The sequence below is a fragment of the Micromonospora sp. RV43 genome, assembly GCF_001029515.1.
In the GTDB taxonomy this organism is placed as follows: domain Bacteria; phylum Actinomycetota; class Actinomycetes; order Mycobacteriales; family Micromonosporaceae; genus Micromonospora; species Micromonospora aurantiaca.
Genome location: NZ_LEKG01000046.1, coordinates 1 through 41,902, shown reverse-complemented (window position 1 = coordinate 41,902; position 41,902 = coordinate 1). Strand labels below are relative to the sequence as shown.

42 protein-coding genes are annotated in these 41,902 nt (G+C 72.8%); 14 read left to right on the top strand and 28 right to left on the bottom strand.

Annotated features, from left to right (window positions below):
* Window positions 1–1,178, bottom strand: a 1,178-nt coding sequence (locus tag ABD52_RS14040) for an adenylosuccinate synthase (RefSeq protein WP_047892101.1), incomplete at its 3' end; no start/stop codon positions are given.
* A gap of 121 nt (window positions 1,179–1,299) precedes the next feature.
* On the opposite strand from ABD52_RS14040, the gene ABD52_RS14035 reads away from it, so the two are divergent.
* On the top strand, window positions 1,300–2,298 hold the full coding sequence (locus tag ABD52_RS14035) for a diacylglycerol kinase family protein (protein WP_047892100.1): 999 nt from the start codon (window positions 1,300–1,302) through the stop codon (window positions 2,296–2,298).
* A gap of 74 nt (window positions 2,299–2,372) precedes the next feature.
* The gene (locus ABD52_RS14030; protein WP_047892099.1) at window positions 2,373–4,307 is read left to right on the top strand and encodes a chromosome partitioning protein; all 1,935 of its coding nucleotides are present in this window, start codon (window positions 2,373–2,375) and stop codon (window positions 4,305–4,307) included.
* Window positions 4,308–4,358: 51 nt separating this feature from the next.
* On the opposite strand, the gene ABD52_RS14025 is transcribed toward ABD52_RS14030, so the two are convergent.
* Entirely contained in the window at window positions 4,359–4,787 is a 429-nt protein-coding gene (locus ABD52_RS14025; protein ID WP_013283396.1) for a DUF3151 domain-containing protein, read from the bottom strand.
* 262 nt (window positions 4,788–5,049) lie between these two features.
* Between ABD52_RS14025 and ABD52_RS14020 the strand changes: the two genes are divergently transcribed.
* Entirely contained in the window at window positions 5,050–6,261 is a 1,212-nt protein-coding gene (locus ABD52_RS14020; RefSeq protein WP_071097227.1) for an LOG family protein, read from the top strand.
* A 92-nt stretch (window positions 6,262–6,353) separates the two neighbouring features.
* Here ABD52_RS14020 and fbaA read toward each other — a convergent pair whose 3' ends face one another.
* Window positions 6,354–7,376, bottom strand: coding sequence for a class II fructose-bisphosphate aldolase (fbaA, locus tag ABD52_RS14015; protein WP_013283394.1), 1,023 nt, complete (start codon window positions 7,374–7,376; stop codon window positions 6,354–6,356).
* 195 nt (window positions 7,377–7,571) lie between these two features.
* The gene (locus ABD52_RS14010; protein ID WP_013283393.1) at window positions 7,572–7,955 is read right to left on the bottom strand and encodes a phage holin family protein; all 384 of its coding nucleotides are present in this window, start codon (window positions 7,953–7,955) and stop codon (window positions 7,572–7,574) included.
* A 138-nt stretch (window positions 7,956–8,093) separates the two neighbouring features.
* Here ABD52_RS14010 and ABD52_RS14005 point away from each other — a divergent pair, with 138 nt between their 5' ends.
* Entirely contained in the window at window positions 8,094–8,303 is a 210-nt protein-coding gene (locus tag ABD52_RS14005; RefSeq protein WP_013283392.1) for a hypothetical protein, read from the top strand.
* 12 nt (window positions 8,304–8,315) lie between these two features.
* Here the strand turns inward: ABD52_RS14005 and ABD52_RS14000 are convergent, their stop codons facing one another.
* Complete coding sequence (locus ABD52_RS14000) at window positions 8,316–9,368, bottom strand: LCP family protein (protein ID WP_047892097.1); 1,053 nt, start codon at window positions 9,366–9,368, stop codon at window positions 8,316–8,318.
* Window positions 9,368–9,778, bottom strand: a complete 411-nt coding sequence (locus tag ABD52_RS13995) for a sigma-70 family RNA polymerase sigma factor (protein WP_047892096.1) — start codon at window positions 9,776–9,778, stop codon at window positions 9,368–9,370. Before ABD52_RS13995 ends, ABD52_RS14000 begins: the two co-directional genes overlap by 1 nt.
* A 118-nt stretch (window positions 9,779–9,896) precedes the next feature.
* Here ABD52_RS13995 and ABD52_RS13990 point away from each other — a divergent pair, with 118 nt between their 5' ends.
* Genes ABD52_RS13990 through ABD52_RS13980 form a run of 3 tightly spaced genes read left to right on the top strand, consistent with a single transcriptional unit; the run spans window position 9,897 to window position 14,766 of the window.
* The gene (locus tag ABD52_RS13990; protein WP_047892095.1) at window positions 9,897–11,384 is read left to right on the top strand and encodes a 3' terminal RNA ribose 2'-O-methyltransferase Hen1; all 1,488 of its coding nucleotides are present in this window, start codon (window positions 9,897–9,899) and stop codon (window positions 11,382–11,384) included.
* Window positions 11,381–13,897: a polynucleotide kinase-phosphatase gene (locus tag ABD52_RS13985; RefSeq protein ID WP_047892094.1), complete on the top strand. Its 2,517-nt coding sequence runs from the start codon at window positions 11,381–11,383 to the stop codon at window positions 13,895–13,897. The genes ABD52_RS13990 and ABD52_RS13985 overlap by 4 nt, the downstream gene beginning before the upstream one ends.
* A 23-nt stretch (window positions 13,898–13,920) precedes the next feature.
* Window positions 13,921–14,766, top strand: a complete 846-nt coding sequence (locus ABD52_RS13980) for a DedA family protein (protein WP_030269737.1) — start codon at window positions 13,921–13,923, stop codon at window positions 14,764–14,766.
* A gap of 172 nt (window positions 14,767–14,938) precedes the next feature.
* Here ABD52_RS13980 and ABD52_RS13975 read toward each other — a convergent pair whose 3' ends face one another.
* The 16 genes from ABD52_RS13975 to ABD52_RS13900 all read right to left on the bottom strand — a co-directional run bounded on the left by ABD52_RS13975 (window position 14,939) and on the right by ABD52_RS13900 (window position 27,977).
* Window positions 14,939–15,316 carry a helix-turn-helix transcriptional regulator gene (locus tag ABD52_RS13975; protein ID WP_007454255.1) on the bottom strand — a complete coding sequence of 126 codons (378 nt, stop codon included), beginning with the start codon at window positions 15,314–15,316 and terminating at the stop codon, window positions 14,939–14,941.
* Window positions 15,317–15,373: 57 nt separating this feature from the next.
* A complete protein-coding gene (pyrE, locus tag ABD52_RS13970; protein ID WP_013283387.1) occupies window positions 15,374–15,913 on the bottom strand; it encodes an orotate phosphoribosyltransferase in 540 nt (179 codons plus the stop codon).
* 154 nt (window positions 15,914–16,067) lie between these two features.
* A complete protein-coding gene (locus tag ABD52_RS13965; RefSeq protein WP_047892093.1) occupies window positions 16,068–16,877 on the bottom strand; it encodes an SDR family oxidoreductase in 810 nt (269 codons plus the stop codon).
* The gene (locus ABD52_RS13960; RefSeq protein ID WP_047892092.1) at window positions 16,874–17,602 is read right to left on the bottom strand and encodes a hypothetical protein; all 729 of its coding nucleotides are present in this window, start codon (window positions 17,600–17,602) and stop codon (window positions 16,874–16,876) included. Before ABD52_RS13960 ends, ABD52_RS13965 begins: the two co-directional genes overlap by 4 nt.
* A gap of 72 nt (window positions 17,603–17,674) precedes the next feature.
* On the bottom strand, window positions 17,675–18,478 hold the full coding sequence (locus tag ABD52_RS13955) for a hypothetical protein (RefSeq protein ID WP_047892091.1): 804 nt from the start codon (window positions 18,476–18,478) through the stop codon (window positions 17,675–17,677).
* 69 nt (window positions 18,479–18,547) lie between these two features.
* Window positions 18,548–19,546 (bottom strand): hypothetical protein, encoded by a 999-nt coding sequence (locus ABD52_RS13950; protein WP_041784385.1) that lies wholly within the window; start codon window positions 19,544–19,546, stop codon window positions 18,548–18,550.
* 67 nt (window positions 19,547–19,613) lie between these two features.
* Window positions 19,614–21,182 carry a polyamine aminopropyltransferase gene (locus ABD52_RS13945; protein WP_013473416.1) on the bottom strand — a complete coding sequence of 523 codons (1,569 nt, stop codon included), beginning with the start codon at window positions 21,180–21,182 and terminating at the stop codon, window positions 19,614–19,616.
* Window positions 21,179–21,952 carry a hypothetical protein gene (locus tag ABD52_RS13940; RefSeq protein ID WP_047892090.1) on the bottom strand — a complete coding sequence of 258 codons (774 nt, stop codon included), beginning with the start codon at window positions 21,950–21,952 and terminating at the stop codon, window positions 21,179–21,181. The genes ABD52_RS13945 and ABD52_RS13940 overlap by 4 nt, the downstream gene beginning before the upstream one ends.
* Window positions 21,952–22,374: a DUF350 domain-containing protein gene (locus ABD52_RS13935; protein ID WP_030269725.1), complete on the bottom strand. Its 423-nt coding sequence runs from the start codon at window positions 22,372–22,374 to the stop codon at window positions 21,952–21,954. The genes ABD52_RS13940 and ABD52_RS13935 overlap by 1 nt, the downstream gene beginning before the upstream one ends.
* Before the next feature lie 31 nt (window positions 22,375–22,405).
* A complete protein-coding gene (locus tag ABD52_RS13930; RefSeq protein ID WP_013283379.1) occupies window positions 22,406–22,831 on the bottom strand; it encodes a DUF4247 domain-containing protein in 426 nt (141 codons plus the stop codon).
* Entirely contained in the window at window positions 22,828–23,322 is a 495-nt protein-coding gene (locus ABD52_RS13925; RefSeq protein WP_013283378.1) for a DUF2617 family protein, read from the bottom strand. Before ABD52_RS13925 ends, ABD52_RS13930 begins: the two co-directional genes overlap by 4 nt.
* A gap of 1 nt (window position 23,323) precedes the next feature.
* Window positions 23,324–23,962: a DUF4178 domain-containing protein gene (locus ABD52_RS13920; protein WP_047892089.1), complete on the bottom strand. Its 639-nt coding sequence runs from the start codon at window positions 23,960–23,962 to the stop codon at window positions 23,324–23,326.
* A gap of 81 nt (window positions 23,963–24,043) precedes the next feature.
* The gene (locus tag ABD52_RS13915) at window positions 24,044–24,424 is read right to left on the bottom strand and encodes a hypothetical protein (RefSeq protein ID WP_030269723.1); all 381 of its coding nucleotides are present in this window, start codon (window positions 24,422–24,424) and stop codon (window positions 24,044–24,046) included.
* A 233-nt stretch (window positions 24,425–24,657) separates the two neighbouring features.
* Window positions 24,658–27,249 (bottom strand): ATP-dependent chaperone ClpB, encoded by a 2,592-nt coding sequence (gene clpB, locus ABD52_RS13910; RefSeq protein ID WP_047892088.1) that lies wholly within the window; start codon window positions 27,247–27,249, stop codon window positions 24,658–24,660.
* Between the two features lie 159 nt (window positions 27,250–27,408).
* Window positions 27,409–27,663 (bottom strand): hypothetical protein, encoded by a 255-nt coding sequence (locus ABD52_RS13905; protein ID WP_047892087.1) that lies wholly within the window; start codon window positions 27,661–27,663, stop codon window positions 27,409–27,411.
* Entirely contained in the window at window positions 27,660–27,977 is a 318-nt protein-coding gene (locus ABD52_RS13900) for a DivIVA domain-containing protein (protein WP_030269721.1), read from the bottom strand. The genes ABD52_RS13905 and ABD52_RS13900 overlap by 4 nt, the downstream gene beginning before the upstream one ends.
* Window positions 27,978–28,181: 204 nt before the next feature.
* On the opposite strand from ABD52_RS13900, the gene ABD52_RS13895 reads away from it, so the two are divergent.
* The 4 genes from ABD52_RS13895 (at window position 28,182) to ABD52_RS13880 (ending at window position 30,798) form a co-directional block, all read left to right on the top strand.
* Window positions 28,182–28,400 carry a winged helix-turn-helix domain-containing protein gene (locus ABD52_RS13895; RefSeq protein ID WP_013283372.1) on the top strand — a complete coding sequence of 73 codons (219 nt, stop codon included), beginning with the start codon at window positions 28,182–28,184 and terminating at the stop codon, window positions 28,398–28,400.
* 81 nt (window positions 28,401–28,481) lie between these two features.
* Entirely contained in the window at window positions 28,482–28,982 is a 501-nt protein-coding gene (locus tag ABD52_RS13890) for a cation:proton antiporter regulatory subunit (RefSeq protein ID WP_047892103.1), read from the top strand.
* A gap of 5 nt (window positions 28,983–28,987) precedes the next feature.
* A complete protein-coding gene (locus tag ABD52_RS13885) occupies window positions 28,988–30,205 on the top strand; it encodes a cation:proton antiporter (protein WP_013283370.1) in 1,218 nt (405 codons plus the stop codon).
* Window positions 30,206–30,369: 164 nt separating this feature from the next.
* Complete coding sequence (locus tag ABD52_RS13880; RefSeq protein ID WP_013473407.1) at window positions 30,370–30,798, top strand: hypothetical protein; 429 nt, start codon at window positions 30,370–30,372, stop codon at window positions 30,796–30,798.
* 228 nt (window positions 30,799–31,026) lie between these two features.
* On the opposite strand, the gene ABD52_RS13875 is transcribed toward ABD52_RS13880, so the two are convergent.
* From ABD52_RS13875 to dnaK, 5 genes are all read right to left on the bottom strand, one after another.
* Entirely contained in the window at window positions 31,027–31,233 is a 207-nt protein-coding gene (locus ABD52_RS13875) for a hypothetical protein (RefSeq protein WP_013283368.1), read from the bottom strand.
* 177 nt (window positions 31,234–31,410) lie between these two features.
* Window positions 31,411–31,851: a heat shock protein transcriptional repressor HspR gene (locus ABD52_RS13870; RefSeq protein ID WP_013283367.1), complete on the bottom strand. Its 441-nt coding sequence runs from the start codon at window positions 31,849–31,851 to the stop codon at window positions 31,411–31,413.
* 24 nt (window positions 31,852–31,875) lie between these two features.
* Window positions 31,876–33,063, bottom strand: a complete 1,188-nt coding sequence (dnaJ, locus tag ABD52_RS13865) for a molecular chaperone DnaJ (RefSeq protein WP_047892086.1) — start codon at window positions 33,061–33,063, stop codon at window positions 31,876–31,878.
* Between the two features lie 79 nt (window positions 33,064–33,142).
* Window positions 33,143–33,880, bottom strand: coding sequence for a nucleotide exchange factor GrpE (gene grpE, locus ABD52_RS13860; protein WP_013283365.1), 738 nt, complete (start codon window positions 33,878–33,880; stop codon window positions 33,143–33,145).
* A gap of 48 nt (window positions 33,881–33,928) precedes the next feature.
* Complete coding sequence (gene dnaK / locus ABD52_RS13855) at window positions 33,929–35,791, bottom strand: molecular chaperone DnaK (protein WP_013473404.1); 1,863 nt, start codon at window positions 35,789–35,791, stop codon at window positions 33,929–33,931.
* Between the two features lie 210 nt (window positions 35,792–36,001).
* Here dnaK and ABD52_RS13850 point away from each other — a divergent pair, with 210 nt between their 5' ends.
* From ABD52_RS13850 to ABD52_RS13840, 3 genes are read left to right on the top strand one after another with little or no spacing between them, the layout of a single operon-like run.
* Window positions 36,002–37,819 (top strand): ABC transporter, encoded by a 1,818-nt coding sequence (locus ABD52_RS13850; RefSeq protein ID WP_047892085.1) that lies wholly within the window; start codon window positions 36,002–36,004, stop codon window positions 37,817–37,819.
* Window positions 37,820–37,874: 55 nt separating this feature from the next.
* Complete coding sequence (locus tag ABD52_RS13845; RefSeq protein WP_047892084.1) at window positions 37,875–39,578, top strand: GTPase; 1,704 nt, start codon at window positions 37,875–37,877, stop codon at window positions 39,576–39,578.
* Window positions 39,579–39,630: 52 nt separating this feature from the next.
* Window positions 39,631–40,857: a hypothetical protein gene (locus tag ABD52_RS13840; protein ID WP_047892083.1), complete on the top strand. Its 1,227-nt coding sequence runs from the start codon at window positions 39,631–39,633 to the stop codon at window positions 40,855–40,857.
* Window positions 40,858–40,969: 112 nt separating this feature from the next.
* On the opposite strand, the gene ABD52_RS13835 is transcribed toward ABD52_RS13840, so the two are convergent.
* Complete coding sequence (locus ABD52_RS13835; protein ID WP_152748241.1) at window positions 40,970–41,320, bottom strand: hypothetical protein; 351 nt, start codon at window positions 41,318–41,320, stop codon at window positions 40,970–40,972.
* Window positions 41,321–41,902 lie beyond the last annotated feature (582 nt).

The window sequence follows — 41,902 nt, the reverse complement described above, 5'->3', positions numbered from 1 at the left end:
TTCTCCGGGAGCTCGTCCTCGGTCCGCGCCTTCGTGATGTCCTCCCACCAGCCGTCGAGCTCTTCGTAGATCGGCGTGGCGTGGTGGAAGTCGGTCTGCGTCATCGGCATGTCGTCGAAGCGCTCGCCGTTGATCTCGTACCCGACGCAGATCGGCACCTTGGCCAGGCCGGTCAGCACGTCCAGCTTGGTGACCACCAGGTCGGTGACGCCGTTGAGGCGGCACGCGTACCGGGCCACCACGGCGTCGAACCAGCCGCAGCGGCGCTCCCGGCCGGTGGTGGTGCCGTACTCGTGGCCGACCTTGCGCAGGTGCTGCCCGTTGTCGTCGAACAGCTCGGTCGGGAACGGGCCCGAGCCCACCCGCGTCGTGTACGCCTTGCTCACCGCGATGACCTTGGTGATCGCGGTCGGCGGGATGCCCGCGCCCACGCACGCCCCGCCGGCCGTCGGGTTCGACGAGGTGACGAACGGGTAGGTGCCGTGGTCCATGTCGAGCATGGTGGCCTGGGCGCCCTCCAGCAGCACGGTCTCGCCGCGGTCGAGCGCGTCCCAGAGCATCACCCGGGTCTCGGCGATGTACGGGCGCAGCCGCTCGGCGTACTGGAGGTACTCCTCGACGGTCTCCTCGACGTCGATCGCCTTGCGGTTGTAGATCTTGAACAGCAGCTGGTTCTTCTCGCGGAGCGCCAGCTCCAGCTTCTTGCGCAGGATGCCCGGGTCGAGCAGGTCCTGGAGCCGGATGCCCATCCGGGCGACCTTGTCGCCGTACGCGGGACCGATGCCCCGGCCGGTGGTGCCGATACGGGAGCTGCCCAGGTAGCGCTCGACCACCCGGTCCAGCGCGCGGTGGTGCGGCATGATCAGGTGCGCGTCGCCGGAGATACGCAGGCGGGACACGTCCACGCCGCGCTCGGCGAGCCCGTCGATCTCCTGGAGCAGCACCTTCGGGTCGACCACCACGCCGTTGCCGATCACGATCATCGCGCTCGGTGACAGCGCCCCGGACGGCATGAGGTGCAGCGCATACTTCTGGCCGTCCGGCGTGATCACCGTGTGGCCTGCGTTGTTGCCGCCGGAGTAGCGCACGACGTAGTCGACCCGCTCACCCAGCAGGTCGGTAACCTTGCCCTTGCCCTCGTCGCCCCACTGGGCGCCGAGCAGCACGATCGCTGGCATCTTCTCGCCTCCAGAAGGCTCGGGTGCCAGGTGGCGACCGGTCAGCGAGCCCGGGGTGTCAGGCTAACAAGTAGTGACGGCGGGACCAGCAGGGGTTGGTCGAGAAGCAGGAGGCTCCTTCGTGTACGACGTGGTGCTGCTCACCCTCGGCTCGGAGCGGGACGCTCCCGGTGGTGGCTGCGGCAGCGGCGGCGCCTGCTGCGGCGGCGCGGACGACACCGCCGCCGAGACCGGCGAGGAGCGCTGCGAGACGCCGCGCGTACCGGTGCTGGCCTGTGCGGACGAGCTGACCGCCCGGGGTGCCCGGGTGACCACCGTGACCGCCCGGTCGGACTCCGAGATCGACGAGGTGCTGGCCCGCCTCGACGGCCCGCCGCGCGCCGACGGCCTCACCTGGCCGGACTCCGACGGCAAGACCCGGCTCATCGTCGCCACGGCCAGTGACGGTCAGTTGCGCGCCGTCCTGCGCCGGCTGGTCCGGCGGTACGCTCCGCCGCCGAGTCGCCGCCCCGCGGACCTCGCAGACGACCGTACGGTGCCCGACCTCCCGCCTGTGGGCGTACTCCCGCTCGATCCGGCCCGGTCCGGGACGGCGCGGGACCTGGCCGCGCAGCTCGGGCTGCCCCGGGATCCGGCGGGTGTGGCCGCCGCGGTGCTGGACGGCACCGCCCGGCGGCTTGACCTGCTGCGCAACGACGGTGGCTCGGTGACGCTGGACGGCGCGCTGCTCGGCGCCGCCGACGACGCGGGCCGTCCGCTGCACTGGCGGGCCCGGGTCGAGGTCGACGGCACGGTGCTGAGCGACGGTTCGGAGCCGATCACCGCGTGCGCGATCGGCAACGCGGGCGGGTACGCGCGCCTGGGCGAGGTGGACCTGCTGGGCGGCCCGGATCCGGCCGACGGGCGGGTGACGGTGGGCGTCGCCGTACCAGTGGTGACCCGGTCGGCGTTGGGCCGGAAGAAGGTCCGGCTGGAGGTACGCCGGGCGCGGGGACGTGCGGTGGCGGTGGTGCCCCGCGACGAGAAGGTGCCCTTCCTCGACGACGGCGTCGAGGGCGAGCTGAGCCGCAAGCGCTCCTGGTGGACCGAGCCGGGCGCCTGGGCGGTCTGGACGGGCTGACCTCGGTCGATCCCCACCCGGCTCGCGGCGCTGGCCGGACCGCCTATCCTCGGCGGAAGGAATGGGGAGGAACCGTGGTGCACGAGAACGACGACCGGGCCCACGTACCGGGCCGACCGCAGGTGCCGCAGCGGGACGTCGAGCCGCTGTGGCCGCCGGAGGAGACCGACGCGGCGGCGGCCACGATCCCGCCGTGGGCGTCGGTGCCCTGGCCGCTCCCGCCCGCCGACGCTCCCACGCCGGTGGCCGCGGACGTCCCGGCGCCCCAGGCACCGGTGGCGGCGGACGTTCCGGCGCCCCAGGCACCCGCTGTCGACCTGGACCTGCCGTTCACGCTCGACCGGGCGACCTCCGCCCCGTCACCGGCCCAGCCGGAACCGGCGGCATCCGGCTCACCGGCGGCGCCCGGTACGCCGACGGCACCCGCGCCGGCGACCACGCCCGCCACCGGGACGACCGGCCCGGGTACCACCGGCGAGGGCGCCGGGAACGGACGGCCCGGCTCGCCGTGGGCACAGCCGCCACAGCGGGCCGGGTCGGACTCCGCCACCACGCCGGACCCCGCCGACGCCACGGCGCCGCCGTCCGAGGCGGTGGAGGCCGACGGCACCGCGTCCGGCCGCGCCACCGTGGCACCGCCCCCGCCCGAGGCACTCTCCACCGACGGCACCGCCTCCGGCCGGGCCACCGTGGCACCGCCCCCGCCGCCTGACGCCCTCCCCGAGGACGGCACGGCGTCCGGCCGGGCCACCGTCGCCGGGACGCAGCCGTCGCCGGACTCCGGTACGGGGCCGGCAGGGACGGGCGCGCCCGAGCAGGCGCCCCGGCTCGGGCCGTTCCCGCCGTCGCCGGGCGTACCGGCACAGCCGTCCCCGTACGGCAACGGCTACCCGTCGCCCGGCTACCAGCCACAACCGGGTCAGCCCGGCTGGTACCCGCCGCCCGGCTGGACGCCCCAGACCGGCGTGCCGCAGCCGGGCGGCCCGCTGCCTCCGCAGGCGCCGGTGTCCGGCCCGGTGGTGCCGCCACCACCTCAGCCCGGAGCACCCCACCCGGAGCAGGGCTGGACACCGCAGCAGGCGGTGCCCCCGACCGCCGAGGACTTCGCCCGCCGCCGCCAGGCCCGGCCGGTCGACCCGGTGGCCACCATGGGCGTACGCGCGGTGGTCAACAAGATCGGGCTGGTCCGGCTCGCGCCCGGGCGGCACGAGCAGGAGATGAAGCGCGACATCGAGATGGTCCGCCGCAACTTCGGCGGCCTGCGCCAGGTGACGGTGGTCAACCCGAAGGGCGGCGCCGGCAAGACGGTGGCGATCCTGCTGCTCGCCATGACGTTCGGCCAGAAGCGCGGCGGATACGTGCTGGCCTGGGACAACAACGAGACCCAGGGCACCCTCGGCATGCGGGCGCAGCAGGACTTCCACGCCCGTACGGTGCGGGACATGCTGCGGGACCTGGCCCAGTTCCAGGGGCCACACGGCCGGGTGGGCGACCTGTCGCAGTACGTCCGCTCGCAGGGCGAGGGCATGTTCGACGTGCTGGCCTCGGACGAGTCCGCGACCGGCGGCGAGATGCTCACCGCCGCCGCGTTCGCGGAGATCCGTGAGGTGGTCAGCCGGTTCTACAAGCTGATCTTCGTGGACACCGGGAACAACGTCCGGGCGCAGAACTGGCAGGCCGCGATGGACGCCACCGACCAGCTCGTGGTGACCATGTCGGCCCGTAACGACTCGGCCGAGACCGCCGCGCGGATGCTCGACCACCTGGAGCAGAGCGGCCGGCAGCGGCTGGTCCGGCAGGCGGTCACCGTGGTCTCGATGCCGCCGTCCCGCAAGGAGATCGACCTGCCCGCGATCCAGGCCCACTTCGCGGCGCGGACCCGGGCGGTGCTGCTGGCGCCGTACGAGCGGCTCATCGACACCGGCGAGCCGCTGCGGTACGGGCAGCTCTCCTCCGCCACCCGGGACGCCTGGCTGAAGATCGCCGCGTCGGTGGCGGAAGGGCTGTAGGACGGGCGCGACGGCCGGCGCCCGGGTCGGGACCGGCCGTCGCGGCAGTGGTCAGTCGCCGGAGAGCGCGTCTCCGGCGGCCGGGTCGCAGTCGCGGAGGAACTGGGCGCACCGGGCCGCCTCGTCCGCCTCGCCGATCTCCCCCGCCGCGCGGGACAGCACGTAGAGGCAGCGGAGGAAGCCGCGGTTGGGCTTGTGCGACCAGGGCACCGGACCGTGGCCCTTCCAGCCGCTGCGGCGCAGCTGGTCCAGGCCCCGGTGGTAGCCGGTGCGGGCGTACGCGTACGCCGTGACGACCTGACCCGCGGTGAGCGCGCGGCCGGCCAGCGCGGCCCAGGCCGCACTGTAGGTCGGGAATCGGGCCGCGACCTCGGCGTACGCCTCGTCGGTGCCCTGCTCGGCCGCCGCCGCCAGCGCGGCGTCGGCCTCCTCGTGGACCGGGAGCAGGGTGGCCGGTGGCTCAGGCAACAGGTTCTGCATCGCCCCATTCAACCCGCTTCGCCCTCGGGTACGCGAGGGGCCTCGCCCGTACGGTTGGCTGAACGGCTGAGGGTTTCGTCACGCCTGCGGCGGGAGCACACGTACCCGCGGCCCATGCCGCCGCCGTGGTTCTTGCACTACAAATACAGATCCGGAGCCTCCCCAGGACCCGGTTACGCAGGAGCCCGGCGGCGTGCCCGCCGGGCTCCTGTCGTTCCCGCCCCCGGTTTCGGCACTTGCCGCGCGGGGGCAGGATGGCCTGGTGCCGACCCCACCACCCGCGGACGTCATCGAGCCGCACGCGCCCCACGTCAACGAGATCGAGACCCGCACCGCTTTCGAGCAGCGGCTGGCCGGGGGAACCCTGGCCGGTCTGACCGTGCAGGGCCTGCGCCTCGACCTCGACCCGGTTCCCGACCTGCGCGACGTCGACGTCACCGGCACGCTCTTCGTGGGCTGCCGCTTCGCCGGCCGCGAGGTGGGCGCGGACCTGGTCCGCCGGGGCGCCAACGTCGTCCCTCCGTTCTCCGGGCTGCCCTACCCGACCCAGCCGTCGCACCTCTACACCGCCGACGAGCTGGCCGCCGGGTTCGCCGAGGGCGGGTTCGCCGGGATGTACGACACCCGGGTGTACGCGCACTTCCGGGAGCACGGCGGCGCGCTGCCGGACGTACGCGAGGCGCTCGGTCAGCGACTGCACGATCACGGCGTGGACAACGCGCTGGCCGACGCCACCCGGTCGTGGCTGGCCGCGCACGGGCCGCAGTCGGTGGTGGGTGTGATGGGCGGGCACGCGGTGCCACGCGGCAGCGTCGCGTACCGGATGGCCGCCGTGCTGGGCTGGGAGCTGGCACGGGCCGACCGCCTGGTGGTCACAGGCGGCGGTCCGGGTGTGATGGAGGCGGCGAACCTCGGCGCGTTCCTCGCGGCCTGGCCGGCCGAGGAGCTGTCCGCCGCGATCGACGTGCTCGCCGTCGCGCCGGACTTCACCGACCACGACCGGTACACGGCGGCGGCGCTGGCGGTGCGCAAGCGGTACGCGGACGGCCCGTCGCTGCCCTCGCCCCGCCCGTCGGCGCCAGGCACCGGGTGGGCCCGTTCCGGCGGGCTGGCCATCCCCACCTGGTTGTACGGCCACGAGCCGGCGAACCTGTTCGCGGGCCGGATCGCCAAGTACTTCTCCAACGCCATCCGGGAGGACACGATCCTGCGGCTGGCCCGGGGCGGGATCGTGTTCGCGCCCGGCAAGGCCGGCACCGTGCAGGAGGTGTTCCAGGCGGCCACCAAGACGTTCTACGGCACCGACGGGGCGAGCGGGGCGTACGTCTTCCTGGACCGCACGTACTGGACCACCGAGCTGCCGGTGGAGTCGCTGCTGCGGCCGCTGTTCGCCGCGTCCCCGTTCGGCGACCTGTCGCACACGATCCATCTGACCGACGACGTGCGCGACGCCGTCCGGGTGCTGGTGCAGTGAAAGGAAGGGCCCCCTTTTAACGCCTCCGGTAGAGGAAGGGCCCCTTGTTAACGCCGAGCGTTAACAAGGGGCCCTTCCTTACACGCGGGGTGTCACTTCATGGTGGTGCCGGTGGAGCGCAGGTGCTCGCAGGCCTCGACCACGCGGGCGGCCATGCCGGCCTCGGCGGCCTTGCCCCAGACACGCGGGTCGTACATCTTCTTGTTGCCGACCTCGCCGTCGACCTTGAGCACGCCGTCGTAGTTGCGGAACATGTGGTCCGCGACCGGGCGGGTGAAGGTGTACTGGGTGTCGGTGTCGATGTTCATCTTCACCACGCCGTAGTCCAGCGCCTCCCGGATCTCCGACAGCAGCGAGCCGGAGCCGCCGTGGAAGACCAGGCTGAGCGGCTTGTCCTTGCCGTACTTGGCGCCGACCGCGTCCTGGATCTGCTTGAGCACCTCGGGACGGAGCTTGACGTTGCCCGGCTTGTAGACGCCGTGCACGTTGCCGAAGGTCAGCGCCGCCATGTAGCGGCCCTTCTCGCCCAGGCCGAGCGCGTCGACCATGGCCAGGCCGTCGTCGACGGTGGTGTAGAGCTTGTCGTTGATGGCGTTCTCGACGCCGTCCTCCTCGCCGCCGACGACGCCCACCTCGATCTCCAGGACGATCTTGCCCTTGGCGGCCTCGGCGAGGAGCTGCTCGGCGATCTCCAGGTTCTCCGCCACCGGCACGGCCGAGCCGTCCCACATGTGCGACTGGAACAGCGGCTCCTGGCCGCCCTTGACGCGCTCCTGCGAGATGGCCATCAGCGGCCGGACGAACTTGTCCAGCTTGTCCTTCGGGCAGTGGTCGGTGTGCAGCGCGATGTTCACCGGGTACTTCTTGGCGACCTCGTGCGCGTACGCGGCGAACGCCACAGCGCCGGTCACCATGTCCTTCACGGACGGGCCGGACAGGTATTCCGCGCCGCCGGTGGAGACCTGGATGATGCCGTCGCTCTCCGCATCGGCGAAGCCCTTGAGCGCCGCGTTCAGCGTCTGCGAGGAGGTCACGTTGATCGCGGGGTACGCGTACCGGCCGGCCTTGGCCCGGTCCAGCATCTCCGCGTAAGCCTCGGGGGAAGCGATGGGCATGTCGAACGCTCCTTACTTACCGCTCTCGGCCGTGCAGGCCGCTGTCTTCCATGGAGGGCGGCCGTTCCGGCCCCGGGTCTTCCCCGGAGCCGGCCGTTCCGGTCGCTGACGTCCACGGCTGCGCCGGACCGCGCTGTCCACCGCGGGCAGTATCCCGTAGGAGCGTGAGCGGGGCACAACCGGCCCGGACGCCGCTCACCGATTCTCCAGCCGGTCCGGCACGATGACGCTGATCAGCCAGCTCACCACCGCGACCACGATGGCGCCCCAGAAGGCGGCCCAGAAGCCGTCCACGTGGAACGGGAGCTTCAGCACCCCGGCGATCCAGTCGGTGAGCAGGAACAGCAGCGCGTTCACCACGAGCGCGAACAGGCCGAGCGTGAGCAGGTAGAACACGCAGCCGAACACCTTGATGAGCGGCTTGAGCACCGCGTTGACCACACCGAAGACCAGTGCCACCACGATCAGGGTGAGCACGTTGCTGCCGGTGTTACGGCCGCTCACCTCCACTCCGGGCACGATCAGCGTCGCGATCCACAACGCGACCGCGGTGATCGCCAGTCGGATCAGGAAGCCCATGCCTCCCATCCTGGCACCGGCCGCGCGCCGGGAGCGGGACAATCGCCGACTCCGCCGTTCCGCCCGCCACCCAGCGGCGGCCCGGAGCAGCCCGTACGGTGGTGGGGACGATGCCCGCACGGAGAACAGGGAGGGACGATGGGTCAGCCCGACGAGGACTTCGCCCCCAGTGACCACCTCGCCCCGGAGGAGCGGGATCTGGAGGCCGAGCCGGCCGACGCGGTGGAGCAGGCCACCACTGTGACCGACGAGACAGACGGCGAGCCGCACCGGGGCATGGAGGTCGACGACTGGGACGCCATGGAGCAGGCCCGCGTCGTCGCCGCCGACGAGGACGACTACCGCTGACCCGGCGCCCGGTCACCGCAGGGCGGTGACCTGACCCGGGTGTTCTGCGGCCCACTGCGCCAGCCGGTCCGCGCGCAACGCGTCCAGGAACCCGGGGGCGAGTTCCGGGTCCGGCTCGTACCCGCGACCGTTCCACTCGTCGCGTACCGGGAAGGCGAGCGCGACCGGCTCGGCCGCGGCGGTTCGGCCGGCCGCGGCCACCAGCGCCGGCAGCGACAGGTCGCCGGTGTCGGCCGTGACGGCCGGTCCGATCCGCAGGAGCAGCCGGCCGAGTTGCGCCGGATCGGTCGCCGTGCCCTGCTCCCGGAGCTGGCGGAGCAGACCGGCGGCGTAGCGGGCCGCGTTGCGGTCCCGGTCCAGCCCGCCGTCGCGCAGGCCGTACCGCTGCCGCAGCAGGTCCACCGCCGCCGCGCCGTCGAGCCGCTGACATCCGGCCGGGAAACGCCGCTCGGTGTGCACCGAACGCACCGGCGCCGGCAGGCAGACCGGCACGCCGCCGACCGCGTCGGTCAGCTCACGCGCCCCCGGGTACGTGAGCACCGCGCCGGCGTCGACGCGTACCCCGGTCAGCCGGGCGACCGCCTGGCGGGTCGCCCGGTAGCCGGCGGCCAGGTCGGTGCCCGAACCGGCGGCGCGGGAGAACGTCGCGTTGAGCTTCTCCGTCCCGCCCTGCGGCGGTACCGGCACCAGCAGGTCACGCGGGAACGACACGAGGTGGAGCCGGCTCCGGTCGGCCGGCAGGTGCACCAGCAGCACCGAGTCGGCGCGCCGGCTGCCGACCGACTGGTCGACGCCGAGCAGCAGCAGGTTCAACGCGCCGCCGGGCTCCGGCACCGGCGTGGGGGGCGCGGGCGCCGCCGTCGGCGCCGGCGGCCGGGGCGCCATCGCTGTGAAACCGACAAGCGCGACGGCGGCGACCGCCAGCGCGGTCCCGGCCAGGCGTACGCGCCGACGGCGCCGACGGCGACTGATCACCGCCCGGTCGACGGCGGCCCGGACCGGGCCGACGGGCGGGGTCGACTCCTCGAGGCGGGCGAACGCGGCCCGCAGCTCGTCCTCGATCATCAGCAGACCTCCACGAGTTCGGCTCGGAGGGTGGCCAGCGCGCGCGAGATGCTGGACCGGACCGTGCCGACGGCGCAGCCGAGGATCTCGGCGATCTCCCCGTCCGGCAGGTCCTCGTAGTAGCGCAGCACCAGCGCGGCCCGCTGCCGCCGGGGCAACCGGGACAGCCAGGACCGGACCTGGTCCCGGTCCACGGCGGACTGGGCGTGGTCGGTCGGCGCGGGCACCGACTCGTCCGCCTCGCCGCGCAGCAGCACCCGCCGCGCCCACGATCCGCGCCGCCAGTTGAGCTGGACCCTGACCATGGTCTCCTGCACGAGGTCCTGGGCCTGGTGCGGATCCCCGGTCAGCATGACCGCGTACCGCAGCAGGGCGCCCAACCGCGCGTCGGCGAACTCCTCGTACGTCACTGCACCTCCCGGTGTCCCGTTTCATGGACGGTCCCGGGCAGCCGGAACATTGCGGCGGGATTCGGCCTCCCCGGAAACCCCCACGACAGGAACCGGGCGATCACGAGATCATCGATGGGTGCTGCTGACCCTGACCACGACCCACCGCCCGGCGACCGACCTCGGACACCTCCTGGTGAAGCATCCGGACCGCGTGCAGAGCTTCGACCTGCCCGCCGGTGCCGCGCATGTGTTCTACCCGGAGGCGGACGAGGCGCGCTGCACCGCGGCGCTGCTGGTCGAGGTCGATCCGCTCAAGCTGGGCCGCGGCCGCCGGAACCGGGCGCCGGAGGGCTTCGCGCTCGGGCAGTACGTCAACGACCGTCCGTACGCCGCCTCCAGCCTGCTCTCGTCGGCGCTGTCGAAGGTGTTCCGCTCCGCCCTGCGGGGCGAGTCGCGCGACCGTCCCGAGCTGGCGGCGAGCGCGATCCCGCTGACCGTACGGGTGCCGGTGCTGCGCTGCCGCGGCGGCGCCGAGCTGGCGGTACGCATCTTCGCCCCGCTGGGCTGGACCGTGACTGCCACCCCGATCCCGCTCGACGAGACGTACCCGGAGTGGGGTGACAGCCGCTACGTCGACCTGACGCTGACCGGCACGCTGCGGCTCGCGGACGCCCTCAACCACCTGTACGTGCTGCTGCCGGTGCTCGACGACGCCAAGCACTACTGGGTGGCACCGGACGAGGTGGACAAGCTGCTGCGGGCCGGTGCCGGCTGGCTGGCCGGTCATCCGGAGCGGGGCCTGATCACGCGCCGCTATCTGGCGCACCGCCGGGCGCTCGCGGGTGAGGCGATGGCCCGGCTGACCGAGTTGCGGCTCGCCGACGAGCCGCCCGCCGACGACAGCATCGAGCCGTCGACCGGAGAGCCGGCCGAGTCGGGCGGCGGGGCCGGGACGGCGGAGGACGTCCGCCGGGCCTCCCTGGCGGTACGGCGACGGGAGGCGGTGCTCGCCGCGCTGCGGGACAGCGGCGCGAGCCGGGTGCTGGACCTGGGCTGCGGTGGCGGTGCGCTGCTCACCGCGCTCGTCGCCGACCGGCGGTTCACCGAGGTGGTGGGCGTCGACGTGTCCGACCGGTCGCTCGGCATGGCGGCCCGGCGGCTGCGCCTGGACCGGCTTCCGGAGCGGCAGCGGGACCGGATCCGGCTGTGGCAGTCCGCGCTCACCTACCGGGACGACCGGCTCCGAGGGTACGACGCGGCGGTGCTGATGGAGGTCGTCGAGCACCTCGACCCGCCGCGCCTGCCTGCGCTGGAGGACGCGGTGTTCGGTCACGCCCGGCCGGGCACGGTGGTGGTGACCACCCCGAACGTCGAGTACAACGTGCGCTACGAGGGGCTCGCGCCGGGCCGGTTCCGGCACGCCGACCACAGGTTCGAGTGGACCCGGGCCGAGTTCGCCGCCTGGGTGGACCGGGTGGCGGCGGCGCACGGCTACACGGCGGTGCTCGGCGGCGTCGGCGACGAGGACCCGGAGGTGGGCACGCCGACCCAGATCGCGGTGCTGACGCGGGATGACCGCAATGAGAACACCAGCAACGACCGGAAGGAGGCGACGAACCGATGACCGTCCTGGACATCCCCGAGCTGGCACTGGTGGCGCTCGTCGGCGTCTCCGGCTCCGGCAAGTCGACGTTCGCCCGGCGGCACTTCGCGCCCAGCCAGGTGCTCTCCTCGGACACGTTCCGCGGGCTGGTGGCCGACGACGAGAACGACCAGTCCGCGTCCGCCGACGCGTTCGACGCGCTGCACCACGTCGCCGCCATCCGGCTGCGGCGGGGACTGCTGACTGTGGTCGACGCGACGAACCTCCAGCCGCACGCCCGCGCCGGGCTGATCCGGGTGGCCCGCGAGCACGACGTGCTGCCGGTGGCGATCGTGCTGGACGTGCCGGAGGCGGTGGCCTGGGAGCGTACGGAGGCGCGCGCCGACCGGACGCACGGCCGCCAGGTGCTCAACCGGATGCGCCGCGACCTGCGGCAGTCGTACGGGCGGCTGGCCCGCGAGGGCTTCCGCAAGGTGCACGTGCTGCGCGGCGTGGAGGAGATCGACGCCGCGGAGATCCGCTACGAGAAGCTGTTCAACGACCGGCGCGACCTGACCGGCCCGTTCGACGTTATCGGGGACGTGCACGGCTGCCGTACCGAGCTGGAGGCGCTGCTGTCCCGGCTCGGCTACGTGCTGCGGCACGACGACGCGGGCCGCCCGGTGGACGCGGCGCACCCGTCGGGGCGTACCGCGGTGTTCGTCGGTGACCTGGTGGACCGCGGCCCGGACTCGCCCGGCGTGCTCCGCCTGGTGATGGGCATGGTGGCGGCCGGGCACGCGATCTGCGTGCCGGGCAACCACGAGCAGAAGCTGCTGCGCAAGCTGCGCGGCCGGGACGTCCGGCTCACCCACGGCCTGGCCGAGACGATGGAGCAGCTCGCCGCCGAGTCGCCGGAGTTCGTCGCCGGGGTGGAGACGTTCATCGACGGCCTGGTCAGCCATTACGTGCTCGACGGCGGCCGGCTCGTGGTGGCGCACGCCGGGCTGAAGGAGGCGTACCACGGGCGGGCGTCCGGCCGGGTGCGGTCGTTCGCGCTCTACGGCGAGACCACAGGCGAGACCGACGAGTACGGCCTGCCGGTGCGCTACCCGTGGGCGCGGGACTACCGGGGTTCGGCGATGGTCGTGTACGGGCACACGCCGACGCCCGAGCCGGAGTGGGTGAACAACACCATCTGCCTGGACACCGGCTGCGTGTTCGGCGGGCAGCTCACCGCGCTGCGCTACCCGGAGAAGGAGCTGGTGGCGGTCCCGGCGGTGAAGGAGTGGTACGCCCCGGCACGTCCGCTGGTCCCGGTCACGCCGTCGCGGCCGGACACCGTGCTGGACCTGGCCGACGTGACCGGGCGACGGCACCTCACCCACGCGTACGGGTCGCTGACCGTGCCGGCCGAGAACGCCGCCGCCGCGTTGGAGGTGATGAGCCGGTTCGCGGTCGACCCGGGCCGGCTGGTGTGGCTGCCGCCGACCATGGCGCCCTGCTCCACGTCGGTAGTGGACGGGTTCCTGGAGCACCCGGCCGAGGCGTTCGCCGACTACCGCGCGGCGGGCGTCGAGCGGGTGGTCTGCGAGGAGAAGCACATGGGTTCGCGAGCGGTGGTGCTCGTGGAGCGGGAGCCGGGCCGTTTCGGCGGCGGGGTGGTGCACACCCGTACCGGCAGGCCGTTCTTCGCTCCGCCGCTCGACGGCGAGCTGCTGACCCGGGTGCGCGCCGCGGTCACCGGCGCCGGTCTCTGGGCCGAGCTGGACACCGACTGGCTGCTGCTCGACGCCGAGCTGCTGCCCTGGTCGGCGAAGGCGAGCGGGCTGATCCGCGAGCAGTACGCCGGGGTCGGCGCGGCCGGGCGGGCCGCGTTGCCGGCGGTGCTCGCCGCGCTGGACACCGCCGCCGGGCGCGGGATGCCGGTGGCGGGGCTGCGCGACCGGATGGCCGGGCGGGCCGCCGAGATCACCGCCTACTCGGCTGCCTACCGGGCGTACGTCCGGCCGACCGACGGGCTGCGCGGGGTGACGCTGGCGCCGTTCGCGGTGCTGGCCGGGGCCGGGGTGAGCTACGCCGACCGCGACCACGGCTGGCACCTGGCGCTGGCCGACCGGCTCTGCGCCGCCGACCCGGAGTTCTTCACGCCGACCCGGCGGCGGGTGGTGGACCTGGCCGACGAGTCGGCGGTGGCCGACGCCACCGAGTGGTGGCTGTCGCTCACCGCGGCCGGTGGCGAGGGCATGGTGGTCAAGCCGTACGCGGGCCTGGCCGCCCGTTCGCCGAAGGGCTCGTTGCTCCAGCCGGGGATCAAGTGCCGGGGGCGGGAGTACCTGCGGATCATCTACGGTCCCGGGTACACCGAGGCGGGGCAGCTCGCCGCGTTGCGCCGCCGTTCGCTGGGTCGCAAGCGCGGGCTCGCCCTGCGCGAGCACGGACTGGGCCTGGCCGCCCTGGACGCGCTGGCCGAGGACGCCCCGCTCTGGCGCCGCCACGAGCTGGTGTTCGCGATCCTCGCCTGCGAGTCCGAGCCGGTCGACCCCCGCCTCTGACGAGGACGCCCGGTCCGGCCGAAATGCCGGACCGGGCCGGGGTACCCTGTGTGGCCGTGGACACAGCAGAGAAGACCCGGATGTTCTCCGAGAGCGTGGCGCTGAACCCGCTCGATCCGAAGGACCTCATCCACACCTTCGGCATGATCGGCGTCTGGGTGATCCTCTTCGCCGAGACCGGGCTGCTCGTCGGCTTCTTCTTCCCGGGCGACTCGCTGCTGTTCCTGGCCGGGGTGGCCGCCTCTCCGGTGGCCGACGCCATCTTCGGCGACGGCACCCGCCTGTCCCTGGCCGGGCTGATGATCGGCGGTCCGCTCTGCGCCATCGTCGGCGCCCAGCTCGGGCACTGGCTCGGCGCCCGGTACGGCCGGCGCATGTTCGAGAAGCCCAACTCCCGTCTGTTCAAGCGGGAGTACGTGGAGAAGGCGGAGTACTACTTCCAGAAGTTCGGTCCGGCGAAGGCCGTGGTGCTGGCCCGGTTCATCCCGATCGTGCGGACGTTCCTCAACCCGGTGGCCGGGGTGCTCGGCATGCCGGCCCGCCAGTTCTTCGTGTGGAACGTGGTGGGCGCGGTCCTCTGGGTGGACGGCATCCTGCTGATCGGCTACCTGCTGGCCCGGCAGATCTACGACGCCATCGGCGACAAGATCGACAGGTACATCCTGCCGGTGGTCGCGCTGATCATCGTGATCTCGGTGCTGCCGATCTTCTTCGAGTTCCTCCGCGACCGGCGGGCACGCAAGCGCGGCGAGGCGGTCGCCGTCATCACCGCGGCGACTGTGGCCGGCACTGTGGAGGCGGCCCGGGAGGGCATCGAGGAGCACCGTCCCGGGCACGGCGACGGGCACGGCGGTCAGCACCGCCGCTGAGCACGTACGGACGCCGAAGGCCGGCCCTCGGACGAGGACCGGCCTTCGACAGCACTGCTCCAGCCGGGTCACACGGACGACGACAGCCGTCACTGTGCGCTGATGGCGCCACCCCTCGCACGCCACCGGTCACCCGGTCGGGACGACCCTCGGTCGGGTCGGCCCGAAGGTTTCAGCGAGCCTTCTTGGTGGCCCGCTTCCGCGGCGGGGTGAGCAGATCCGCGATCGTGGCGATCGCGGACGGCACCAGCCGGTAGTACGCCCAGACCCCGCGCTTCTCCCGCTCCAGCAAGCCGGCCTCGGTGAGGATTCGCAGGTGGTGGCTGACCGTCGGCTGCGAGAGGCCGAGCGGCGCGGTGAGGTCACACACGCACGCCTCCCCCTCGGGAGCCGACTGGATCAGGCTGAGCAGCCGCAGCCGGGCGGGGTCAGCGAGGGCCTTGAGGACCCCCGCAAGCCGCTCGGCGTCGGCGCGTTCGATCGGCTCGCCGGCAAGCGGCGAGATCTGAGGCATGGTCATTTCAGCCAACGCAGTTCCCACGTATTCCATCCTTCCACCAGCAGCATCGATCCGCCTGCATATCAGCAGATCCGAATCGGCAAACTTTTACGCCACAAGGCCGAGGTCAGCCAACGTATAGGCCGCCCGATAGGGCAATCCGGCGGCTCGCACCGTGTCGCCGGCACCTCGATCAACAATAACCGCCACACCCACCACCTCGGCCCCTGCCTCACGCAATGCGTCGACAGCCGTCAACACACTTCCACCGGTGGTGGAGGTGTCCTCGACCGCGAGCACCCGTCGCCCGGAGACGTCCGGCCCCTCGATCCGGCGCTGGAGACCGTGGGCCTTGCCCTCCTTGCGGACCACGAAGGCGTCGACCGCGTGGCCGGTGCCCGCCGAGGCGTGCAGCATGGCGGCGGCCACCGGATCGGCGCCCAGGGTCAGCCCGCCGACCGCGTCGTAGGCCCAGTCGGCGGTGAGGTCACGCATGACCCGGCCGATCAACGGAGCCGCCTCGTGATGGAGCGTGACGCGACGCAGATCCACGTACCAGTCCGCCTCGCGGCCCGACGAGAGCACCACCCGGCCGTGCACCACAGCGAGGTCAGTGATGAATTTGCGCAGGTCGTCGTGGTCGCCCATGGCCCAAGAGCGTACTTCGCAAGTCTGAGCGCCATGTTTCGGGCCTGCCCTGGTCAACCCTGCGGGCGACCGACGGGTGGCGATGAGCGGCTACGCTGTGCGACCGTCCATCCCGGTCGGCCGCCGGGCCGGTGCGCGTACGGGCTGCCGCCGGTCAGCCGCGCTGCCGGCCGACCGCACCCCGGGTGTCCCGCCGGAAGCCGCGCAGCAGCCGCTTCGGCGCGTGCCGCAGCCCGGCCACCGCCACCTTGTACTTCCAGTCCGGAACGCTCACCGCCTTGCCTTTCCGCAGGTCACGGAGCCCTTCGGCGACCACATCGTCGGCTCGCAGCCAGGCCCAGGCGGGCAGGCGCGACATGTCGATGCCCGCGCGTTCGTGAACTCCGGTTCGCGTGTAGCCGGGACAGAGCGCCATCACGCGCACACCCAGCGGTGCGACGGACTGGCCGATCGATTCACTGAAATTCGTCACCCACGCCTTGCTGGCCGAGTACGTGGATCCCGGCATGGGGACACCGAAGCCGGCAACGGAAGAGACATTTATCACTGCCCCGTGGCCTCTCTCGATCATCGGACCGAGGGCGGCGTGGGTCAGACGCAGCACGGCGAGCACGTTGAGCCGGACCAGCCGCGCCTCGTCCGCCACCGACGAGCGGATGAACGACCTGCTCAGACTGATGCCGGCGTTGTTGACGAGCAGCTCGATCGGCGTACCGGCGGTGAGCCGCTGCTCGACCGCCGCACAGCCGTCCTCGGTGGACAGATCGGCCGCGATCGTCTCGGCGTCACCGCCGTGCCGCCCGGTCAGCTCGGCCGCCAGCGCGTCGAGCCGGACGGCATCCCGGGCCACCAGGACGACGTCCCATCCGTCGGCGGCGAGCCGGCGGGCGAACGCCTCGCCGATGCCCAGGCTGGCGCCGGTCACCAGGGCGCGGCGCCGGGAGGGGTGGGTGTCACCGGTCATCGGCTGTCCTCGGGAGGTGGCGGGAACCCACCCGGCGGCGTCGCGGGCGGGACGGACGGGGGCGGTTTCAGGCCGGGTGGCGGCCCCCAGGGCGTCGGCCCGGGGGCGGCCGCGCCGGACACTGTCGAGCCGTAGCCGGACAGCCGCAGCGGTGCGGTACGGCGTCGCAGGAACGCGCCGGACGACGGCAGCGTGAGCAGCACGGCGACCACCAGATAGCCGAGGATCTGCGCCACCGACAGCGTCGCGTTCACCGGGATCCACCACGACGGGTACGCGTCGCCGACGAGTCCCAGCAGGTCGGCGGTGATCCGGTCGTCCGCGCCGAGCCGCAGCGGGGCGGCCCGTTGGCCGACCAGCACCGCCAGCCCGCAGCAACCGCAGAGCAGGCCCGTGCCGGCGACCACCCAGGTCGCCGTGCGGGCACCGGACCGGCCGGCGAGCAGACCGAGCGCGAGCCCGACGAGCAGCAGCGCGGCGAGCACGCCGAGCACGGCGGCCAGCACTGTGGAGCCGCGCAGCAGACCGGCCACCTGGTCGACGTCGCCGCCGCTGGCGCCGGTCCGCTCGGCTGCCGCGTCCCGGAACCGGTCCACCGTGCCGCCGCTGACGGCCAGGTTGACCACCGCGTACGCCACGGCGCCGACCGCCATCACCAGCAGCAGCGCCGCCGCGGCGAGGACCGTGCCCGGCCGGCGGGGTGCGGCCCGTTCGGGGTACGACACGACTGATCCCTCCGGTAGGCGTCGGCTTGCAACCTACTCGGAGGGATCGTCGGCGTCGCTGCAATCCGGACGTCAACTTCCGGATGGCGGCTCCGGGTCGCGGCGCTCACCCGGCTGACCACCGGGTGCGGACGGCGGCTGACCACCCGGCGCGGACGGCGGCTGACCACCCGGCGCGGACGGCGGCTGACCGCCGGGCGTCGACGGCGGGGTGCCGGGAGCCGGCGGGTACGACGGGTACGCCGGATCCCCGGACTGGCCCGGGTGCGACGGGTACGCCGGGTAGGCGCCACCGGGCACCGGCGGCTCCCAGCCGGCCTTGGGCTTGCGGAAGAACTCGTTCGCCTTCGGCAGCGCCAGCAGGATCAGCGCGGCCAGCAGGGCGAGCAGCGCGACCAGACCCAGCAGCAGGTTGACCGGGGTGTACCAGGACGGCAGCGCGTCCTCCAGCCGGCGCTGGATCTCCTCCGAGCTGGGCACGTCACCGGTGGTGTTGCCGCCGCCCGTCATGCCGCCGGTGAGGCCGGTCAGCAGCCCGCCGCCGGTGCAGCAGAACAGGATGCCGCCCAGCACCCAGGTGGTGATCCGGGAGCCGTTCTTGCCCCGGTTGTTCAGCAGCGCGAGGACGACGAGCCCGGCCGCGATCAGCAGCGACACGACCGCCGTGATGATGCTGAACGCGTACGCGATGTCGCCGGCCCCTTCGGCCGAGGTGCCCGCGTACGCGTCGGTGAGAACGTCGCGGATCTTGCCGACGACGGTCAGCGCCACGATCAGGTTCAGCACCTGGATCGCGGCGACGAGGATGAGCAGCCAACTGGAGAGCGTCACCACGCCGGGACGCGTACGGGGCGGGGTGCCCGGAGCATCGACCATGATTCTCCCTTCCTGGATCAGATGCCCACCGTAGCGATCTTCCACCAGCTCAGCACGCCGGAAACGGCTCTACCTCTCGGCGGCGCGCCGCAACCGGCGGTGCTCGGCGGTGACCACGCCGAGCAACGCGAGATCGAGCGCGACGGCGGAGACCGCGCCGAACTGGTTCACAGTGAAGTTGAAGACCTGCCCGAACAGCAGGTCGACGAGCAGCGCCAGCTTGAACAGGCGGAACGCCTCGGCCCGGTTGCGGCGCAGCAGCCAGGCGGCCCACAGACCGAGCACGGCGGTGATCAACGCGGTGGCGCTGACGCCGAGCACCGCGCCCCACTCCCGTTCCTGGTCCAGTTTCCCGGTCACCCCGTCGAGGAACACCGCCACCACCGTGAGCACCGGCTCCACCACCAGGTAGACCACCACCGGCCAGACCAGCCAGCGGCGTCCGGCCGCCCAGACGGCGAGGCGCCGGGCCCGGTCCGCCGCCCGCTGCCAGAGCGGCACCGGCGGCGGTTCCCGGTGGGGCACCGCTTCGAGCAGGTGCGCCACCGCCGTCTCGGTGGCCGGTCCGGTGCCCTGGACGAGCCGCAGCACGGCGATCCGGCGGCGGTCGGTCAGCCCGCCCGGCAGGCCGCTGAGCACCATGTCCAGTGCGTTCGCGGTGCGTTCGGCCGGGGTCAGCCGGGACCGGCCGGTGCGCCCGCGTACCGCCTGGATGAGCAGGACCAGCAGCGCGAACGCGACATAGATGATGGCGGCGGCGGGGGCGTAGAAGTAGTCGGTGCCGGTGGTGACGAACTTGCCCACCTCGTCGATGAACAACCCGAACCCGATGCCGCCGATCACCGCCCCGCCGCTGCGGGCGCCACCGCCGAGGAAGACGAGCGGGATGCCCAGGCCGACGGCGAGCAGCAGGCCGCCCCAGAGGACGTGCGCGATGTGCAGCCCGCCGCCGCCGAGCTGTGGATAGTCGGTGGCCTTCAGGTACGCCCGCACGGCCAGCACGGTGACCACGCCGGAGAGCACGAACGCCTGGAGGTAGGACGCCGCCTCGACCGCCCGGGTCGGCAGCCGGCGGACCAGCCAGCCGATCCCCGGTCGGTGACGCGACGACGATTCGGGTGGCATGTCCCGAAACCTAGTAGCCGCGCCACTCCTCGCGGGCGTAGTCCAGCACCCTCGGGCGCAACAGGGTGGAGGCCGGTACGTCGATCCGGGCCCGGTCGGCGGGGAACGTGCCGGCGGCGGCCAGCACCGCCGGGGTGAGGAAACGCAGCGGCGGCGGATCGTCCGGCAGCGCCAGTTCCGGCGCGACGTCACCCGGCGCGGCGAGCACGAACCCCCAGTCGCCGAAGCTCGGCACGTCGACGTGGTACGGCACTGTGGCGAAGCCCGCCTCGCGCACCGACCGCTCGATCGACCAGTACGACCGGGGTGCGAAGTAGGGCGACCCGGACTGCACGACGAGCCGCCCGCCGGGGGCCAGCACCGGCCGGATCAGCGTGTAGAACTCGATCGTGTAGAGCTTCGCGGTGGCCGTCTCGTCCGGATCGGGCAGGTCGGCGATCACCACGTCGAAGCGGTCCGTGGCGGTACGCAGCCAGGCGAACGCGTCCAGGTTGAGCACCCGTACCCGGGGGTCGGTGAGCGACTCCCGGTTCAGCTCGCGCAGCTGCGGCTCCCGGCGGGCCAGCTCGACCACTGCCGGGTCGAGGTCGACGAGCGTCACCGAGCGCACGTCCGGGTACTTGAGGATCTCCCGTGCGGCCAGCCCGTCCCCGGCGCCGAGCACCAGCACGTCACCGTGCGCCCCCCGCATCGCCGGATGCACGAGCGCCTCGTGATAGCGGTACTCGTCGATCGAGCTGAACTGGAGGTCGCCGTTGAGGAACAGCCGCAGGTCGGTGTCGGAGTGGCCGGGCTCGCGCACGGATCGGGTCAGCACGATCTCCTGGTAGCGGCTGCGCTCGGCGTGCACCACCGGGTCGCGGTAGAGCTGCTGGCGGGTGGTCACCTCGAAGTCGTGGGCGGTCACCCAGGCGTACCCGAGAAGCAGGCCGACCACGACGGTGGCCACGCCCAGCGCGGCCCGCGCCCGGCGGCCGAGTTCGGCGCGGAACACGGTGAAGACGAGCACCACACCGGCGACCGCGTTCACCGCGCCCACCACGAGCGCGCCCTTGAGCTGGCCGAAGACCGGGATCAGCAGGAACGGGAAGGCCAGCCCGCCGAGCAGCGCGCCCACGTAGTCGGCGGCGAACAGGTCGGCCACCGCGCTGCCCGCCGACTGCTCCCGGATGCGTTGCAGCATCACCATGAGCAGCGGGATCTCCGCGCCGATCAGCAGTCCGAGCACGAACGCGGTGCCGACGAGCGCCGGACCGTACAGGTCGAGCCAGGCGAACGCGGCGTAGAGGCCGAGCACGGACAGGCCGCCGAGCAGCGCCAGCGTCAGCTCGATCACCGCGAACGAGACCACCGCCCGGGACTGCAACGGCTTCGCCACCAGCGCGCCGACGCCCATCGCGAAGACCATCACGCCGAGCACGATCGACGCCTGGCCGACCGTGTCGCCGATCAGGTAGCTGCCGAGCGCGACCAGCGCCAGCTCGTACACCAGGCCGCAGGCCGCGCACACGAAGACCGCGAGCAGGACCGCCGCGCGGGCCAGGCGCCACCGCGGCCGTGCGGCCACGTCGACTGTCACCGTCTGCTCCGGGTACGTCCGGCGGCTCCCGCCCCGGCGCGCTGCGCGGGCACCCGTCCCCGGTGGTTGCGGCGCTGGCGCACGCCCACGACGAGGAACAGCGCGGCGAGCAGGAACAGACCGAGCGAGCTGAGGACGTAGATCCAGCGGTCCCGCCAGAAGTCGTTGCCGGCGTCCGGCAGCGGTGCGGCCGCGGTCGACGGCCCGGCGGTGGGGGTGGCGGCCGGCTCGGCGAGCCCGCGCTCGGCGGCGAGCAGCGGCAGGATCGTGGCGGCCCGGGTGACGGCCCAGCCGGGGTCGTCGACGAATGCCTCCTCGTCCAGCCCGAAGCGGCCCAGGCGGGTCTCGATCGCGGCGAGGTCGGCGAACTCGATGTCGTCCGAGCCCTTGATCCGGATCGTGGCGGAGTCCTCCGACTCGCTGCTCGACGAGGTGTACCTGACGTTCGCGGACACAGCGATCCAGCGCGTGCAGCCGGGAGCGTCGACGACTGTGGTGCCGTCGCCGAGGTTGGAGCCGACGCTCACCTCGTCGTACACGTCGAGCAGTTCCCAGCCGTAGCAGATGCCCTGGCTGTCGGCGGCGGCCCGGAGGATCGGCACGGTGCCGGACCGCTCGTCGGCCGCCGGCGCGGGGACGGAGGTGTCCGAGTCGCCGCTGAACACACCGATGGCGCAGACGACGACCACGATCCCCACGACCACGGACCAGATCACCGTCTGCGTGCGCTTGTCCTTCCCCGCCGAATGCTGTGCGGGCTTTCCGCTCATCAGATGATCGCGGCCGCGATGATCGCACCGGTGGCGAGGTGCACGGTGGCGGAGACCCACACCGCCGGGTGCGGCTCCGGGTCGACGAGCAGCTCACCGAGCTTGCCCGGGGTGGCCACGTCGAGCAGCACGAACGCCGCCGCCATGATCACCAGACCGAGGATGCCGTACGCGGCGGCCCCGACCAGCCCCAGCGTGAAGTCGTCGTCGCTGGCCACGATCGCGGCGACCACGATCGTGCCGACCCCGAGCAGGTTGGACGAGAGCAGCAGCGCCGCGTTGCGGTTGCGCTCGGTCCAGATCAGCTCGTGGAGCTTGCCGGGGGTGGCCAGGTCGACCAGGACGTAGCCGATCGCCATCAGGACGACGCCGACCGCGCCGTAGGCGAGGGTGACCAGCAGGTCGGTGACGAGATGCTGCACAGGAGACTCCAGGGTGAGGGGGTCGGAGGGGCTACTTGCCGGAACCGGGGCCGCCGCCCCGGACCGTGCTGCCTCGGCCCCAGCCCCAGCTGTTGCCGACGACGCTGTGGTACCGGGGGTAGGCGGTGGTCATCTTCTCCAGCAGGATCACCGAGCCGACGGCGAGCGGGAGGATCACCACCGAGTCGTCGTCGTAGCGCAGGTACACGCCGCTGCCGTCGACGTACTGGTCGGCCGGCTTCCAGGTGTCGGTGATCTGCTTGGACACGTCGCTCGGCGCCTTGTTCGAGGTGTAAGCGATCGCGTTCGAGCCGATGTCCCGCCCGGTGGCGCGGGAGAAGTTGTCCTCCACGTAGCCGCGGGGCGAGAAGTTGCCGTAGAAGATCGTGAAGGCGGCGATGAGCGCGCCGATGACGGCGACCGCCACGCCCACCACGAACCACCGTCGGTACGTCACAGCTCCTCCACCACCGTCTCGGTCAGGACCAGCTCGTTGGTCTGCGGGTAGGCGTGCCAGGTGCGCCAGGCGAGCACGCCGTCCGGCGGGGCGGGCCGCACGGAGAGCGCGGTGACCGCGTCCTCGTCGCCGGGGAAGACGCCGATCAGCGCGTACGGGTCCTCGGCCAGTTCGGCGCGCAGCGCCGCGACCCGGGTACGCAGACCGTCGCCCTCCGGCCGGAGCACTGTGGCGAGGAACCGGTAGCCGGCCGTCTCGTCGTGCAGCGTGCCCGGCAGGTGCGGCGGGCGGCCGGGCAGGCAGGCGACCGTCTCGGTGAGCGTGCCGAGCACGACCTGGTGGGAGGCGCCCAGCAGGCGCAGCCGCAGCCGGGGCAGGCCGGGCAGGTCGATGTCGCGCACGGCCAGCGCCGGCAGCTCCGGGCCGCCCAGGGCCAGGCTCAGATCGGCGGCGCTGGTGTCGACGTACGGCGCGTCCAGACAGACGAGCACGTCAGCGCACCGTGTCCGGGCCACCCTGCGGGTAGATCATCACCTCGGCGCGGCGCAGCTCCTCGCCGAGGTTGACCTCCCAGCCGGCCTCGCCGTACGCCTCGAACGACAGCCGTGCGCCGCCGGGCGCCTGGTAGTCGTAGTAGCGCATGGTGCCGTTCGGGTCGAGGCCGGTGCCCTCGGTGGCCGTGTACCGGGCCTGGCCCGACTCGTCCCAGTTGTAGCGACGGCCGGCGATCTCCAGCGTCGGGGCGCCGGGCGTCACGGTGGCCCCCGGCTCGCTGGTCCAGAGCACCATCTCCAGGTCCGGGTCGGCCTCGACGGAGAGCCAGCGCTTCACGCCGCCCGCATCGTCGAGTAGGTGCTCCGCCCAGCTCCAGCCGCCCTCGACCAGGTGCACCGAGCCACGGACCGTGTACGGCACCGTGCGGATCTCGACGATGTCGCCGGGCTTGAGCGCGCGCGGGTCGCCGCGCAGGGCGTCCGCGTCCCGGTCCCGGAACGGGTCACCCGGCGCCGCCTTCGTCTTCGGGCGGGACGCGGACTGGGACTTCCGCCACGCGATCACCGCGATCACCACTCCGGCCACCCCGACCAGACATCCCAGCGTGGCCAGCACCCACGCCAACGAACCGTTCACGACCGCCTCCCCCAACGTGCTCGGCGGGAACGGTAACAACCGCACGCACGCCTGCTGAAGTCCTGTTCGCTGAGTGTGTGCTCAGCTACTGTCGGCGGCGGCGAGCCGGTCGGCGGCGTATTCGCCCAGCGTGGCGCGGCCCATGAGGCAGCCGGAGAACGTGGTGAACTCGCCGTCGTCGCCGCGCAGCCGGGCCCAGGCGTCCCGCCCGGCGGCCGGGTCGACCGCCTCCAGCAGCGTCGCCGCGTACGCCCGGCCGGCCGGCGAACCCTTGCGGAGCAACCTGTCGACCCGCTTGCGGGCCGCCTCCGGGTGCTCCCGCAGCCCCTGTTCCAGCGTCCGGTACGCCTCGGTCGCGGGCAGGATCTGCCCCGCCAGTCCCACCCCGCCGAAGGCGAGGGTGTCCGCGCGGTCGAGTTCCCGCGCGGCCGCGTCCAGTTCCCGTTCCCAGCTCCCGCTCATGCCCCACTATGTGCCCACCCCACCAACCCCTCACGCTCACTCCGTTCGCGTGAAAGGAAGGGCCCCCTTTTAACGCCTCCGGTAGAGGAAGGGCCCCTTGTTAACACCACGGCGCACAGCACCCACGGCACGCAGCACCCACGGCGCACAGCACCCACGGCACGCGGGCCGGCACGGCCGGGGACGGCGAAGGCCCGGCCGGGACGGCCGGGCCTTCGCGGGGGTGGTGCGGGTCAGGCGGCGGTGACCGCCAGGGACTCCTTGGAGTCGGACAGGTCGACGCGGACCGTGTCGCCGTCGCGGATGTCACCGGCCAGCAGCGCCTTCGCGAGCTGGTCGCCGATCGCCGACTGCACCAGCCGGCGCAGCGGGCGGGCACCGTAGATCGGGTCGTACCCGTGCTCGGCCAGCCACGTGCGGGCCGCGTCGGTGATCTCCAGGCCCAGCCGGCGGTCGGCCAGCCGGCGGCGCATGCGGTCGAGCTGGATGTCCACGATCGACCGCAGGTCCTCGCCCTGGAGCGCGGCGAACACCACGATGTCGTCGAGCCGGTTGAGGAACTCCGGCTTGAAGTGCGACCGGACCACCGCGAGCACACCCTCCCGGCGCTCGTTCTCGGTGAGCGTCAGGTCGCTGATCACCGACGAACCGAGGTTCGAGGTGAGGATCAGGATCGCGTTGCGGAAGTCCACGGTACGGCCCTGACCGTCGGTGAGCCGGCCGTCGTCGAGCACCTGGAGCAGCACGTCGAAGACGTCCGGGTGGGCCTTCTCCACCTCGTCCAGCAGGATCACCGAGTACGGCCGGCGGCGTACCGCCTCGGTGAGCTGGCCGCCCTCCTCGTAGCCGACGTACCCGGGCGGGGCGCCGACCAGGCGGGCCACCGAGTGCTTCTCGCCGTACTCGCTCATGTCGATGCGGACCATGGCCCGCTCGTCGTCGAAGAGGAACTCGGCGAGCGCCTTTGCGAGCTCGGTCTTGCCGACGCCGGTCGGGCCGAGGAACAGGAAGCTGCCGGTCGGGCGGTCCGGGTCGGCGACGCCGGCCCGGGCGCGGCGTACCGCGTCGGAGACCGCGCCCACCGCCTCGGCCTGGCCGACCACGCGGCCGCGCAGCGTTTCCTCCATCCGGAGCAGCTTGGCGGTCTCGCCTTCGAGCAGCCGCCCGGCGGGGATGCCGGTCCAGGAGGCGACCACGGCGGCGATGTCGTCCGCGCCGACCTCCTCCTTGAGCATCGCGCCGTCGGCCTGGAGCCGGGCCAGCTCCTCCTCGGCCTGCTTCAGCTCGGTCCGCAGTGCGGGGATCCGGCCGTACCGCAGCTCGGCGGCGCGTTCCAGCTCGCCGTCGCGCTCGGCCCGCTCGGCCTCGCCGCCGAGGCGCTCCAGCTCCTCCTTGGCGGTGGAGAGCTTGGTGATGTGGCTCTTCTCGGTCTGCCAGCGCTCGGACAGCGCGGTGAGCTGCTCGCGCTTGTCGGCCAGCTCCTTGCGCAGCCGCTCCAGGCGCTCGGCGGACGCGGCGTCCGGCTCCTTTGCGAGCGCCATCTCCTCGATCTCCAGCCGGCGTACCGCCCGCTCGATCTCGTCCACCTCGACCGGGCGCGAGTCGATCTCCATGCGCAGCCGGGACGCGGACTCGTCCACCAGGTCGATCGCCTTGTCCGGCAGGAACCGGTCGGTGATGTACCGGTCGGAGAGCGCGGCGGCAGCGACGAGCGCGGCGTCGGTGATCCGTACGCCGTGGTGCACCTCGTAGCGCTCCTTGAGCCCGCGCAGGATGCCGATGGTGTCCTCGATGGTCGGCTCGCCGACCAGCACCGGCTGGAAGCGGCGCTCCAGGGCCGGGTCCTTCTCGATGTGCTCGCGGTACTCGTCGAGCGTGGTCGCGCCGACCATCCGCAGCTCGCCGCGCGCCAGCATCGGCTTGAGCATGTTGCCGGCGTCCATCGAGCCCTCGCCCTTGCCGGCGCCGACCACGGTGTGCAGCTCGTCCAGGAACGTGATGACCTGGCCGTCGGAGTTCTTGATCTCCTCCAGAACGGACTTCAGCCGCTCCTCGAACTGACCGCGGTAGGACGCACCGGCGACCATCGCGCCGAGGTCGAGCGAGACGAGCTTCTTGTCCCGCAGCGACTCCGGCACGTCGCCGGCCACGATCCGCTGGGCCAGGCCCTCCACGATCGCGGTCTTGCCGACGCCCGGCTCGCCGATCAGCACCGGGTTGTTCTTCGTACGCCGGGACAGCACCTGGATCACCCGGCGGATCTCCGAGTCCCGGCCGATCACCGGGTCGATCTTGCCGTCGCGGGCGCTGGCGGTGAGGTCCACGCCGTACTTGGCCAGGGCCTGGTAGGTCTGCTCCGGGTCGGCGGTGGTCACCCGGCGGTCCCCGCCCCGGACGGTCGGGAACGCGGCGACCAGGTTCTCCTCCGTGGCGCCGGAGTTCTTCAGCGCGACCGAGACCGCGCCGCCGACCCGGGCCAGCCCGGCCAGCAGGTGCTCGGTGGAGGTGTACTCGTCGCCCAGCGGCCGCGCGATCTGCTCGGCGGCGCCGATGGCGTTGACGAACTCGCGGGCCAGGGTCGGCTCGGCGATGCTCGACCCGCGTGCGGCCGGCAGCGCGTCGACCGAGCGCTGGGCGACGCGGCGCAGCTCGGCGGGGTCGGCCCCGACGGCGCGCAGCAGGCCCGCGGCGGTCGAGCCTTCGGTGTCCAGCAGTGACAGCAGCAGGTGCCAGGGCTCCACGGTGGCGTGACCGCGCTGGTTCGCCAGCGCGACGGCACCGGTGATGGCTTCGCGGCTCTTGGTGGTGAGACGTTCCGTGTTCATGGGCTCCCCCGGATCGGCGTGTCCACTGGACATGACACAACCAGAGTTGAGTCTATTCCGCTCAACTCCACCCCTGTGACCTGAGTCACCGTCCTCCGGTCCGGCCGGAGAGATCTTGGTACGAAAAGGCCCTTGGAGGGGCCGCTTCGTACCAAGATCTCAGCGACGCGGGAGACGCGCGAGGCAGGGAGTCTCGTGGTCGGCGCGCAGCACGCAACGCCGGCCGCCGTCCAGCTTGCGGTCGCAGAACACCCAATGGCGTACGGACTGGTCGTGCTCCGTCGACACGGTGATCCCGCCCAGCTCCACCACCGCGAGGAACGCCAACGACCGGCCGGCCGTGCGACCGAGCATCTTCGCCCAGGCCAGGTCCGCCGCGCGCACCGGCAGATGGATCACGTACCGCCCGGTCACGGCCGCCCGGCCAGGTCGCGCATCGAGGGAGCCTGACGGGACTGCCACTCGCGCAACGCGCCCTTGATCCGCGCCGTCTCGTCCCGGCTACGTGCGACTTCGGCGTACGCGGCGGCGAGGTCCCCGGCGACGCGGTCGAGGAACGCGGCGACCTCGGCCGGGTCCAGCCCTCGCCGGCACGTCCTGAAACTGTGGCCCCGCACCTGCCAGGGCCGGAGCGGAAGGTACGACGCGGAGCGGTAGGCGCCGCCCGGCGCGGAGTCGGGCGGACGCGCGTTCCGCCGCTTCGGACGTATTCGCAGGATGTTGCGCACGACACTGTCCCTTCTCGCCGAGGACGGGGGTCGGGACGAGCCACGGGGGATGCCCGCCCCGACCCTGGAAGCTCCAGGTGCCATCCGGGAGCGTTCGTCAGCAACCTACAATCGGTACCAGTCGTAGGTCAACGATCCACCCACAATTGCTTGAGGTTGGAGGTGGGTGCATGGTCGAATGGGCATGCCATCCGGGGAGTGTGTATGCCCAAGCAGCAGTACCAAGTGCTCGCAGACGAACTGAAGAGCAAGATCGATTCGGGAGAGTGGCCACCCGGCACCAAGCTGCCGAGCCGCGCCCAACTGTGCAAGGAATACGGCGTCTCCGACACGGTCGTCGGCAAGGCGATGATGATCCTGCGCGCGACCGGCCTCACCGAGACGCTCGAAGGTGTCGGCGTGTTCGTGGCCGAACGGACCTAGACGAGCCGCCCGAGCCGCATTGTGCAGTCTGCAGTTCGGCCCCGGACGCGGTGCGTGCGTGGCAGCGGTAGCCTCACCGGCGTGCGAGTACGTGTCGAACAGACCGCCCTGCCCGGGATCGGCGTACGTCATGATCTGATGACGGAGTCCGGCCGCCGGCTCGGCGTGGTCTCCCACCGCAATGGCCGCCGCGACCTGGTCCTATACGACCCGGACGATCCCGACTCCTGCCAACATGACATACCCCTGACCGACGACGAGGCGGAGGCGCTCGCCGACATCCTCGGCGCGTCGCTGATGCTGGGTCAGCTCTCCGGTCTGCGCGAGCAGGCCGCCGGGCTGCTGACCGAGCAGATCGCCATCCCGGCGGGGTCGAAGTACGTCGGCAGGCGGCTCGCGGACACCAAGGCACGCACCCGGACCAGCGCGTCGATCGTGGCCGTGCTGCGTCAGGGCGCCGTGAACGTCTCGCCCGATCCCACCTTCCGGTTCGAAGCCGGCGATGTGGTCGTCGTGGTCGGTACCCGTCAGGGGCTCGACGGCGTGACCGCGATCCTCGCCGAGACCGATCCGGACGGCTGACGCGTATGCACGAAACCACAATCCTGCTCATCGAAGTCGGTGCGCTGCTGCTCCTGCTCGGCCTGCTCGGCCGGCTGAGCCGTCGCTTCGGCGTGTCGCCCATCCCCCTGTACCTGCTCGCCGGCCTGGCGTTCGGGCACGGTGGTCTGCTGCCGCTCAACGCCAGCGAGGAGTTCTTCGCGGTCGGCGCCGAGATCGGCGTGATCCTGCTGCTGGTCATGCTCGGCCTGGAGTACAGCGCGAACGAGCTGGTGGGCAACCTCCGGTCCGCCGCGCCGGCCGGCCTGATCGACGCGGTGTTCAACGCGCTGCCCGGGTTCGCCTTCGCGCTCCTGCTCGGCTGGGGCTGGGTGGCGGCGGTGGTGCTCGCGGGCGTGACCTGGGTGTCGTCGTCCGGCGTGATCGCGAAGGTGCTCGGCGACCTGGGCCGGGTCGGTAACCGGGAGACCCCGGTGATCCTCTCCGTCCTGGTGATCGAGGACCTGGCGATGGCCCTCTACCTGCCGCTGGTCACCGCGCTGCTCGCCGGGGTCGGCCTGATGAAGGGCGGCATCGCGCTCGCCGTCGCGGTGTTCACAGTGGTCGTCGTGCTGGCCGTGGCGATCCGGTACGGCCACCTGATCTCCGCCGCGCTCTCCGCCAAGGATCCGGAGGCGCTGCTGCTCGGCGTGCTCGGCCTGACCCTGCTGGTCGCCGGTGTCGCGGCCAAGCTCCAGGTGTCGGCGGCGGTCGGCGCGTTCCTGGTGGGCATCGCGCTGTCCGGGCCGGTGGCGCACCACGCCACCGAGCTGCTCTCCCCGCTGCGTGATCTGTTCGCCGCGGTCTTCTTCGTGTTCTTCGGGCTGGTCACCAACCCGTTGGACATGCCGCCGGTGCTGCTGCCCGCGCTGCTGCTCGCAGTGGTGACCATGGCGACGAAGGTGGCCACCGGCTACCTGGCCGCCCGCCGGGCCGGGATCGCCGAGCCCGGACGCTGGCGGGCCGGCCTGGCGCTGACCCCGCGCGGCGAGTTCTCCATCGTCATCGCCGGGCTGGCCGTCGCGGCCGTCTACCCGGTGGAGCCGAAGCTCGCCGCGCTCGCCACCGCGTACGTGTTGATCACGGTGGTGACCGGGCCGCTGCTCGCCCGCCTGCCGGACAGCCCGTGGTTCAAGCAGTGGCTGCGCACCCGCGCCGCCGCCGCACGGCCGCCCGCGCCGCTGCCCCTGGGCACCGGCGACTGATCGGGCCGGGCCGGATCAGCCGCAGGGCAGATCCGGCCCGGCGTTGTCAAATTGATCCCGGGAAGGTCTACCCCTGCTCCGTCCAACCGCGTTAACGTTTCGGCCCAGCAGCCAGGGTCCGCGGGTGGCCTGCGCCCCCGCCAGCGCAAGCGGAAGGTCGGCCGGTGAGCGTGCAGGAAGAGACGTTCCGCGGCTTCGCCAACCCGGTCGATCCCTCGCCCGCCGAGCTTCGGGCGTGGGCCTATCAACCGGATTCGGTGCCGCTGACCTCGATGCCGCCGGACTGGGATCTGCTGGTCGCCGGTGACCATCTGGTGCAGACGCTGTTCGATCTGGCCATGGATCAGGGCTGCCCGGCGCGGCGGTTCACGCTGCACTGCCTCTACATCTACGCCGCCGACGGCATCCGGACGAACTTCCGCGCCCACCCCAAGCGCCGGTTCCGCAAGCTGGTCGAGCAGGCCGAGAAGTCCGGCGACGACCTGATGCGCAACTGGGCGCACAACAGCCGGGTGCTGCTCGCCCGGCCGGATCTCTTCGTCTACCGCGACTGGTGCGAGGGCGGCCTGGTCCGCGAGAACCGCCGCCTCTGACGACTCGACCCGCCCACGTCGACCTCGCTGGCCACGTCGACCCGACGGCCTGGTCGATCATGAACTTGGCGGTATTTGGTGTCCGGTTTGTCGCCGCCAACTTCATGATCGACCGCGAGGGCGGGTGGGTGGTGCCCGCCCGGAGCAGCCCAGCATCCCGGCCGGCCCTGCAGAACACGAACGGGCCGGGATCCCCCGTGGATCCCGGCCCGCACGTCGGCGGATCGTCTAGGTCGACCCGCCCTGCTTCTTGCGCCGCTCGTCGTCCCGCGCCCGGTCCACGCCGTGGTCCGTCTGGTCGGCGAAGCGCCCTTCCTTGACCTTGTCGCTGAAGCGTCCCTCGGTGACCCGGTCGAACCGCTCGCGCACGTTCTCGGCCACCTTCTCCAGCCGTTCCTCCGCGCGCTCGGCCACCTTCTTCGCCGGTTCCGTCATGACTCCCCCCGCCAGCCCGGAATCCGCTTTGGGGCTTTTGCCCCCTACGGAAAAGCCTAGTTGACCCCGCTCTGCCGTACCCCGCTTTCCCCTGACCCGGCCCGCGAACCGACCGGGGAACGACGAAGGCCGGCGCGGCCCCGGGGGAGCGGGGCGCGCCGGCCTTCAGGTACGGAATCAGCGGTCGGGAGCGCGGCGCGGACGCCAGACGACGAGCGCGGTGGATGTGCGGTTGGTGGGCACGAGGTCGCCGCGGGGGAAGCCGCCGAGCGACTCCAGCTCGGCGATCCGCCGGTACGCGGCGTCCAGTTCCGCCTCCAGCCGGGCCACCCGCTGCTGCGCCTCTTCGAGCAGCCGCTCCAACCCGATGATCCGCTTGACCCCGGCCAGGTTGATCCCGTCGTCCTGGCTGAGCCGCTGCACCTCGCGGAGCAGCACCACGTCCCGGACGCTGTACCGGCGACCGCCGCCGGACGCCCGGCCGGCCTGCACCAGGCCCAGCCGGTCGTACTGGCGCAGCGTCTGGGGGTGCATCCCCGCCATCCGCGCGGCCACCGAGATCATCAAGACCTTGGCCTCGTATGCCTGGTCACCCGAGCCGACGTACTCCTCCGACATGCCCGCTCACCTCCGGTGCCGCCGTCAACTGAATCGACGTACCCGCGCGTCGAGATGTTCCCGCGCGGCGGGCGGAGTCTGCGCCGCGAAGGTCTCCAGCGCCGCCCGCGCCTCGTCCGAGACCTTCGCCGGAACCACCACGTCGAGCGTGACCAGCAGGTCACCGGCGCGGCCGTCCTTGCGTACGACGCCCTTGCCGCGGGCGCGCAGCACCCGCCCGCTGGGCGTACCCGGTGGCACCCGCAGGGTCACCGTCCCGTCCAGGGTCGGCACGCGCAGGTCCGTGCCGAGAACCGCCTCGGCGTACGTGATCGGGACGTTCAGGGTCAGGTCGTCCCCGGTGCGCCCGAACAGCTCGTCCGGGCGGACCTTCACCTGCACGAACAGGTCGCCCGCCGGACCGCCCCGCTCGCCGGGCTCACCTCGGCCGGCCAGGCGGATCCGCTGCCCGTCCGACACCCCGGCGGGGAAGCGGACGTGCAGCGTGCGGGTCTTGGTGACCCCGCCGGTGCCGTGGCACTCCGGGCACTTCTCCTCGACGATCGTGCCGACACCCTGGCAGTTGCGGCACGGCTCGGAGAAACTGAACGAACCCTGGTTGCGGGTGGTCACGCCGGCACCGTGGCAGACCGGGCAGGTCACCGGCTGGGTGCCGGGCTTCGCGCCGTTGCCGTGGCAGGTGTCGCAGACGCCGGGCGCGCGCAGCGTCAGCGGCAGCGTGACGCCGCGTACCGCGTCTTCGAAGTCGAGCGCCACCTCGGTCTCGACGTCCCGGCCGCGGGCCGGGCCGCGCGGACGTGCCGGACCGCCGCCACCTGCACCGCCGGAGAAGATCGAGCTGAACAGGTCGGTGAAGCCGCCGCCGCTGAACCGGCTGTCCCCACCCCCGGCGCCGCCGCCGAACAGGTCGGAGACGTCGAACGGCATGCCGCCCGGCTGGCCCGCACCGCGGGCGCTGCGCCGGAAGGCGCCGGAGCCGAACAGCGAGCGCATCTCGTCGTACTCGCGGCGCTTCTTCTCGTCACCGAGCACCGCGTACGCCTCGGAGACGGTCTTGAACCGCTCCTCGGCGCCGGTGTCGCCGGGGTTGTGGTCCGGGTGCGACTCCCGGGCCAACTTGCGGTACGCCTTCTTGATCTCGTCCGAGGAGGCGGACTTGTCCACGCCCAACGCGGCGTAGTAGTCCTTCTCGATCCAGTCCTTGGAACTCACCGGTCCACCCCCTTCCACGGGTCGAACCCCGGTCGTCCCGCCCGCCCGGTGCGGGCGGGCGGGACGTCACGGGTCGGCACTACTCCGGGTCCGCGACCGCGACCATGGCGGGCCGCAGCAGCCGCTCGCCGAGCTGGTAACCACGGCGCATGACCTGGACGCAGGTCGGCTCCGTCACGTCGGCGGAGGTCTGGTGCGCCACCGCCTCGTGCCGGGTCGGGTCGAACGGGTCACCCGTCTCACCGAACGCGGTCAGGCCGAACTTCGCGAGCGCGCCGGTGAGCTGCTCGGCCACGCTGCCGAACGGTCCCACCAGGTCGCCGTGCTCACGGGCCCGGTCCAGGTCGTCGAGGATCGGCAGCAGCGCGGTGAGCACCGCCCCGGTGGCCTGCTCCTGAACCAGGTTGCGGTCCCGGTCGACCCGCTTGCGGTAGTTGGCGTACTCCGCGGTCACCCGCTGGAGGTCGCGGGTGCGCTCCTCCAGGTCGGTGCGGAGCGACTCCAGCTCGGCGCCGAGCGGCGCGTCCGGGCCGGTCCCGCCGTTCGGCTCGGCGGGCGAGTCGACCACGGTCGGACCGCTGACCTCGGCCTCGCCGCCGATCTCGTCGACCACGACCTCGGCCTCCTCGACCAGCCCTTCGGCGGGCGCGTCGGCGGCCGCGTCGGCCGCCGAAGCGTCGTTCGCCGGCTGCTCGGTCACCTTGCCGAGCTTGCGCTTGTCGCGGATGACGACCCGAGGTTCGTCGCCGGTGTCCTTGCCGGCGCCCGGCGCCGACCCGGTGGCACCCGGGCCGGCCGCTCGTGGCTTGTCCGTCATGCGGTTACCTCATCCCTCTGCCGTGCGAATCGTGTCCGGGACCGGATGTCACTTCTTGTCCTCGTCCACGATCTCCGCGTCGACCACGTCGTCGTCGCCACCGGCCTTCGGGCCACCGGCCGCACCCGCGCCGGCACCCGGCCCGGCCGCACCCGGTGCGGTCTGCTCGCCCTCCTGCTGCTGGGCGTAGAGCAGCGAGCCCGCCTGCTGGGAGACCTGCGCCAGCTTCTCGTGCGCGGACTTGATCTTCTCGATGTCCTGCCCGCCGAGGGCGCTGCGCAGCTCGCCGAGCGCCTCGTTGAGCTGGTCACGGTTCTCGCCGGGCAGCTTGTCGCCGCTCTCGGCGAGGAACTTCTCGGTCTGCCACTGGAGCGCCTCGGCCACGTTGCGGGTCTCGGCCTCCTCACGGCGGCGCTTGTCCTCGTCGGCGTGCTCCTCGGCGTCCCGGCGCATCCGCTCGATGTCGTCCTTCGGCAGCGAGGAGCCGCCGGTGATCGTCATCTTCTGCTCCTTGCCGGTGCCCAGGTCCTTGGCGTGCACGTTCACGATGCCGTTGGCGTCGATGTCGAACGTGACCTCGATCTGCGGCACGCCGCGCGGGGCCGGCGGGAGACCGGTCAGCTCGAAGGTGCCGAGCTTCTTGTTGTAGGCGGCGATGTCCCGCTCGCCCTGGAACACCTGGATCAGCACCGACGGCTGGTTGTCGTCGGCCGTGGTGAACACCTCGGAGCGCTTGGTCGGGATGGTGGTGTTGCGCTCGATGAGCTTGGTGAAGATGCCGCCCTTGGTCTCGATGCCCAGGCTCAGCGGGGTCACGTCGAGCAGCAGGACGTCCTTGACCTCGCCCTTGAGCACACCGGCCTGGAGCGCGGCGCCGACGGCGACGACCTCGTCCGGGTTGACGCCCTTGTTCGGGTCGCGGCCGGTGAGCTGCTTGACCAGGTCGGTCACGGCCGGCATGCGGGTCGAGCCGCCGACCAGGATGACGTGGTCGACGTCGGAGATCTTGATGCCGGCGTCCTTGACGGCCTGCTCGAACGGGCCCTTGCAGCGGTCCAGCAGGTCCTGCGTCATGCGCTGGAACTCGGCGCGGCTGAGCGTCACGTCCAGGTGCAGCGGGCCGGCCGAGCCGGCGGTGATGTACGGCAGGTTGATGTTGCTGGTGGTCGCGGCGGACAGCTCGATCTTGGCCTTCTCGGCGGCCTCCTTGAGCCGCTGCATGGCCATCTTGTCCTGCGAGAGGTCGATGCCGTGCTCGCCGCGGAACGTCTTCACCAGGTGGTCGATGATGCGCTGGTCCCAGTCGTCACCACCGAGCTGGTTGTCACCGCTGGTGGACTTGACCTCCACCACGCCCTCGGCCAGCTCCAGCAGGGACACGTCGAAGGTGCCGCCACCGAGGTCGAAGACCAGGACGGTCTGCTCCTTGGAGCCCTTGTCCAGGCCGTACGCCAGGGCCGCCGCGGTCGGCTCGTTCACGATCCGCAGCACGTTGAAGCCGGCGATCTCACCGGCCTCCTTGGTGGCCTGGCGCTGCCCGTCGTTGAAGTAGGCCGGGACGGTGATCACCGCGTCGGTGATCTGCTCGCCCAGGTACGCCTCGGCGTCCCGCTTGAGCTTCATCAGCGTGCGCGCCGAGATCTCCTGCGGGGTGTACTTCTTGCCGTCGATGTCGACGGTCCAGTTGGTGCCGATCTCACGCTTGACCGACCGGATGGTCCGGTCGGGGTTGGTCACCGCCTGGCGCTTGGCGACCTCACCGACGAGCACCTCGCCGTTGCGGGCGAACGCGACGATCGAGGGAGTCGTACGCGAGCCCTCGGCGTTGGCGATGACGGTGGGCTCACCGCCCTCGAGAACGCTGACGCAGGAGTTCGTCGTGCCGAGGTCGATGCCGACCGCACGTGCCATGTTCGCTTCCTCGCTTCATAACGGGTGAGCAGGTCAGACGGCCTGCCCGGCGGGTCGCCCGGAAGCGACCGCACCACAAGTTGAGTGAACTTGACTCAATAGTGCCACGCGATCGCCAATCCGCAAGTCGGGGTTGAGCCGACCCGGCGCAACCCGACCGTTACTACTGTCCGGTTGTCTTACCTTGCGTCGGTCGGGCACGCTTTAGCGGTGACGACGCATGGCGATTCCGCCACCCGTGCCGGCGCGCCCGCCGTCGCAGCCCGCACCGGAGCCACCACGGGCGACGACCAGCCTGCTCACGCCGCCGACGGCCTGCCCGCCGCGCTCACCGGCCTGCGCGCGGCGATCGGTGCGGCCCGCTTCCCGCTCGCCCTGCCCTCGGCCGAGCCGGCCCGGCACGCCGCAACGAGCCTCACCGACCAGCTCGACGACTACCTGCTGCCCCGGCTGGCCCGGCTCGACGCCCCGCTCCTGGTGGTCGTCGGCGGTTCCACCGGCGCCGGCAAGTCGACGCTCGTCAACAGCCTGGTCCAGGCGCGGGTCAGCGCGACGGGCGTGCTCCGCCCCACCACCCGCTCCCCGGTGCTGGTGTGCAGCCCGACCGACGCGGCCTGGTTCCGGCAGGGTGAGCTGCTGCCCGGTCTGACCCGGACCACCGAGCCCAGCGAGCAGCCGGGCACCCTGCACCTGGTCACCGCGCCGGCGCTGCCGCCCGGCCTGGCCTTCCTCGACGCGCCCGACATCGACTCGGTGGTCGACGCCAACCGGGCGCTCGCCGGTCAGCTGCTCGCCGCCGCCGACCTCTGGCTGTTCGTCACCACCGCCGCCCGGTACGCCGACGCCGTCCCCTGGGAACTGCTCCGCAGCGCCCGCGCCCGGGGCACCGCCGTGGCGATGGTGCTCGACCGGGTGCCCCCGGAGGCAGCCGACGAGGTCGCCGCCCACCTGTCCGAGATGCTCGCCGAGCAGGAGCTGGGCGCCTCGCCGCTGTTCGTGCTGCCGGAGACCTGGGTGGACGGGCAGGGACTGCTGCCGGACCGGATCACCGCGCCGCTGAGCGACTGGTTCGCCCGGCTCGCCGCCGACGCCGAGGCCCGCGCCGCGGTGGTCCGGCAGACACTCGACGGCGCGCTGGCCGCGGTGCACCCGGTCGTCGAAGGGCTGGCCGAGGCCGCCGACGAGCAGGTCACCGCCGCCGACGCGCTGGACGAGCGGGTCCAGGCCGCGTACCGGAGCGCGGAGCGGAGCGTCGACCAGGGGCTCAGGGACGGCCGGCTGCTGCGCGGCGAGGTGCTGGCCCGCTGGCAGGAGTTCATCGGCACCGGCGACTTCTTCCGCGGGCTGGAGGCCCGCATCGGGCGCCTGCGCGACCGGGTGGTCGCGGCGGTCACCGGGCGGCCCGCTCCCGCCGCTGAACTGCGTACCGCGATCGAGTCCCAGCTCGTCACGCTGCTGCGCGGGGTGGCCGCCGAGGCGGCGGAGAACGCGTACACCGGCTGGAAGGCGCACCCGGCGGGCGCGGCGCTGCTGGAGCCGGACCTGGCCCACCCCTCGGCCGACCTGCCCGAGCGGGCCGAGCAGCTGGTCCGCGACTGGCAGCGCGGCGTGCTGGAGCTGGTCCGGGTCGAGGGCGGCGACCGGCGGTTCGTGGCCCGTACGGCCGCGTACGCGGTGAACGCCACCGGCCTCGCCGTCATGATCGGCGTGTTCGCCTCCACCGCGTTCATCCCGACCGGGCTGGAGGTCGCCGCGGGCACCGGCACGGCGGTCGCCGGGCAGACCGTGCTCCAGGCGATCTTCGGTGACCAGGCGGTACGAAACCTGGCCCGCAAGGCCCGGGTCGACCTGCTCGACCGGGTCGGCAAGCTGCTGGCCGAGGAGGCCGGGCGCTACCTGAGCCGCACCGAGGCCGAGCGCCCCGCAGCCAACGCCGGTGCGGCGCTTCGCTGGGCCGCCGTCGAGGTCGAGCGGGCCCGGCACCGCAGCGGCCTGTTCCCGGCCCCCGAGCAGGACGGTCGCCCGTGAGCGCGAGGAGTGAGCCGGTCCTGCGAGCCCCGCAGTCGCGAGCAAGGAACGCACCGTGAGCGCGAGCAAGGACGGCACCGTGGGCAACATCGTGGGACGGATGCGCGAGGCGATGCGGGGCGAGCCGCGGGTCGACCCGGACACCCTGATCGAACGGCTGACCGCGATCCAGCGGTTCCTCGGCGCGGTGGACGGCCACGTGCCCGACGCCCAGCTCGTCGCCGCGCACACGGTGGTCGAGCGCGCCGGTGACCGGCTCGCGCTCTCCGGCCGCCACACGGTGGTCGCGCTCGCCGGCGCGACCGGCAGCGGCAAGTCGAGCCTGTTCAACTCGCTGGCGCGGCTCGACCTGTCGCCGGTGGGCGTACGCCGGCCGACCACCGGTGTGGCGCACGCCTGCGTGTGGGGCCCGCTCGACGGCGCGGTCCGGCTGCTCGACTGGGTCGGGGTGCTGCCCCGGCACCGGTTCGTCCGGGAGAGCCCGCTGGACGCCGACGACGAGTCGAACCTGCACGGCCTCGTCCTGCTCGACCTGCCCGACTTCGACTCGGTGCAGCACGGCCACCGGCTGGAGGTCGACCGCCTGCTCGGCCTCGTCGACCTCGTGGTCTGGGTGGTCGACCCGCAGAAGTACGCCGACCGCGTGATCCACACCAGCTACCTGCGCGAGTTCCACAGGCACAAGGACGTCACGGTCGTGGTGCTCAACCAGGCCGACCGGCTGCACCCGACCGAGCTGCCGAAGGTCCTCGACGACCTGCGCCGGCTGCTCGACGCCGACGGGCTCGGCGGGGTGCCGCTGCTGCCCACCGTCGCGGTGGACCCGAACGGGCTGGAAGGGCTGCGGACCGAGCTGGAGCGTACGGTCGCCGAACGGCAGGCCGCCTTGCGCCGGCTCTCCGGCGACGTGGACGCCGTGGTGGCCGATCTCGAACCGCTCGTGGGGCCGGAGCCGCCGCGCACCCGGCCCGGTGACGCCTCGGCGCAGGAGCTGACCCGGGCACTGGCCGGGGCGGCCGGGGTGCCGACCGTGGCGGCGGCGGTCGAGGGCGCGTACCGGCATCGGGCGGTGAGCAACACCGGCTGGCCGCTGCTGCGGAGCTGGCGCAAGCTGCGGCCGGATCCGCTGCGCCGGCTGCACCTGCCCGGGCGGGATCCGGACGCGCCCGCGGAGAGCCTGGTCGCGGCCACCTCCGTACCCGATCCGACAGCCGCGCAGCGCTCGGCGCTGACGCTGGCGATCCGCGCGGTGGCCGAGCGGTCCGGTAGCGGTCTGCCGGCGCCGTGGCCGACCGCGGTGACCGCCGCGGCCCGGGCCCGGCAGGCCGACCTGCCGGGCGCGCTCGACCACGCGGTCGCCGCGACCGACCTGGGCATGGACCGGCGGCCCGGCTGGTGGCGGGTGGTGGGCGTGCTCCAGTGGCTGGTCACCCTCGCCGCGCTGGCCGGCCTGGTCTGGCTGCTCCTCGGGTACGCGGTGCGCCTGCTCGGCCTGCCGCCGCTCGAACACCCGACGCTCGGTGTGGTGCCCTGGCCCACGGTCCTGCTGCTCGGCGGCCTGCTGGCCGGGCTGCTCGTCGCGGCGGTCACCCGGCCGGTGGTGGGGTGGGCCGCCCGGCGGGCCCGGCGGCGGGCGGAGGAGCGCCTGCTCACCTCGGTGGGCAGCGTCGGGGAGAAGTACGTGCTGGACCCGGTCTGGGCGGTGCTGGCGCGCTACGGCACGGCCCGGGACGCGCTGCGCGAGGCGGGACGGCGCTGAACCCGGCGTGCTGACCGGTGTGGGGGCGGCCGGTGCGGCGTAGGGTCGATGCATGGCCACGCCACAGACCCCCTACGACGCGGTGCTGCACGCCGCGCGCGACGTGACGAGGCTCGACTCGGCCCTGGACGCGGAGATGCTCGGCGCGGCGTTGCTGGGCAGCGTCTACGCCGTCGCGGAGCACGACCGGGAGCGGGCCGTCCGCGAGTTCGTCAGCGGCTTCCTCGCCGCCACGTCCCGGCGCCGCAGCGCCGCCGCGACCACCCTGCGGGCCGTCTTCGCCGCCCTGGTGCCCGACGCCGAGGGCGCCGCCCGGGTCCGGCCCGGCGCGTACGCCCCGTCGTGGGCCGGCCAGCTCGGCCGGGTGCGCGTCACCGGCGCCTGGGCCTACGGCGACGTGTACGGCGACCAGACCTCCTACCTCGCCACGTTCGCGTACGACGACGAGGAGGAAGGCGGCCCGGAGCACGCCCTGGTTGCCCTCGTCGACCACAACATCGGCATCACCAAGGACGTCTTCGTCGGCGGCCCGGCCGGACGGATCGTGGAGCAGGCCCGGGAGATCTGCACCGAGGACGAGTTCACCTGGTTCCGCACCGAGGACCCGGCCCGGATGCACGCCGAGGTGAGCCGCCACCTGGCGGTCACCGACGACCTCGCCGAGCTGCCCGCACAGGGCTCGCTCGCCACCGACCGGGCGCTCGTGGGCGCCCGGCTGGCCGTACTCCCGGGGCCGACCCCGCCGGCCGGTCCGGCGGTCGTGCCGCCGCCCACCGACGAGGAGCGCACCCGCCTGGTGCGCGCGTTCCTCGACTCACCCGAGGCGGCCCGGTTCGGGCTGCCCGAGGTGGCCGACGGCGAGCTGGCCTCGCTGCACTTCTGCCTCGGCCTGCTGCTCGACCACGCGGCCAGCTTCCCGGATGCCGACCCGATGCGGTGGAGCCCGATGGTCGCGGAGCTGTTCCTGCTCGACTGGGTGCACCGCCGGGCCGTGCTGGACATGGACGACGCGGCGATGCTGCCCCGGGTGCTGCGCGCCTGGGCGGCGTACGCGGCCCGGCAGCGTGGGCTGTCACAGTCGGCCGCCGCCCGGACGGACGAGGCGATCACCGAGATGGTCCCGGAGTTCGCGCGGCTCTACAGCACCGGCGAGCGGCGCAGCCCGGCCACCGCGGCGGTGGCCCAGCTCATGGCGGACGGGGTGGACCCGGACGACCCGGAGGCGCTGAACGCCTGGATCGAGGCGAACCGCCACCGTCTCACCGACGACCCGGCCTAGGCACTCGCACCCCGCATTGATCCGGCACCACCTCGTCGAGGTGGCGGCATCCGACCGGCCAGAACCACACCACCACGCCGAGCTGGTGCCGATCATGCAAGACCGACCCCGATCACCTCGCCCCCTCGGTGATCCACACCATCTCGGCGAGGTGGCTGCATCGCGCCGACCGGAACCACACCACCACGCCGTAATGGTGTCGATCATGCAGCCTGCACCCTCCAGACCACCCCGCCCAACACCAGGGAAATGAACCCGGGATCTCGTTGATCCACACCACCTCGGCGAAATGGCGGCATTGGGCCGGCCGGAACCACACCACCACGCCGTAGTGGTATCGATCATGCGCCTGCCATGTCCTGACCACCCCGGCCCGACACGAGTGGGGCATGGCACGGACCTCCTTGATCCACACCAGCTCGGCGAGGTGGCTGCATCGGGCCGGTCGGGACTGCACCACCACGCCGTCATGGTGTCGATCATGTGGCCAGACGTCCCCCGACCGCACCGCTCGACACGAGGGGCACGAACCCGGACACCGTTGATCCACACCATCTCGGCGAGGTGGCTGCATCGGGCCGGTCGGGACTGCACCACCACGCCGGAGTGGTGTGGATCATGAGGTGTGGGAGACCGACGGGCTGGCCGGGCCGGACGGAACAGACGTGGCGGACGGCCCGGCGGAACCCGACGGATCGGCAGGACCGGACGGGTCGGCGGGACCGGACGGATCGGCGGGACCGGACGGGTCGGCGGGACCGGACGGGTCGGCGGGACCGGACGGGTCGGCGGGACCGGACGGGTCGGCGGGACCGGACGGGTCGGCGGGACCGGACGGATCCGATGGGCTGGACGGGTCGGACGAACCTGCCGAGGGTGTCGGCTCGGCGGTCGTGACCGACGGCTCGGGGCTCGGGCTCGGCTCGGGCGTCGGCGTGGCCGGGTCCGACGGCGAGTGCGACGGCGACGGTGAGGGCACCGGCGACGGGCGCGGCGGGCGGACCGGGGTGGGCCGGACCGGCGCGCCCGTCGCCGGTGCCCTCAC

Excerpts from the sequence above, each read along its gene's own strand:
- ABD52_RS14025 (WP_013283396.1), bottom strand. The coding sequence starts at position 4,787 with ATGCAGAACCTGTTGCCTGAGCCACCGGCCACCCTGCTCCCGGTCCAC.
- fbaA (WP_013283394.1), bottom strand. The coding sequence starts at position 7,376 with ATGCCCATCGCTTCCCCCGAGGCTTACGCGGAGATGCTGGACCGGGCC.
- ABD52_RS14010 (WP_013283393.1), bottom strand. The coding sequence starts at position 7,955 with ATGGGCTTCCTGATCCGACTGGCGATCACCGCGGTCGCGTTGTGGATC.
- ABD52_RS14005 (WP_013283392.1), top strand. The coding sequence starts at position 8,094 with ATGGGTCAGCCCGACGAGGACTTCGCCCCCAGTGACCACCTCGCCCCG.
- ABD52_RS14000 (WP_047892097.1), bottom strand. The coding sequence starts at position 9,368 with ATGATCGAGGACGAGCTGCGGGCCGCGTTCGCCCGCCTCGAGGAGTCG.
- ABD52_RS13985 (WP_047892094.1), top strand. The coding sequence starts at position 11,381 with ATGACCGTCCTGGACATCCCCGAGCTGGCACTGGTGGCGCTCGTCGGC.
- ABD52_RS13980 (WP_030269737.1), top strand. The coding sequence starts at position 13,921 with ATGCCGGACCGGGCCGGGGTACCCTGTGTGGCCGTGGACACAGCAGAG.
- ABD52_RS13975 (WP_007454255.1), bottom strand. The coding sequence starts at position 15,316 with ATGGAATACGTGGGAACTGCGTTGGCTGAAATGACCATGCCTCAGATC.
- pyrE (WP_013283387.1), bottom strand. The coding sequence starts at position 15,913 with ATGGGCGACCACGACGACCTGCGCAAATTCATCACTGACCTCGCTGTG.
- ABD52_RS13965 (WP_047892093.1), bottom strand. The coding sequence starts at position 16,877 with ATGACCGGTGACACCCACCCCTCCCGGCGCCGCGCCCTGGTGACCGGC.
- ABD52_RS13955 (WP_047892091.1), bottom strand. The coding sequence starts at position 18,478 with ATGGTCGATGCTCCGGGCACCCCGCCCCGTACGCGTCCCGGCGTGGTG.
- ABD52_RS13940 (WP_047892090.1), bottom strand. The coding sequence starts at position 21,952 with ATGAGCGGAAAGCCCGCACAGCATTCGGCGGGGAAGGACAAGCGCACG.
- ABD52_RS13915 (WP_030269723.1), bottom strand. The coding sequence starts at position 24,424 with ATGAGCGGGAGCTGGGAACGGGAACTGGACGCGGCCGCGCGGGAACTC.
- clpB (WP_047892088.1), bottom strand. The coding sequence starts at position 27,249 with ATGAACACGGAACGTCTCACCACCAAGAGCCGCGAAGCCATCACCGGT.
- ABD52_RS13895 (WP_013283372.1), top strand. The coding sequence starts at position 28,182 with ATGCCCAAGCAGCAGTACCAAGTGCTCGCAGACGAACTGAAGAGCAAG.
- ABD52_RS13885 (WP_013283370.1), top strand. The coding sequence starts at position 28,988 with ATGCACGAAACCACAATCCTGCTCATCGAAGTCGGTGCGCTGCTGCTC.
- ABD52_RS13875 (WP_013283368.1), bottom strand. The coding sequence starts at position 31,233 with ATGACGGAACCGGCGAAGAAGGTGGCCGAGCGCGCGGAGGAACGGCTG.
- ABD52_RS13870 (WP_013283367.1), bottom strand. The coding sequence starts at position 31,851 with ATGTCGGAGGAGTACGTCGGCTCGGGTGACCAGGCATACGAGGCCAAG.
- grpE (WP_013283365.1), bottom strand. The coding sequence starts at position 33,880 with ATGACGGACAAGCCACGAGCGGCCGGCCCGGGTGCCACCGGGTCGGCG.
- dnaK (WP_013473404.1), bottom strand. The coding sequence starts at position 35,791 with ATGGCACGTGCGGTCGGCATCGACCTCGGCACGACGAACTCCTGCGTC.
- ABD52_RS13840 (WP_047892083.1), top strand. The coding sequence starts at position 39,631 with ATGGCCACGCCACAGACCCCCTACGACGCGGTGCTGCACGCCGCGCGC.